Source organism: Coprococcus hominis (ex Arizal et al. 2022) (assembly GCF_040094675.1).
Taxonomy (GTDB): domain Bacteria; phylum Bacillota; class Clostridia; order Lachnospirales; family Lachnospiraceae; genus Coprococcus_C; species Coprococcus_C hominis.
Genome location: NZ_JBBNHG010000028.1, coordinates 1 through 42394, shown reverse-complemented (window position 1 = coordinate 42394; position 42394 = coordinate 1). Strand labels below are relative to the sequence as shown.

The following is a 42394-nucleotide window of genomic DNA, read 5'->3' as shown; positions in this document are numbered from 1 at the left end:
ATTTCTCCGTTCTTCGAACTCGTGATTATCATTATACATTACATATAATAATCACGATTTCTCCGTTCTTCGAACTCCCGAAATCGTAACAGCCATGCGCATTCCGGACTATCGTCCTTCATGCTTATGTCTGTTTATCCGTCATATAAATAAGCAGCTCCGTCTGCAAGCAGCCTCGCTGCTTATTTGCATGACGGAATTATTATATCATGTATTGATCTGATTGCTCGTTGTGCCAATCGACCAGATCCTGCAAGGTAATATTGTCTACGACTTCCGATATCGCATCGTACAGTTTCTCCCAGATACGAACCGTTACGCAGCTGCTTCTTCTGTCACAGTCAATTGGATTTTGTCCAACACAGGCAACCGGGGCAAGCTCGCCTTCCGTCAATCGTAAGATCATACCGACTGTATAATCCTTCGGTGCACGCGAAAGCAGATATCCCCCCTGCGCACCTCGGATTCCGCGTACAAATCCCGCCTTGTTCAATACAGAAATAATCTGCTCCATATATTTTTCAGATATATTCTGCCTCTTTGCAACGTCTTTTAAACTGATCGGTTCTCCCGTGTTATAGACTGCAAGATCCAGCATCAGGCGAAGTGCATACCTTCCCTTTGTTGATATTTTCATGCAAGTTCCTCCATAAAGTAACCGATTATATAATTTCGGTCTCGTCGCTTTCCGCAGATACCAAAAATTATATAATCGGCACTAACATAAGTCAAGATAACAAACTATATTTTATCCGTTCATTTTCTTCTTTTTACTGCTCTGCAAACAATGCAGTTGAAAGATATCTGTCACCAGAATCTGGAAGCAATGCAACGATTGTCTTGCCCTTGTTCTCTGGTCTTTTTGCAAGGATATCTGCAGCTTTCAATGCTGCACCGGAAGAGATGCCAACCAGAACACCTTCCGCTCTTGCAAACGCTCTTCCCTCTTCAAATGCATCATCGTTCTCGATTGTAATGATCTCATCATAGATCTTTGTATTCAGTACCTTTGGTACGAATCCGGCTCCAATACCCTGAATCTTGTGGGATCCGGCCTGACCGGTTGAGAGAACTGCACTTGTTGCAGGCTCTACTGCTACAATCTTCACATCTGGATTCTTAGACTTCAGATATTCACCAACACCTGTCAGTGTTCCGCCTGTACCAACACCGGCTACGAAGATATCCACCTTACCCTCTGTCTGCTCCCAGATCTCTGGTCCGGTTGTCTTCTTGTGCATCTCAGAGTTGGCTGGGTTATCAAACTGTCCAAGGATGATTGCACCCGGGATAGACTCCTTCAATTCTTCTGCCTTTGCGATGGCACCTTTCATACCCTTAGAACCGTCTGTCAACACAAGCTCTGCACCATATGCCTTCAGAAGATTTCTGCGTTCTACACTCATGGTCTCCGGCAGTGTCAGGATTGCACGATAGCCCTTTGCGGTTGCAACGGCCGCAATTCCGATACCTGTATTTCCGGATGTCGGCTCGATGATTGTTGCCCCCGGCTTCAGCTCTCCCTTTTCCTCAGCATCCTCGATCATTGCAAGTGCAATACGATCCTTTACAGAACCGGATGGGTTCAGGTACTCCAGCTTTACATACAGATTTGCATCTGTCACGCCTGCCTTCTTCGCATAACGGTCTGCCTGAAGCAATGGTGTATTACCGATCAATTCCAACGCACTTTTAATTACTTTACTCATAATGTCTACCTCCAGATTTTCTTATATTTTTCTATCGTTTTTCTATTTCCCTATATTCCTACCCGTTAAGTGGGATTTGAGTGTATTATAACACGATATAACCATTTGTCAATCACTTTTTTGATTTTTTTATAAAAAAAAAGAAACCGCACTTAAACGGTTTCTCTTTTTGACAATTCCCAGAACGCGACTGCACTCGCAGCCGCCACATTCAGCGAATCCACACCATGTGTCATCGGTATCTTCACCGTATAATCGCTGTGCGTGATCGTCTCCTGCCGCAACCCTTCTCCTTCCGTTCCAAGGATCACAGCGAGCTTATCAAGCTTCGCAAACCGCGGATCACAGATCTCGCACGAATCATCCCGCAGAGCCATCGCTACACACGGAAATCCCAGCGTATGAAGCGCCTGCGCGGTATCTTCTTCTGACTTCGGCAGATACGTCCACGGAATCTGGAATACCGTACCCATACTGACCCGAATTGCTCTCCGGTATAGCGGATTGGCGCATCCATGTGTCAGAAGCACTGCATCCATGCCAAGTGCCGCAGCAGACCGAAAGATTGCTCCGACATTCGTCGGGTTCATCACGTCTTCTAACACTGCAATCCGGTACATATCACGGCATAAGATGTCCGCCTGTGGAAGCTCATTTCGTTCCATCGCACATAACATTCCACGCGTCAGCTTAAACCCGGTAATCTGCGTCAGTACATCAAACCTTGCAGTATAGACCGGAATCTCTCCACACACCTTAAGCAATCCCTGCTGTTTTGGTACCCCCGCTTCATCCATCAGGACAGAAATTGGACGATATCCGGCAGCAAGTGCCCGCTCCACGACGATCGGGCTTTCCGCGATAAAGATACCCGGCTTCGGCTCCCGGTAACGAAGGAGCTGTACCTCTGAAAGTCTGGCATAGATATCCAAACCTGCATCCTGTAAATTCTGTATAGAAATAAAATGTGGCATGAACACACATCCCCTTTCCGTGACATGTGTCCATGCCGCAATCGTAACCTTTATTTATGAGAAATAAGCAACACCGGACTCAAAGATCTTCTGATCCTGATCTCCGTAGATATTGACTGCCACTGCTGTTCCCTTACGCTCTGAGTGAGCCATCTTACCAAGTACACGGCCATCCGGACTTGTGATACCCTCGATTGCGTAGTAAGAACCATTGACATTGTAATACTCATCCATTGTTGGATTTCCATCCATATCAACATACTGGGTTGCAACCTGTCCATTTGCGAAGAGCTTCTCTGTCCACTCCTTGCTTGCAACAAAACGTCCCTCACCATGTGAGATTGGCACGGTATACACACCGCCAAGCTTTGCCTTCTGCAACCATGGGCTCTTGTTTGTAACAACCTTTGTGTAAACCATCTTGGACTGATGACGACCGATGCTGTTGATTGTCAGTGTCGGTGAATCATTCTCCTGTGGACGGATCTCGCCATAAGGAACAAGTCCGAGCTTGATGAGTGCCTGGAATCCGTTACAGATACCAAGTGCCAGTCCGTCACGCTCATGCAGAAGCTTCATAACCTCATCTGCGATCTTTGCATTCCGGAATGCAGTTGCGATGAACTTACCAGAACCATCCGGCTCGTCACCAGCGGAGAAACCACCTGGGAACATGATGATCTGACTTTCACTGATTGCCTTTGTAAATGCATCTACCGAATCACGGATACCCTGTGCATCCAGATTACGGAATACGATTGTCTGAACCTCAGCACCCGCATTCTCAAATGCCTTGGCTGAATCGTATTCGCAGTTTGTACCAGGGAATACTGGAATAAATACCTTTGGTTTTGCTACTTTATTCTTTGCCACATAGATAGAACCGGCATCATACAGTCCTGTACTTACCTTTCCATCTACAATCTTCAATGTATCGTTGATCTTATCATTCTGTTCTACGCCGGACTCTGTCGGGAATACTTTCTCAAGCTTCTTTGTCCATGCATCTAATGCCTCATCCATTGTGATCACAGTATCGCCATATACGAACTCTGGTGCATCCTGTACTTCACCGATGACTGTACATGGAATACCAAGCTCTGTCACATTGTCCTTCTCCACTTCAAGAATGATAGAACCATATTTCTTCGCTGTAAGATCATCTGCATCAACGGTCTTCGCAAGTTTTACACCAAGCTTATTACCAAATGCCATCTTTGAGATTGCCTCGATCATACCACCAAAGCCGATTGCATAAGCAGATACAACCTTACCCTCTGTAATTGCCTGATGCAGCTTCTCGTATTTATCCATTGCATCCTGATAATCCGGCTTGTCGTAAGCATCGTGCTTGATATCGAAGCATACAAGCTGATTACCTGCCTTCTTCAATTCTGGTGTCACTACATCCTGATAGCTTGCAACATCGACTGCGAAGCTGACCAGAGTTGGTGGAACATCAATATCATTGAAGGAACCAGACATAGAATCCTTACCTCCGATAGAAGGAAGTCCAAGTCCCATCTGTACATCATACGCACCAAGCAATGCGGAAAGTGGTAGCCCCCAACGATATGGATCGGTACCAAGTCTCTCAAAATACTCCTGGAATGTCAGTCTTACCTTGCTTACATCACCACCGGCTGCAGCAATCTTTGCAACGGAAGTCAGTACCGCATAGATGGCTCCATGATATGGGCTCCAGCTTGACAGATATGGATCAAATCCGTAGCTCATCATTGTAACCGTATCGGTCTTTCCCTTCAGTACTGGGAGCTTTGCGATCATCGTCTGTGTCTCGGAGAGCTGGTACTTACCACCATATGGCATTGTAACCGTACCTGCGCCGATGGATGAATCGAACATCTCCACAAGTCCCTTCTGGGAAGCGACATTCAGATCAGAAAGTGTATCTAACCAGAGCTTCTTCACATCAGAAGCATCCTTCTTCTTGTCAAAATATTTTGCAGATGCATCTGGCATAGCAACCTTGACATCTGTCTCCTGATGAGCACCGTTTGTATCAAGGAATGCACGGGACAGATTCACGATCTCCTTGCCTCTCCATGAAAGCACGAGACGCTTCTCTTCTGTTACAACAGCAACTGCAACTGCCTCTAAGTTCTCCTCAGCGACGTACTGCATCATCTTGTCAACATCCTTTGGATCAACAACGACTGCCATACGCTCCTGAGACTCGGAAATCGCAAGCTCTGTACCATCAAGACCTGCATATTTCTTTGGAACCTTATCCAGATCGATCTGTAAACCATCGGCAAGCTCACCGATTGCAACAGATACACCACCTGCACCGAAATCGTTACATTTCTTGATTAAGCTTGCAACCTCTTCCCGACGGAACAGACGCTGAATCTTACGCTCCGTTGGTGCATTACCCTTCTGTACCTCAGCACCACATGTCTCGATGGAGCTTTCTGTATGTGCCTTGGAAGAACCGGTTGCTCCACCACAGCCATCACGTCCGGTACGTCCACCGAGCAGGATGATGATATCGCCCGGATCAGAATTCAGACGCTTCACACATCTTCTTGGAGCAGCACCCATAACAGCGCCGATCTCCATACGCTTTGCCACGTAATTTGGATGATATACTTCCTTTACAAGTCCGGTTGCAAGTCCAATCTGGTTACCATAGGAGCTGTAACCTTCGGCAGCAACCTTCACAATCTTTCTCTGTGGGAGCTTACCATGCATCGTATCCTTCAAAGATACAGTCGGATCTGCAGCTCCTGTCACACGCATTGCCTGATATACGTAAGAACGTCCTGACAGCGGATCACGGATTGCACCACCCAGACAAGTTGCAGCACCACCAAACGGCTCAATCTCTGTTGGATGGTTATGTGTCTCGTTCTTAAAGCTTACCAGCCACTCTTCTTCGACTCCATCGACCTTAACTGGAACAACGATCGAACATGCATTGATCTCGTCTGACTCTTCCTGATCGTCAAGCTTGCCAGCCTTCTTCAGTTCCTTCATTGCCATAAGGGCGATATCCATCAGGCAGACAAACTTATCGTCTCTGCCCTTGTACATTTCCTTTGTTGCTCCAACATAACGATCATATGTCTCGGCAATCACATCCTTGTAATAACCATCGTCGAATGCAACATTTGTAAGCTCTGTTGAAAATGTTGTATGACGGCAATGGTCAGACCAGTATGTATCAAGCACACGGATCTCTGTCATAGATGGATCTCTGTGTTCTTCGTTCTTGAAATAGTTCTGTATATGCTCAAAATCCTTGATTGTCATAGCAAGTCCGAGGGAATCATACAGTGCCTTTAATTCTGCCTCTGGCATATCCTTGAAACCATCGAAGATCTTCACATCTGCAGGTTCCTCAAAGTTTGTAACCAGCGTCTCCGGCTTTGTCTCATCTGTGATACGGGAATCCACCGGGTTTACAACATACTCCCGGATTGTCTGCATCTGCTCTTCTGTCACGTCACCCTCTACCACATAAGTAGTAGCTGTCTTGATGACCGGTGTCTCCTCCTCGTTCAGAAGCTTGACACACTGCTCTGCAGAATCCGCACGCTGATCAAACTGTCCCGGAAGATATTCCTGCGAGAAGCATTTTTCCTTCTCATTCATAGGGAATGATTCTTCATATACGACATCGATCGGTGGCTCTGAGAAGATTGTAACCTTCGCTTTGTTGTAGGTATCCTCCGATACACCTTCCATGTCATACCGTGTCAGGACGCGGACATTGTCAGCTTTGATTCCAAGGTAATCCTTGAACTGCTTCTTTAAGTCCTTTGCCTTAACCGCATAAGCATCTTTCTTTTCTACATAGATTCGTCTAACCTTGCTCATGACTTTCCTCCTGAATTTTGTAATTTACTTTCTGCATCTTACTGGTGCATACGTCTTACAATTTTGTATATTACCACATTTTGGAACACGAGTGGAGAATTTTGTACAAAAAATACAATTCCATCCGTCGGTGCCAAAACTTCAGCCTTAATATTACCATCCATCGGGTTAATGATTTCCGCAAGCACCTGCCCGCGTTTTACCTCCTGATTTACCCCGACGATGCAGCGGAAAAATCCCGCCTCATCGGCACGTACCGACACGAGATCTTTCTCTTTTAATGTCGTTGAGATATATCCTCCATGGCTCTCATAGCGGATGATTCCCATTCGCGTCAGGAACCGGAGCACTGCACTGACTGCCATCTTCGCACTCTCGCCATCCAACGTATCGGTGGTCGCAGAATAAACCGAAAAGGCCTGCGTTCCCGTCTTTTGCCAGTTATAATTGAGCGTTGCCGTATCAAACGAACGCGTATCCCCGGTAAGTACATATGGCATACCAAACAGATTGGCAAGGCTTGTACTCTCTGTTCCTGTCTCCATCATCCGCACATGTGGGATTGAGATTCCCTGCAGATAAAAGCTTGCAAACTGGATACCGTATGTATAGTCCTTGACACGGTCCATCAGCGTCGCCGCAATCCGGCTTGTCGCAGTACCCTCGATATTTCCCGGAAATGAACGGTTGATATCCGAATCATCCGAGATCCATTTTTTCTTTTCTGCGTTCATTGAACTGTAATTGAGTGTCGGGATCAGCAGGATTTCCTTTCCGGCTACCACATCCCCCTGTGCTTCAATCTCTGCCAGTCTCTGTGCCAGAAGTGAGCACATATATAACTGCTGGTATTCATTTCCACGCATAGATCCAACAATACACGCTGCCTTATCTCCGCGTCCATATGAATATCCATGAATGTTAAACTCTCCACGAAACGCTGTGTTCATGGAAAAGATAATTTCTTTATTCATAGGCGTTTCCTCCCACGATTCTTGCAAGCAGGGAACCTTCCTCAATGACCGGATAATCACGTAATGAACAGATCATGCCATCTCCTGTGGCATACACGACCTCTTCCACGGCTCCAGTGATCACGTTGACAACCGTTCCAAGCTCGTCCCCCTTTTTTACCTGTGCAAATAACTGTACTCCCGGAATAAAGATACCACTGCTCTCTGCATTGATATACCGGATATCCTTATCGTTTGTGATCGGAACCTTCTTTGGAGTCACCGTGTTTCCCTTCCAGATTCCCATCTCCTTCATCAGTGCAAACAAACCGTCCACGATTGCATTGCAATACTGCTGATTGATCCGATAGGCTACGCCGGACTCGATCACAACCGAGCGCACGCCAACTTCATTTAAGGAATACGCAAGACTGCCATTTAATACAGAATTACTTGGATGAATCCAGATCATGTCAACATTCAGACATTTAGCGATTGGCATCAGTTCATCCACCCGGTCATCATTCATACGCACCTGCGGTACCTCATGTACATACAGGTTACTTGCATGCAGATCAATACACACATCCGCACCCTTGATATCATCGAAAATGCAGGACGCCGTATATTCCCCCAATGCGCCTAGCTTTGATCCTGGAAATATGGAATTCATGTCAATACCGGAACCCGGAATCTCTCTTGTTTTCGAATCCAGTCCCATCGGATTTAATGCCGGATACACATCCACAATTCCGATCAGATTTTCATACTCCAGCTTGATCCGGCGAATTACCTCATAGCAGATATACTGTCCCTGCAGCTCATCCCCGTACAATCCGGATACGATACAGATTCTCTTTTCTTCTCCCGTAGGAAAATCCGGTGCCAGATGATTTTTCTTCACCTTCAGTTCTTCTTCCACCATCAGATCTACGGATACAACTGTCTCTATCATTTATAACGACTCCATTAACTTGATTCAAACAATACAAATGGTCATATATACGTAGCGGGTATATACGACCATTTCATACTTGTTTTTATTTATATTTAACCTTCGAGTACGGTCTTTAACACGTTCTTGATCGTCTCTACATCAAATGGCTTTGCAATAAACTCTGCGGCACCACTCTGTACTGCCTCTAACATATTGTGCTGCTGACCGGCTGCAGATACCATAACAACCTTTGCGTCTGGGAAATCAGCCTTGATTTTCTTCAGGCTGTCGACACCAGACATCACTGGCATTGTAATATCCATCGTGACAAGATCTGGTTTGTACTGTGCGTACATATCATACCCTTCCTGTCCATTTTTCGCCTCACCAACAACTACATATCCGTTTGCTTCCAAAAGTCCTCTTAAGATTTTACGGGATGTTCTGGAATCATCTACAATCAATATATTTGCCATGATCAATCATTCTCCTTATTTATCTTATTCTTTCCTGTATTAGCTGATATTCCACTTTGTCTCCATACAGATTACAATATCTGCACGCTCGCCATGCACATAACATGGAAGCAGGAACATCATACCCTCTGAACTGATGGTTGTGATATCGGTATACATCTCTGGAGGAAGCATATCAATATGCACACCTTCAAGAGATTCCTTCGAAGCAAACAATCCGTTACATACATTGATAAACTCGCAAACTGCATCGAGACTGTCCTCATCGATCACTTCGAACTCTTCCTTCGCAAACTCGGTTGCAATTGGCTTTATTCCAACATTACAGATACCAATAAACAAATTGTAATCGCCGGTAAAGCACTGGCTGGCAATGTATTTACTTGTATATGTATGGATTCGTTCAATCCGCTCAAAACGAATCTTGTTATCAACAAAACGAACCATATTTCTGGCGAGCAATGCAAGATAATCCTTCACGGCTGCCGGAACCTGGTTATCCTTTAAAAAGATCTGAATGATCTTGTCAATATCCGAACTCTTCAACGCATCGATTTCAAGTGCTGTATATCGCTCTGACTTTTTATAATGATTCAGATACTTCTGAATATCCTCCAAAGTAAGCAGCTTGCGCTCTACAAGTGCCTGTACGAATAAAAGATAGGAATCACCCTGTTTTTTCAGAAGCTTCCCAACCTGCTCGTCTGTCAGATAACCCTTCTCCACAGCAATATCTCCGAATCTGGCATCCTTCATCGCCTGCAGCTGATTGACTTCATCCGCCTGTTCCTTCGTCATAAGTCCTTCGCTGACTGCAAGCAATCCCATCTTCACACGTGCTGTACGACTCGCCTCTACGATTTCCATATATTGCTCATGTGTCAACACACCAACATCTTCGAGATATTTTCCAAAATAAACTCCAAACATAACGCCCCTCCTTCATGTAACTCTTCTCTTCAGTCAAGAAGTCATAATTTATTGATTATTATACACAATCTCCAGCCAAAAAGCAACTGTCGGGCAAATGCAAAAAATGAGCTTTCATGATTGAATATTCTATTCTTTTCCTATATAATATATTTATTACATTTATGATACATACTTTACTTTGAGGTGAACGGGTTATGTCTATACAAAAGTCTTTGCGATTGTCGCTTGTTTTAATGGCGTGTCTGCCACTTATATTTCTGACAATCTTTACATACAATTTATCTTATAAAAAATACATGGATCTTGCAACACAGTCCACAGTGGAACTTGCGAAGAACTACGGCATGGGCTTCCAGTCCCAGCTTAACTCACAGATCGCCGAAGTAGAGGGACTTGCAAATGGTACAAACATCCAGAATCTTGTACTGGAGAATTACAATGGTGTTACGCTTGGAAATGATTCTCCTTATTATACGAATGTCACAGATCTGTTTGCAACTGCTTCTGATTATGCCGGCAACAACGTGAATTACTATCTCTATGATGTAAACGGATACTACATTACTAGTTCTGACAACACCAATACGGATGACTGGCAGGAACATATGGCAATTCCGGTCGAGGATATCACAGAAACAAAAATCTTACAGTGTTCACCACTCGATGAAATCGAGAGCATTGATGTTGTATCCCCGATCATTATTAAAAGCCAGATCGTTGGTCTGATCCGTGCCAATATCACCTCCCGGTATTTCGGCTCCTTTATCCCGGAAGATGGCTCTGCATTCATCATGACAAATGATGGCGGCTACCTCTTTACTTCGACCGGGCTAACCGGACAACGGGAACTGGAAACACAGGCGTTTAATTGTCTGAACGGCGCGGACAACGCGAAGGACTATGGACATCTGAAAGCTTCCTCCTTCAAAAATATCTATGGATTTTGCAAGCTTTCCGACTCCAACTGGCTGTATCTGATCAAACAGCAGGGAACTCAATACCAGCAGATATTGGCAACCCTCCCGATTACCATGAGTATCACACTCATCATCATTTTAATGATTGCTATCTGGGTGAGCCGGATCTTATCCGCGAAATACACAGAACCAATCTTTACCCTGCGCGACAACATGACGGACGCCTCCTCTGGTAATCTGGATGTCAAATGTGATGTTGCCTCTGATGATGAATTCGGAGATCTCTCCCGCATGTTCAACAGCATGATGGATATCATCTCCAACAACTACAAGGAATTATCTGCTTCCAAAGCTGCATTAGAGGTCAGCGAACAGGAACTGAAAAAGAACTATGCCCATATCGAGCAGCTTGCCTATCACGATGGCTTAACCGGACTTTATAACCGTGTTGCTTTCATGAAATACGCTTACAAGATCTTCCATGACGCAAGCGTCGGTGCCAGCAAGCATGCCATTTTCTTTATCGACTTAGATAACTTTAAAAATATCAACGATACACTCGGACACGACTATGGTGACCTTCTGTTAAAGGATGTCTCCGACCGGATGCTTTCCTGTATCGCTTCCGATGATATTCTGGCACGTAACGGCGGTGACGAGTTCCTGATCTTAAAAAATCGCTTCGATACCGTGGATGATCTGGAAAACTTTGCAAGCCAGCTTGTCAATGTCGTACATCATCCATTCATCTTAAACGATGAAACCGCTGTGGTTTCCATGAGTGTCGGTATCGCAGTCTTCCCAAACAACGGTCTGACGGTAAGCGAGTTGATCAAGAACGCAGACATCGCGATGTACAATGCGAAAAACTCTGGCAAAAACAGCTACCGCTTCTTCGACAGCTACATGGAGGACGATGTCAACCGGAAAAATGATCTTGCAGATATTCTATCTCATGTTATTGATAAGAACGAAATTTACTTACAGTACCAGCCACAGGTCAATGTGGAAAGCGGTCAGGTTACCGGCTATGAAGCGCTGATGCGTATTGAGTCTGAGCTGGTTGGTTTTATCTCTCCTGCAGAATTTATTCCGATCGCAGAAGAAACCGGTATTATCAACATCCTTGGGGAATGGGCATTGATTGAAGCCTGCAACTTCAATCAGGTACTGATCAAGAGCGGATTCGGTCCACTCCGTGTATCTGTCAATGTATCAACCACCCAGTTAAAGGATGATCATCTGATCGATATCATTAAAAGCATTCCGGAAAAAACAGGTATGGATCTGAAACATCTCGAAATCGAGATCACAGAAAGTGTCCTGATGAATTCGTTTGAACACAACTTAAAGCTGATCAATCAGATGAAAGAGCTTGGTTGTTCCATCGCCTTAGACGATTTCGGAACTGGCTACTCTTCCTTCAACTACCTGACACAGATTCCAATCGATACGTTAAAGATTGACAAATCCTTTATCGATGGTATCTGCAGTAACGAAAAGGACCGCTGCATCGCAGACTCCATCATTGATCTGGCACACAAGATGGATATCTCTGTTGTGGCAGAAGGTGTGGAGGATAATGAACAGCTGCAGATTCTGCAGAACCAGTTCTGTGACACCCTGCAGGGCTATCTCTTCTCCAAGCCTTTAAATTCTACCGATTTTATTGAGCTTTTAAGCAAACATAAAACTTTACATGACTAAAAAGGCGTCCCCATCAAACAGATGGGGACATTTTTTATTTCTGTTTATGACTCCTCTTTCTTCCTATCAAACCCATTCCGATTCCAACTGCACTTGTACACAGAACAAGAATCGTCAGAAACAGATTTGCTTCATCTCCGGTCTTTACCGCCTGCTCCTTAGTCGGTATCACCTGTGTGCTTGTCCCGGCAACAGTCGTTTCCGATGTTTCCGATGTTTCGGTGGTTTCTGTCGTTTCTGTCGTTTCGGTTGTCTCCGTTGTTTCGGTGGTTTCTGTCGTTTCGGTCGTTGTGGTCGACGGCTCTTCGGGAAAACAGATTGTCTGTGCGAGATCCGAAAGATCTGTATGTGAAGCAACGATCTCGCCCGGATATGCCGTATCTTTTACCGTCTCATAGAACACCACTTCCTGTCCACACAGTGCATCCAGAAACAGAATCTCATACTTCACTTCGATATCCATATTTACCTTTTCCGCGACAAATGTCACAGGCTCATTCTTTGCCATATATGGTTTTTCCAAAACCGTACCATCCTTTTTCCATCGTGCTTCCCCTGAAATCGTATAGGTGTGTCCAATCTCCAGATTCTCAAATGAAACAATATCCTTACATGGCACAAGTGTCCCCTTTGCACGTATATCAACAATTGGATTTTCAAAGCCTGCCTTCGTTTTAATCTGCGGAAATAGCTCATTTATAATCGTTCCTAACTCAACATGCGCGCCATCCTCCTGTATAGATACTTCGATTTTCTCAGCATTTCGATACTTATTTTTATTTGCCTCACAGCGAACCTCTTCGATGTAATACGTTCCATACGGCAATGCGCCCTTCGTATCATCCACGTCTGCCTGTCCAAACCAGATACCCGCACCTGCCTCTTCCTGATTCGTATGATACGAATGTGGAATATAGGAAGCTGCCGTCGAGTAATACCCATTTTCATCTGTCCAGACGATGTGGGATTCTCCCTTTGTATCAGAAATAGAAAACGCAATATTTGCAAGCGGGGTTCCATTTTCATCCACTTTTGTAAAACTGAGATCCCCACGGAAATGAAGAATATTCACTGCATCTTTTACAACAACCTCCATTGGGGTTGTCTGATCTTTTTTGATCTGTACCCAGACTGGCGTATCATCTAACAACATATAGTCGTTTGCTTTTTCTTCCTGAATCATATACCAGCCGATCCGAAGCTGCATTTCTGTATCACCCACACAGTCTGTATCGTGCGCACATTCCTGCACAAAACCCGTACCTTTTTTATCCATCCGAAACAATCCCACACGCTTAGTGGTGTCCTTACTTCCGTTTGCGGAAACAGCATAGACCGCGTATTCAATCCCATCAAAGCTATACTCCGGGTGTTCTAAAAGAAAGGCTTCATAATTTTCCTCCACCTTCTTTGTCAGTCTGAGTTTTCCAAGATACTCCTCTTCCGGTCCAACCACACGCGTATCAAAATAATCTCCCTCTGATTTCAGCTCCAGAGGCTTCGCCACCGCATCTCTTGGCAAGCCAAGGGTTGTCCGTCTTCCTGCATAGATTTTCGTACTATAAATATTCGGATCTAACTTCCAGCCTCCATTTGTTGGCACATTCCATTCCCGGATATAATATGTACCCTCGGCAAACTGTACAATCGTACCCTGTTCATCCGGCTTTGTGCGTGCAGAACAAGAGACGTTATCCTCTGCCAGTGCACCATTTTCCCCCGGCTCAATATAACAATATCCCTTCACATTCCGGCTTCGTTTCGCATCCTCATAGCTAGCATACACTGCATAATTGGCTCCCGCCACATCATACAACTTCGGATTCGTCTTGTAGACGTCCTCATTATAGCTTTTACAAATCCGCAAGGTTCCAGTCTTCAGACGTTCTTTCGGACGATATACAATCATTCCGGAGCATTGTTTCCGCACGTCCACCGCGTTATCCAGATAATAGCATGCGCGAAGGGAATCCCAGCCAGAGCTATACAAATGTCCGATCAAAGCGGTTCCTCCACCGGAAATTGCGCAATGGACATAGCCGTCCAGTTTTCCATTTACAAAACAGATGACATCGCCTGCATTTGTCAGCTGGTCGTAAATTGCATCATATTCCGCCTCCGTCTTATCCTTTGGAAAACAGTTTGCATCAGCATAGACGCGCTCCCAATTCTCACTTACTTCCAATGTATCCGAGATCTGCGAGACGAGCGTACTTCCCTGTACCGATGCCTTGTCTCCATAAAAACCAGATAACGCCTGTGCTACATAAATCGCACACATATTATCGCTGTTTTTTCCGCTTCCCTTCGGAATCGTCATCGCGTATGCGACAAATGCATTGGATGTATCCGGTGCCTGATAATACGCACTCGGAGATACACTCTGTACAGTCTCTTCCGATTCTGTGAATGCAGATTCCTCTGCGTCCGCCTGTATATCCTGCGGAAGCGCATTTGTCCATGTCGCATCGCCAATCGTCGCGACAGATTCCCACGCTTCTGTATTTTCCGATGCAAACGGAAGCACATAACACTGCATGATCAAAAACGCAAGTATCCCATATGCGAGCACCTGTCTCCATGCTTTCTTTGCCTTTAATTGCTGCTTGATTTTTTTACATAACGAAATAAACATATTAATTCCTCCATACCTTACCATATGCAGAAATCTGATGGATTCCATCTTCTATGTCTACCGTCAATGAAAAAAGATGTAATTTTGTTGTTAAAAAAAGAGTATGGTAACTGTACCATACTCTTAAAAGTCCTGTCAATTCAATTTCCGAAGTTCACTTATTTTTCACAATCCCACTAGAACGTGATATCCTTCTTGCCTGTGATCAGGCGGGCGCCATTCACGATCATCGTCACACCTGCACCAACTCCGACAAGAATTGTCACAATTCCAATAACCAGATTGCTGATTCCGATTGCATTGATCTTATGATATAACTTCTCCATGCTTTAGACCTCCCATACTTGCAATAAAACTATTTTACTCCATACTGCTCATAATATGCATCAATCGCTGCCTTCAGGGTATCATCGATTACAACCTTTCCCTTATAAGGCTTGTTGTACAGATGCTCTACAACCTCTGCCATCGTTACGATCGCAGTTGTCTTTAATCCATAGTTTTCTTCGATCTCCATCAGTGCACTCTTCTCGCCCTGACCACGCTCCATACGGTCAACCGATACAACAAGACCAAGCACATCGACATCGCCCTGCGCCTTCACGATCGGAAGTGTCTCCTGAATCGAAGTACCTGCAGTTGTTACATCCTCGATGATCACAACCTTGTCACCATCGTTGATCGGACTTCCAAGCAGGATTCCCTTATCCCCGTGGTCCTTAATCTCCTTACGGTTTGAGCAGTAACGGATGTCTGCATCATACTTGTTGGCAATCGCCATTGTTGTAGCTACGGAAAGCGGGATTCCCTTATATGCCGGTCCAAACAGCACATCAAAATCAAAGCCGAACTTGTCCTTGATTGCCTCCGCATAATACTCACCCAGACGTGCTAACTGGGAACCTGTTCTGTAAAAACCTGTATTTACAAAAAATGGTGTCTTTCTTCCGCTCTTTGTCACGAAATCACCAAACTTCAATACGTTACAATCGATCATAAATTCAATAAATTGCTCTTTATACTGTTCCATGTTGTATAAATCCTCCTGTTTTTCGGGCTGTCGGCAGCAACAAACGACATTCACGCATGTAGATTCATTGTCTGCCATAGTTTTCTCTATACGCCACATAATCGTATATATTTTAGCATAGTTACCTGTTTGTTTCAATCAGTTTTGCGCAATCATAAACGGGGAATTTTCACTTCTATCGCAGATGTACTAACGATTCCGTTCATTCTTCTCGCGCGACTGCAGTACAAGCTCATACACCTTTGGATGGCGTTCTTTCAGATGTGCATCAAGCACATGTCTGCGCTCCCTGAAACGTTCTGCAAGCTCCGGATGATTCTTTGCGATCCGGTCATGCACCTGTTTTCTATGTTCCTCAATCTGCATCGCAAGGGTATGTTCATCCTTACCGGATATATTGACAATCTCCTTCAGGTGTTCCTCCAAGTGTTCCAGCCACTCATCTTCGTCAAGCTCCTCCATATGCGCCCATCGTCCATGCAGCAGATTCTCGATATCCCCACTTCCTTTTAGCTGTGCAATCTGCTTTTCAATCTGACGCTCGATCTGTTTTTCCGCATCGGAGCCGAACGCCCACACAAACTCCTGCACACGGTTATCTGCACGTTTCCGGGACGCACTGCGATCCTCATTATCCACACCGTCTTCCAGTGGATACGGGCGGTTGATTCCCATATCCTTCAATGCGATATGGATGGTTCTGCGCACGCACCCCTCCTCAATCAGATATCCGAGTCCAAGCTTCCTTAACTGTTCGTTCACATCCGAAATATGTTCCGTCATATAGAACCGGATGCCCTTTTCTTTCAATGACTGATGCAGACGCTTCAGGCAGTCTGCCGCAGTAATATCCAGACTTCCGATTCCGCCCGCATCAAGGATCACAGCTTTCGTATCCGGTTTTATATGATCCTCAATATCATTTTTCAGCACCTGCACATTTGCAAAGAACAGATTGCTGCTAAACCGGTAAACAAGCACACCGGACAGTGCGTGGATCTGGCTGCTCTCCTTTAGATCACGAAAATGCTTATGCCCCGGCTGAATCCCAAGAAAGCAGGTGGATGGCTTCGCTGTCCGGATGATCACCTCCGCAAAGGAAAGCAAAATACCAATCAAAACACCATTAATCGTGCCAAGCAGGAGCACACCTAAAAATGCGCCGACAAAGATCATACATTCGGTCCGGCTGACCTTCCAGAGCCGTGCCATCAGATCAAACTCTGTTGCCCCAAGCAATGCCGATATCACAATCGCAGTAAGCACCGGAACCGGCAGATACTGAATAAATCCCGTTCCACACAGCAAAAGTACGATCATGGAAAGTCCTGCCACAAGCGAGGTAAGCTGTGTCTTTCCCTGATACTGCTCACCCATCGCTGTACGGGATACGGAGCCATTGATCGGACAGCACCCGGTAAAGGCTGCAAGAAAATTTCCGACGGAGAATGCAAAGATCTCCTGATTATCATCAATTCGGTAGCCATTTTTCTGTGCAAAATTATTCTCCGCCAGCAACGTCTCCGCCATAATTACAACTGCCACCGACAGGCTGACTGTCACAGCCTCCCGGATTGAGACAGCTGAAAAATCCGGTATCTGCCACTGCGGAAGTCCCGTCTCCACCTTCGAGAGTGTCTGGATTCCAAGCTCCCGCACATTTCCAACCCGCGTATAGCAGGCACCTGCCACCATCAATACAACTGCCATCGGGAATTTCGGAACCAGTTTTTTCGCCACAAGCAGGATTACAAGCGATGCCACGCCTAAGAGGATGGATGGCATATTCACATGCTTTGCTGTCTGTCCGATATGCTTTGCCAGCTCAAAAAACTCTCCGGTTCCTGCCGTACCGCCAAGAATCTTCGGCACCTGCATAAGAATGATTGTCGAGCAGATACCTGTAATAAATCCTCCCATCACCGGGGCTGATATGTAATTGACGAGCTTTCCCGCCTTCATAAAAGAAAATGCAAGCAGCCACATCGCAACAAAGAATGTGAGCACCGGTACAACCGCCATGGCTTCTTCACTTCCTGCCTCAACATGCAGAGTTAAAAGTGCGGAACCAATCAGTGCTGCCGGAGCCGCATCCACGCCGAATATGAATTGCGGTGACGTTGAAAGAAGCGCGAACACAAGAATCGGAAACACCGACCCATACAGACCATACACAGCGGGAAGTCCCGCAATCAGGGCATATCCCATCGAAATCGGAATAGAAACAGCCATGATGATGAGTCCCGCCAAGATATCTTTTCCTATATTCTTTTTATCATAGTGCCGTAATGTATGCGCCAATGATAGCTTCATATGATTCATCTCCTGTCATGATTAACAATCTTCCTTTTCATGTCACCGGTCTTACTCCATACAGTTTTCAATCTGGCGCACCGGCAGGCAATGACACAACTGCCACAAGCTACATTCTAACATAAAAGAAAAAAAGTGGATATATTTTCCACTTTTTCATATGATTTCTTATACTTATTTCGTAAATTGTCTATGATTTAGTCTTGGCATATCTTAAAAATGAATCCCCGGATTCTCCATCTTTCCGAATTCCAGCAGAGATAATTTTGAAAGATGAAATATCTTCGCAAGGATCGATTTCGGAAACATCTGCAATTCGATATTGTACTTCGTTGCCGCATCGTTATAAAACTGTCTTGCCTTACTCACGCGGTCTTCGGTCTCGGAAAGTTCTGTCTGCAGCTGTAGAAAGTTTGTGTTCGCCTTTAATTCCGGGTATTGTTCTGCCACTGCAAACACTTTCCGCGATGCCCGGTTTAACGCTTCGTTTGCCTCAAAGCGCTCATTTCTTGTATCCGCAAGTGTCATCCGGTTCCGGAGTTCGACCACCGTCATAAGTGTTTCTTTCTCATGCTTTGCATACCCTTTCACAATCTCTACAAGATTCGGAATCAGATCTGCCCGTCTGGCAAGCTGGATATCAATCTGCGACGCCTGATTCTCCGCCCGCGTTTTCAGTACCATGAATTTATTACACGTACAGATTGTTACAATCACAAGAACCAATATCAAAGCCATAATTACAACTTTTACAATCACTGCTCCATCCATTTTATTTTCTTCCTTTCTTTCCTCTATTTTTACTGTTTCATCCGCGCCATGATCTCTTTTTGTATCTGCGTATTTTCCTCCAGCAAAACCGCATAGATCAGATAATCATCCCACAGTGCAAGCGCATCCTTCTCCGCCTCATTCAGATACGAATAATCGTGAATAAAATTCTTCATGCCCCAGATATATTCCGCATATTCATTTCCACGCGCTGTCCGCACATAATCTGCACGCTCTAACATCTGGCTGCTCCGCATTTTCAGATATAAAAACGGTACCAGTAACAGCAAAAAGAAAAGCGCAAACACCATAAAACATAATGCCATCGTTGAAAGCAGCTGTGGTGTACGAAGGATCAGCTCGACCTCATTTGCCTTTCCACTTATCGTATTCATGCAGGCAAGCATCCAGTTCAATTTCCTGCCAAACCAGAATACCTGGTCCGACAACGGGAATGCGATATTCCCATATGCTTCCTGCATCGCCGGCTCCATTGTGCCGGATGCAATCAGGAATATACAGGCAATCAAAAGTATCACCCACAAAAAAGCAATCTTCTTCGCATGGCGGTCAATCGCAGATGGAAGGATTCCGCTTCGTTTCTTCAGAAAACCATCTGCTACTGCTTCTGCCATCATCTGTTCTTTCCATTCCTGCAGATGCTTCTTCGACGTTCCTTCCAGAAGCTTGTCAATCAGAAAGTAGTCACTCTCCCGCAATTTCTCATTCTCCCCCGGCTTTGGATTTCCCTGTATGTACCCATCTTCCGTTTCCCGGATCAATCCGAGATGCTCATACCAGAGGATATATGCACTGAGATCCTTTTCTTCCTCAATCTGCAAATCTTCCAGTAAACTGATTTCTCCCGGTGTCAGTCCGGTAAGTTTATCCCGGTAATAATCAAGATCCTGCATCGTCACAAAGGTACAATTCGAAAGCAATTCTTTCTTTGCACCAAGCAGTTTTGCCCTACGAATATAAAAAGGAATACAGCCAAACACCAGTGCAATCAGAAATATGATTACTAAAAATCCCAGTGCATTCGAAAGCATCATCTGTGTCTTGGACACAGCGAAAATTTCCCATCCATAACGAAACAGGAGCACCCCCATGATGATTGGAAAAATCAACCATGTACGATGCTCCTGCTTTACTATATCATTCAGATGTCCTGTTCGAAACCGCTTCTGACTCATCGAATTCTCCAATTCCGGTTATCAATAAAACCATACATCGTTCTACATAAACTATGTGATCTTATCTATAAAGTATCAGCTATTCCGTTTCGAATCTATCTGTACTGTGTAATTCTCATGTTAAGTTTTCGTTAAACACTACCGGTTATGCCGCACACAGGCGACAATACACCATATAATAATTCCAAATAAAACTGCCAGGAATATAAACGTTGCTGCAAGCATGCCATCCATCTTCTGCATGTAGGAGGTTATCGTGCTATAGAGCGTAAATACACCAAAACAAAATTCCATCCCCACCATCATCCAGACAACGTCTCTATACACACGCACCGCATGTTCCGGTTTTACTTTCACTGGCATGCTCCACAGATCGGGTGGCATAAAATGTAAAACCAGACTGCTGATGCCACAGCTAATCAGCATAATAATTGGTAAAAACAGAAAGGAATACGGAGATCCATATCCATCTGCATTTCCAGCCGCGTCAAAGTGTGTTGCCACTTCCTTCGGCAGCTTTGCAGACCATATAATTCCAATCACAATCGATGCCCACATCAAAACATAGGCGAGTATCTCAACAATCTTCTGCTTGAGTGTAATGTGGTTTTTCATCTCAATTCCTCCTTACCTTGGGGACGTTGTTTGGGGCATATTGGGGACGTTGTTTTTGTTCCGAAGAGTGTCCCCTGTCTCATATCATTTGATATCCAGTTCCGGTGGAACATCAATCTCCTCGGAGACATATTTTCCATCTTTCTTCCGTTGTCTCACGCACTCGGATAGGAGATATTCGATCTGTCCGTTGACGGATCGAAAGTCATCTTCTGCCCATGCGGCAATATCGGCATACAGTTTTTCCGATAAGCGGAGCGGAATCTGTTTTTTCGCTGCCATCTAGTATAAGCTTCCTGAGTTCACGATTGGCTGCGCATCATGGTTGCCGCACAAAACTACCAAAAGATTTGAAACCATAGCTGCCTTTCGCTCCTCGTCCAAGTCAACGACCTGTTTTTTGTTTAATTCTTCTAACGCCATTTCTACCATTCCAACCGCTCCGTCTACGATCATCTTTCTGGCATCTATAATAGCAGATGCCTGCTGCCGCTGCAACATTACAGATGCAATTTCCGGTGCATATGCAAGATATGTAATTCTTGCTTCCACGATCTCAAGGCCTGCCTCATTGACCTTGCTCTGGATCTCATCACGGATTCTTCCGGCTACAACCTCTGCGGAACCACGCAGACTGCCTTCATCGGCTACACCGTCACCGGTTGTATCAACATTCGGTGCCACATCATACGGATAGACACGCACGATATTACGAAGTGCACTGTCACACTGCAGGGATAAATATTCCTTATAGTTATCGACATTGAAAACTGCCTTTGCTGTATCCATTACACGCCAGATAACTGCAATTCCGATCTCAACCGGGTTACCGAGACAGTCGTTGATCTTCTGTCTGCCATTGCTCAGTGTCATCGCCTTTAATGAAATCTTCTTTCCTGATGTAGAACCATCGACCGATACAGATGTACCATCCGCAGAGATGGAAAATGCACTCTTCGCTGCTGTCTGCTGGATATCCCCACTCTGTGCCAGCTTTGTAGCAGCTGCCGGATTGATGGCTGTACAAAATGGATTCACGAAGTAAAAACCAGCTTCCCGGATTGTACCAACATACTTCCCGAACAACGTCAAAACCAATGCTTCCTGTGGCTTCAACACCCGAAGTCCAATCAGTGGAAACCATCCAAGTGATAACACAACGATGGAAACAACCATGAGTACCAGATAGCCTGTTTCTGCGGAATCCTCATACTTTACAGCTCCAAATACAGTACCTGTAATTGCAATCAGATAAACGAATAAAACAGTCAGCAATACTGCCATACCTTTTCGCTTCGTAGTATAAATTTTCTCTTCCATAACCAATTCCTCCCTTTGAATCGATGCATATCTTATTTTGATATCAAAATCATATCACTTTGATTTTTCCTTGTCAAGAAAAAACCGGCACATCTCTGCACCGGTCTTGGGGACGTTGTTTTTGTCCTGAAAAGTGTCCCCTGTCTCATATAGATTTTCTTTCTTACATCGGGCATCGGCTCCGCTGTGGCATATCCTCGCCCTTCACATAGCGGGCATTGAATTCCATATTAATCTCGCGCAGCTCCTTCTTCCCGTCGATGTAGTCCTGATACATCTCCGCTAAGCCGCTCATACAGCCATCACAGGTTGCCTCAATATTTCCGAGCGATTCTGCTACAATCTGCTCACGTTCTTCTCTTGTTGTATCCTTGATCAAATAGCCTGACATCTCGTATCCTTCCTTTCGTATTCCTCAATATTATACTCCATATTCCACTTCAAGAAGCATAAGTCCATGTGGCGGCGCTGTCGGACCTGCCATCTGCCTGTCCCGTGACGCAAGTACCGTCTCCATATCTTCCGCGTGCATCCGTCCATAGCCAACCTCAAGCAGTGTTCCGGTCAGTATCCGGACCATATTCTGTAAGAAGCCATTTCCATGAAATGTCATCCGCAGATATCCTTCTTCCTCTGCGATTGTAATATCATAGATTGTCCGCACTGTGGATTTCTTCATCTTATTATTCCCACAGAAGCTCTTGAAATCATGCGTGCCAATCAGGTATTCTGCTGCCTTTTGCATCGCTTCTATATCCGGCATCCGGTCAGGTGTCCCATTCGTAACCCATTCCGGCAACACCCATGTATACAGCCGTTCAAATACCGGCTTTTCGTCCCCGATATAACAGGTATACTGATACACCTTTCCTTTGGCATTAAGTCTTGCATGGAACCGCTCGGATACACCCGAAACCTCCCGGATACAGATATCATCCGGCAGATAATGATTCGCATAGGCTTTGATTTCTTCCGGCGTAAGCGTGGTATCTAAGAAGCCGTTTGCAACCATGCCCATCGCATGCACACCTGCATCGGTTCTTCCTGCACCATGAATCTTCACGTCCTGTTCCGTCATCCTCGCGAAGACCGCTTCCAACTTTCCCTCAATCGTATCCACTTCTTTTTTACTTTCCCAGCCATGATAGCGCGTGCCATCGTAGCTGATCGTCAATCTATAATTCATTCTTATATTTTAATATTCCTTCCACTACGTCTTTTCCCGTAACAAATGTAATCTCATCATCGGAGATTTTCAATATATTTTGCATCCACAATATATTTCCCGCTGACTAATTCAAATTCGCCATCAAACATGGTGATTGTCTGTACAAAATGCTTCACATCCTCAATGGAGCTTAGCATAATTTCGATTTCACGCATACTTATCCCTCTTGTAACATATCTCTGATTTCCTGATTCTGTGGCATGACCTTTAAAGCACCCTTACGTGTTGTGATAATCGAAGCAGCTGCATTTGCAAACCGGAGCATCTCATACATATCACTTTCAGACAATCCATTGATTCCCTTGTCAAGTACTGTATTTAAGATACATGCCATAAATGTATCGCCAGCACCGGTTGTTTCAATCGTATTTTTCTGTAAAAACGGTTCCGCATATACACTTTTTCCTTTGTAATATGCCTTGCTTCCATCTTTTCCCATCGTTGCACAAATCAGTGCCGGACAATATTGCTCCATGATTTTCCCAATTCCCTGATCGATATCTGCAGTACCTGTTAAGAAAGATATCTCATCATCCGAAATCTTCAGAATGTCACATTGACTGATTCCATACCACATTTTATCAGCTGCGTCTCCAAGTTTTTTCCATAATGGCGGTCTTAAATTCGGATCAAAGGAAATGACAGCTCCCTGCTCTTTTGCTTTTTTCACTGCATGTTTCGTTACCTGCTCCATCCGTAAATCCGTCATTGACAACGTTCCAAAATGAAAAATCTTTGTATCAGCAAAAATCTCCTGCTGGATTTCTTCCTCCCTAAGCATCATATCTGCTCCAGGATTACGGTAAAAAGAAAAGTCGCGATCACCATCCACACCAGTATGTACAAATGCAAGCGTCGTATGCACAGTATCATCTGTCACCAGATTATCTATATTGATTCCCTGGTCTTTCACCGCCTGCGTCAACATTGTACCAAACATGTCTGCTCCTACTTTCCCAATAAATGCAGTCTTTTTTCCAAGATTCTGCAACATGGAAAGTACATTGCACGGAGCACCGCCCGGATTTGCTTCAAGCAGAGGATTTCCCTGCGCACTCATTCCATTTTCTGTAAAATCTACCAACAATTCTCCAAGTGCTGTTACATCAAACTTTTTCATATCGGTTCCTCCTTGCATACTCTACGCCACAACAATATCATATTTTTCAAGATTTACAATGGCTTTTCCATCGCACACAAAACTGATCTGGTCCGCTTCGAGCGATGTATAAAATGTTGTACTGAATACCTGTTGTCCATCATTCAGAAAAACTTCCATTGAATACTTATCTAAGATTATACGAAGCTTCCATTTTTTACAAGGTGATTTTACTTTTACTCTCCGGATTGCATTCACATCACGTACCATACCGGAATATGTCCGGTCAATTTCTATCCTGTTTTTATGCTGTAGTATAGAAAAGTCTGTGTGGAACTGTTCATTTTGTGCGACTGAGATTGTAAACTCCCTGAAATCGCCACCGGCAATCTCCACGGTCATATCAAGTACACGTCCTTTAATACCATCGAATCTGCATGTTCCCTGTACTTCCTGCTTCTCATACCTGACACCATTTCTATGATAGTTTTCGATTTCACGCACCGGGCTTTGCAGAATCTTTCCATCTTTTACCTTGAGTTCCCTCGGTAATATCATCATGCCGGACCATTTCTGACCTTCGGGACGGATATTCGAATCCCATGACTGCATCCATGCAATCATAATTCTTCTTCCATCGTCCGCAAGCATCGTCTGCGGTGCGTAAAAATCCAATCCGTCATCAAGCGAGTAAACTGCGTCATAATGGAATATATGCTGGTTTTTATCATAGCTTCCCATATAATAAACCGAATTGTTTCCATTATGAAATTCTTCATCCGCACTTAGATTCTGCGGAGATGTAATTAATACATATGCACCATCCAGGCAGAAGAAATCCGGACACTCCCACATCGTTCCAAGCATACCGGTATCGTCTTTTGCAAGCACTGACACATACTCCCAGCTAATTGCGTCCTCTGAATGGAACAAAACAACATGCGGTTTTCCATCATCCGTCTTATTTCCAACAACCATATAATAGCCATCTTCCTCTTTCCAGATCTTCGGATCCCGGAAATGTTCCCGGCTGAAATGTTCCGGCATCATATCTCCTGTTACAACCGGATTTTGCGCAAGCTTAGTATATGTTTTTCCGTTTCCAATCGCAAGGCATTGGTTCTGATATACGTTTTTTACTCCATTTTCTTCCTGCTCTGTCACACCGGTATATACAAGCAGATGTCCTTTTTCTGTCTCAATGGCAGATCCTGAGAAACACCCTGCATCATCGTAACTTTGGTCTGGTGCAAGTGCGATGGGAAGTTCAGTCCATTTTACAAAATCTGTTGTCTCCGAATGTCCCCAATGCATCGGTCCCCACGCCTCATTATATGGATGAAACTGATAGAACAAATGAATTTTTCCATGATAAGAAGAAAAACCATTTGGGTCATTCATCCACCCACACGGCGGTGTTACATGAAACGCTGGGAATTGTTCTTTTTTGACTCTATGAACATTTACAAACTCTTCCGCTTTCATTAATTTATTCATTCAAAGTCCTCCTATAATTCAACCGATTGTAACATCATAGAAATTCATTTGCGGTGATCCAATGAATCCAGCAACAAACTTATTGACCGGATGATCATATAATTCCATCGGTTTTCCAACCTGCTGTACCACACCGGCTTTCATAATAACAATCCGGTCTGCCATAGTCAAGGCTTCCACCTGGTCATGTGTGACATAAATCGTTGTACTTCCTAGTTTTCTGTGAAGCTTACTGATCTCATTTCTCATGCTGACTCTTAATTTCGCGTCCAGGTTTGATTATTCCGGCTTAAGAAAGGGAATATTTATGGCAAATGACACACATGCCAATATACTCTTAAACCTTATTATGCGAAAATACAGATTTCTTCCTGATGAATACCGCATTGTCGGTTTTGACGATTCGCCAATTGCATCTGAGGCAATTATCCCTATCTCAACCATCAGGCAGCAGATTGATAAGAGAAACATCACATTAAAAAACCATGGTAGAAAGCACCGCTTTACCATGGTTTTTTGCAAATTTATTTGTTATTTCTAATTTTCGTTTCTTCCAGACAAACATACAAGTACACCTGCCATCACTCCGGTTGCAAGTAGAACTATCATCCACACAACTGGAGATGCTGCATCGCCAGTCTTTGGGCTTTTCAGAGTTGTCTGGTCAACAGGCTTGCTTTGGTCTGGTGTTTTGACAGCTGTTTCCGGTGGTGTCACATCCGCCTGCTTCGCTGCTGCTTTTACTGCAAATTTTGTACTGCATTCACCATCCACATAGATAAATGTCAGTGTATGGGATCCCTCGGACAACGTCTGCAGATACTCCGGTTTCAGTGTAACGATCGTTGACCCGGAAACGGCTGTATAATTCTTCGCATCAACCGGTGTGCCATCGACTTTAACGCCTGTAAACTTTGAAAAATCTCCATTTGCACGCACCGTCAGCGTTCCATCTGTATTCTGTGTCCAGGAACCATTTGCGCCTTCAATGACTTCATATTGTGCAGAAGTTTCCACTGGCGTCATCGTCAACCCTATAATCATCCATAACGTATGCATCTCGTCCGGATTTTCCAGCTCCGGGTCCCCTTCACGTAAATGATAGGTGTATTCTGTGCCATTTATCTTTAATTTCGTATCTGACGTGAAGCAATATCCTTCCGCCGCCTTGAAATATGCACCATATTCATACTTCTTTCCGGCTTCAAATTCTGTGATATGCTCAGTAAAGCTTTTATCCCAGAATTCCGCGGAATTCACGCCTGCATCTCCACAAAGCCACCATTCACACTGATAAATATATGGTGCTCCATCCGGTACTTTCCCTGTAAATACCGGCTTATCTCCGGCTTTAAAACTAACCGTTGCACCATTAAGCTCAATCAGATCAATCTTCTTTAGCTGTACCGGTTTTGATGGCTCAATGAAATTAATAGCAACAACAAACATCGTTGATCCACTGACCGTTACATTTTTTGCATTGACAGAACTGCCATTTACCATCATAGTACAATCCGATGCAAATTTATAACCATCCTTTGCTTTCAGAGATATACTATACATGTAGGATTTGCCTTCCTCAAAGCTTGTAATCTTTTTATCTGCTGCAAGTGCATCGTTTTTTGACTCATCGGAATACCAGAATGCTGTCGGTTCTAACCCTTGTTCTGTCTGTTCCATGCATTCCCAATACTCATATTCGATGTCATACATATCACGAAACGGATCCTCCTTGGTGGCAGATGCTTTTGGAACATCTCCCGGCTGATAGTGGAACCAGACATTCTCGATATCAACATTCGGAATCTCTGTTTCTTCATCATAAAGTGTCAAGTTATACTCCAGTTCATACACCTGATATTCATGCACATCTAAATTATTTGTAATCTGACCATATTTTTCTTCCAAATTTACAATATCTCCAGCCAAAATCTTCTTGAGATCCTCTATATCCGTTATAGTATCACCACGCGCATCGGTTACAATATTTGCACTTTCAAAATGATCATGTATCAATTTTGTTGAGGTGACTGTTTCTTTCGAACTATATGCCTGATTATATTGATTTCTGATCTCATTTTTTAAGCTTGTGATCATCGCCTGTACCGTTTCCGAGCTCACACTTCCTTCTATAAATCCGCTTTCTTTTTGCACCTGCGTTTCACTTGTTAAACTATTGCTGCCATCATGCATAATTTCAGTCACATTCGCTGTGATTTTTACATTTGTATGATACGTATTTGTGTAGGTATTATTTACCTTAGGAGCAGACGGATCTGTACCTCCGGAACTGCCATCTTCCTCCGCATATACTCTGCATGGCAGGATTGCCACAAACATTGCCATCACCACTAGTGCAGTCAACCATCTGATTTTTGTTTTTTTCCTTTTCATTGAAAACCCTCCTCGCTATTTAATGTGATACGATTATAACAACTTTCCAGATATTTATGCTTAATATTTCCACACAGTCAATGTCTATCCGGAAACATCTGTATTGTAATTACCGGCCTTTGTTGTATAGTATATATAATCATTTATTATAGAGGAGGAGAAAATTATGACCTTTCAAGAGAAACTCGCGGAATATATTGAACAATTGGACTGCACAGCAAAAATGCTCTCCGAACGCTCTGGTCTTTCGGCAGCTACCATCAGCAGATATCGTTCCGGTGACCGCGTTCCTGAAGCAGATTCTGATAACCTTGCAAATCTGGTAACTGGTATTGTTCGTATTGCCGGGGAAAAAGGCTTATCTGAATTCACAATCCAGACTGTCACAGACTCCTTTCTCCCCTATGTCAAAAGCAAAAACCCGGATATCGATAATCTTCAGAAAAACCTGAACACACTGCTGTCAATCCTGCCTGTGAATATTTCCGAGCTTGCCAAATATATAAACTACGACGCATCTTATATCTCGCGCATCCGGAATGGCCAGCGGCAGCCTGCAAACCCACAGCAATTTATCTCCGGAGTCTCCCATTTCGTCGCACGCCGATACCAGGATACATCCAAAAAAGCATTGATTGCCGACTTGATCGGATGCAGTCTGGAAGAGTTACAGGATCTGAATCATTACCAGACTCAGCTTTCGGATTGGCTGGCAAACGGCTCCAACCATTCCAAAGACCAGATGACGAGTTTTCTTCATAAGCTGGATGATTTCAATCTCGATGAATACATCTGCGCCATCCATTTCGATGAATTGAAAGTACCATCCGTTCCATTTCAGCTTCCTACCTCCAAAAGCTATTTTGGTCTGCAGGAAATGATGGACAGTGAGCTTGCATTCTTAAAGGCGACTGTGCTCTCCAAGTCCACAGAACCCGTCACGATGTATAGCGATATGCCAATGAGTGAGATGGCAAAAGATCCAGATTTCCCTAAAAAATGGATGTTCGGTATGGCGATGATGCTCAAAAAAGGACTTCATTTAAACCAGATCCATAACATTGACCGTTCCTTTGATGACATGATGCTTGGATTAGAAAGCTGGATTCCAATGTATATGTCCGGTCAGATATCCCCCTACTACCTGAAAAGCGTACAGGGAACTATTTTTTCCAGCCTTTTAAAGGTATCCGGCAGCGTGGCACTGACCGGAGAAGCGATCAATGGCTATCACTCCGAGGGGAAATATTATCTGACCAAAAACAAAAGTGAGGTTGCTTACTACAAGAAACGTGCCGAACGACTCTTATCCAAGGCAACACCACTCATGGAAATCTATCGCTCCGAGCACGCACAGGCATACAACTTCTTTCTGGATGAAGACACAAAAAAAGAAGGCGCAAGATATTATATTTTATCTGCCCTTTCGTTACATACGTTAAGCGAAGATCTACTTGACCGTATTTTATGTCACAATCAGATTCCGCAGGTGGAACAGGAACAAATCCGGCAATATGTTTCAAGGCAGAAGGAGCTTGCAGCTACGATTTTATCGCATAGTACCATCACAGAAGAAATCCCTGTGCTGACCAAACAGGAATTTGATCAGTCACCAATGGTGCTCCCACTCTCCGGTTTATTTTATGAGAAGGATGTGCTTTACCGTTGGGAAGATTACACAGAACACTGGAAACTGGCACTTGCTTACCAACAGCAAAATTTCAACTATCATATTGTTGAAAATACAGCTTTTGCCTTTCGCAACGTCCAGATCTACATTCATGAAGGAAAATGGGTACTTGTATCTAAAAATAAAACACCCGCGATTCATTTTCTCATCCGGCATCCGAAGATGCGGCATGCCTTTGAAAATATGGTAATTCCAATCAGGGACGATTCTTCTGTCCCGAAGAATGTCCCACTGTCACATTAATAAAGGGAGCGATACCGAAAGATATCGCTCCTTAACTTTCTACTTTCTTCCTGTTACCTTCCGCCGCATACTGCAGCGTGCTTCCTGATTCGCATAGGCAGCATTCTGTGCCTCCTGCAGCAAAACATTCCCCTGTCCTGCCCGCGTATAAACACAATCGTATGCACCGATATATGGACGCATGCACTCTGTAAACTGCTCTGCCTGTTCCTTCTTCGCTGAAAAACAATCCGGCACTGCAAAAAAACGGTCGTTTCCTCTTTGTCTTCCATGCTTGACTAAGATATATTTCTGATTCTCAACCGGTGCAAAAAACTCATTCACACACCGGGAAAAAAGCGCTCCATCTCTTCCGCTTCCGCCCTGCAGATATACGACATGTTTATACGCTTCCGGCGTCTCCGTCACAACCGTACTGTCCGGCATATCCAAAAGCTTCTGCTTCTCCAGTGCTTTCCGGATTCCCTTGCCAAATGTCTTCAACCGTTCGTACGGACTTCCAAGCATAAACATCTTTGGGAAGCAGTAAGAAAGCATCCCCAGTCCTGCCAGCGTAAATATTCCGGCTAGCGTTCCAAGCCACGCACTCCCGGTTTTCGCACCTGTCTGCGCCGCCATATACCATGCAGCACACAACAGGAATATCGAGAATATCATCTTTGCTACCGCATCATGAAACGCAGCCCTTGGCACCGCTTTATCCCGCACTTTTACCTCTGTCACGACCTCCATCTTCGGATAGATCGTAAGCGAACGATTCCAACGCTCCCGCAAGCGGCTCCGCTCCTTAGATAAGGCGAGCATCGTCGCATTCATATTCGCTACATTCGCCTTTGTAAATGGTTTCTGTATGATCGACAGACGTGCCAAACCATTTTCAATCACATTCTCCGTGTAGTGCAGACCTAGGAAATGTTCCATTCGTCTGGTAAGCATCCGGTAATCCTCGCTCGTCTCCGGTTTCGTCCCGAACGAACTCTCATACCATGGTTTTAAGCATACCAGATGCCAGATATTGCTTGTCTTATCCGGTTCTCTGTCCCATGTGCGGATGGCTCTGCCACGCATCTGGTTACTGAGCATAAACGAACCAACGGTACTTGCAAGAATCAGGGAATTAATGCACGGGGAATCCCAGCCTTCGCCAAGCAGTGATTTTGTACCGATCAACACCTGTATATATCCATCTGCAAACAACTGTGTCACCGCCGGTATCAGGAAATGTGAGTCTCCAACCGCAGATACCTTCACATACTCAGTCTCCGGCAGACTTCCAAGCTTCGAGAATGTCACCGTGCCTGAATCACCCACAGTTTTTAATAGTGCATCCTTCGCCTCTGCTGGTATCACAATAATGCTTCCACATAACACGCCAAGCCGCATGTCCGACCACATATCCTGCGCATCCCGCCGAAGATTCTCAAAGAGTGGCAGCACCCCGAGCAGATTCACATCTGCTTCCCGGTTACCGATTGATTTTTCATGTTCCTTCCGTATATAATCCGTAAGGATCAGCATATGCAGCCTTCCATGAAGTGATGCATATTCATGCTGTGTAATCTGGCGGATGCTTTCGATCTTCCCAAGGGAATTCGTCAGATGCTTCTCTATCTCCGGATCTAACTCCTCACAGTCCGGATGTGCCTGCATATACCGCATCACTTCCGCTTCTTCCTGTTTCGTCGGATAATTGAAATACACATAATCCTGATGCGGGCAGAGGCTTCCCTCCTTCACCAGCTCCGGCGTCGTGATCTCCTCATCAATCTCGCCACACATCGCGATATAACGGTTCCACATGGCAGGTGTCGAATCATATGGCGGTGTCGCTGTAAGTGCGATTGTTGTCACATCGATCAGCTTCTCCTTCAAGCTTTCCAGCGATTTCCACCACTCGCTTCGCAGATGATGGCATTCATCAAGACAAAGCGTATCTACCTTTGCATCCTGCAAGACCTGAAGCAGGGAAAATCCCTGATAATCCTCTTCTCCATCCTGTATCTGCGTCATGGCACTATGCAATGCCTGATATGTAGTCACTGTAATTGCACGTGGATTTTTCAGGCTTTGTGACAGATACGCTTCCGCATTCACACCGTCACACAAAAATGCCTCTTTGATCCGTGCGATCCACTGCTCCCGGATCGTAATGGTCGGCACAAGCACCAGTGCCGTTCCCTGCAGCCTGCGTATCAGTTCAATTCCAAGCGTAGTCTTTCCCGAACCCGGAGCCGCCACGATATGGATCTTGCCATCCCGCACATAATGCTCCGCCCGATCCAGCACCCGTGCCTGATACACACGCCACGTTCCCTTAAATTGTAAAATGTTTTCGTAGTTCATAGTTTTCTAATAACTTCATAATCCATAACCCATTTCCAATTGCTTCTGTTAATCATCCACGACTGAACCCCTTCTATTCTTCCATACCTATGATCATTATTTTTAATCATCCGATTTATCTCTTCTTTATTTCTTCTATAAATATCCGCGTCTTCTTTCGGAATAGACGCATATAACGCTTCTACCCTTTCTCTCACAGCTTCCAAACCCAGATTATCTGCAGCAAAATCCAAAAAGACGTTATATTCATCAAACAAATTCTCATATAAATATTTGATAGCCGAAATATAATCTGCTTCGAATCGTGTACACAAATCAAGCGGTGTTTTGAATTCTTCCAATAATGTATTATACGTTGACTCCAGACTTTCCTGTGTTGATATATCGTACCAGTATCCACTTTCTGCCCCAGGGCGAAACATTTTGCTTGCTACAACACTGTTAATTCCTTCTTTTCCATATTTTTTATTATATATATAAAAGCCCGCTTCGATCTCAACCTGCTTACCTGATTGATTCCATTTGCTTGAGTAAAAGTCAAAATGGAAAGCCAGATTTCCTATTACCTTTTTTAAGCATCTCTGACTTTTCAAATATTTAAAACCTATTTTGTCCGCCAGAGCACTATATAATTTGACTTGTGCTTCTTGCACTGAATACACCATATCATTTTCTCCTACGCTTCTTACAATCTCTCCAAATCATTCACACCAGCATTAACAACAATCCCAACTATAAAGTACATCACTAAAATCCAGTTCCTCAAGTTTTTTGCTGTTAATAAAAAACGCACCAGCACCGGCATCGCCCCACAGAATTCGCCACTGATTCTTCCAGTAATCCGAATCAAGTTGGAACAGCAGGGTATCATAATAATTTCTCTTCATACTTCGTGGATCAGACTGTCTAAAATATGGATATCCAAACATCCGGTGTCCATATGTAGATTCGTGAATATCTGCATATTTTTTATCATACTCATCAAACATTTGATAAAATTTTAATCTGCTATCCAACGCAATACCGAACTCGTCTGCAATCTTATGCAGTAATCCATCACACCTTATATCACAGTCATTCATATATGCTTTTTCCATCTTGAAGGAAACTGCATATTCTCCCTTTACAGGGAAGCAAGCTCCGTTATATTGATTTCCATGTATATCTTTTTTTTCCATATCCCTGGTTGTCTTTATTCCCATAGAAAGCACATCCGCCTCGGTAATACTTTCATCTATTTTCTCATGGTACACAACCTGATAGGTATGATTTGGATAGCCACTTTCTTGCATGGACAGACCATAGTTTCTGTCATACCATATAAAAAATTGCAGCATTCCTGTCTTTGGCAGCATTTGATTGTCAGGAACCTCATTCAGATTTATCTGTGCCAGCAACATCAAGCTACTTCCACCGGAAGTTGTCGGATACTTTCTTTTCCTGTCCCAATAGGGAACGCCTCCCAGCTTACTTTCAATAAGTGTCGGCTTTCTATTTTCCTCTATCTGAATTTTAATGGAATCCTGACTGGTCCGCTTCTGCAACTCCTGTAATAATATTTTCACAGTTTTCTTGTCCGGCATTTGAACAGGCGTATGATAATCGTCAACTGACTCTTTTGGTTTCACATTCTTTTTATGACCAAAATATATCATAACAATTCCAGCAGCTAAAATTACGCCGAAGGAAAAGAACAGGGAAAGATACACATGAATCGGTTGGAATTTATCTGTAATCGCACCATATGTACAGCAAACAAACATTCCGCCTCCGAACACGGACAAAATTATTCCTAAAATGTACAATATAATTTTCTTCATATGCTTTCACTTTCTTAACCAATATTGGTATTCTCAAACAACTTTTTACTATTCAGGCGAGTGAAAATTCGAATATTCGGATTGATAAGCTCAATATAATGCATTATTATATTCTATAAAGGAAATGGGGTTTCACCGGGTAGGGATTATTCCTGACAGGACTTGCTCGTTTCTTTTTTTATTTCCAAAATGTCATACAAATACTTTTTCCCTGAAGAAGCATGTCTGATCAATAGTCTTGCAGTAAAAACATTATATCTCTCAATATCACCATTTTCTGCATAAACCGGTAAATCAAATCGTGTATCATATCTGTACCAATCCTTGGTCAGTGTCTTTCGCTTTGCTATAGTACCATATCCTTTCCGAATTCATAACTATAACAAAATCAATCCTATTGCTTCTTCGCACTTTCTTCCAATTCCAGCATGTACTTATCAAAGTCAGACATGAACAACCTGTCCTGAATGACACGATACTTTTCAAATTCTGTCTCAGCTTTTGCCTTGGCAATCTCTGCCGTGATCTTGCCTGCGTCCTGAAGGACCTCTCTGTCATCCGCCATCAGGAATAGATCCAGACGCTTTGCCCAGTCCTCCATCGTCATTGGAATGTGACGTTCTGCGCGATCCTCTGCTAAGTCCAGATAAGCAGATACAATACGCTCCAGTGAACGCATTTCTTTCTCTGAAAGATAATTCTTCGCAATGCTCACATCGCTTTTTACAATCTTACCTTCCGGTGCTGCTGCCCAAGTGGTTAATCCCATGTGTGGCTTATCTGCATCGGCTCGCTCATAAATCAACTCCGCTGCCGTATGTCCATGAATTGCATAATGCATCTTGTTTTGGACCTTTGCAAAGAACTGCTTTGTCGTTTTTGCCGTACGGTCATAATCGAGAGCAGTAGCATAGATGTCTGTTATCTTCTGATAGAATCTACGCTCTGACAAACGGATCTCACGAATCTGCTCAAGCAAGCGATCAAAATATTCTGTTGTAAGCACAGAGCCACCATTTTTCAAGCGTTCATCATCCATGACCCAGCCTTTGATGGTATAGTCCTTGACAATGCCATTGGCCCACTTGCGAAACCGCACCGCTCGTTCATTGTTCACCTTAAAACCAACAGCAATAATCATTTGAAGATTATAATGTTTCGTATCACGAGTAACCTGACGCGAGCCTTCGGTTTGAACTATCCGGAAATTCCGGATAGTTGCATCTTCCTCAAGTTCCGAATCAGAATAAATTTTCTTAATATGCTCATTAATTGTACGAACATCTACGCCATACAACGTGGCCATCATCTTCTGTGTTAGCCAGATATTCTCATCTTCATAGCGCATCTCAATACTGTCCTGCTGATCACCAACTGAGGCAACATAAGTCAGGTATTCTGCAGCGCTGGAACGGATGGTTATTTCATCTTTTTTCTTTTTCAAATAAGAGGCCTCCTTTAACGTCCCAAAATCATTATTCTGCCTGTGCATCAAAAGATTGTTTCACGATTTCCATGATTTGATCTAATTCATCCTGATGCTCCATAAACAATTCTACATCGCCATTTCCCCAACGTCCTAAGCCAGTAATATCTTTGCAAATACCATTAGGGTCATTAATCTCTGAAAACTTCATATTAATCGAGATACGCAATCTTTGTTTCTGAAAAACAATATCAACAAAATTAGTATCCAGTTTATAGGCAACATACAACTTTTTATATTCCTTCTTAACCGCAGGGGATAAGTTCATAATGCGCTTATCTAAAGACTCGAATAGTATTCTTGTAAAAGCATTCACATCATATGTTTCCAAGGAATATTTCTGCACTGTTTTATCTTCTACTTGATATAGCGCAAGTTCTGCAACTGTTAAAGTTGGATATGGCCAAATAGATTCTGCTTTCTTTGCTAATTCGTTTGCCCTCTCTTGGATATGTTTTTCATTCCACTTATTTTGCAAAACCACATATTTATTAAGCCTAAGTGCACTTTCTTTGAATCCACCCGGCATATCCATCTTTTCCAAGAAAGGCCTGTCACTCATTTCAGAATTATATGCAGTCAAAGTAAGATTGCCAATTGTATGTAAATACTTTTTCTGAACCTCTTGCCACTCAGTACCAAGATCAGCTTGCCACTCTAAAGAAAGATTTTTGTTCTGCGGCATAATATGCTCAATGGTGTAATTCTCTATTATAATTGGAGCTTTGTTTTCAAAGTTTTCCAAACGACTGAGAATATAATTTCTAGCACGCATATTATAAATATCACGGCTTACAAATGCACCTTCAAACTTATCGTCATCTGGGAATTCTTTATATGTATCCTGCATCACGAAAAATGCCTTAATAGAATTCAGATAATCATCTGGTCTAATATAATTCTTCAATGTTGCAAAGGTTTTGTTCATTGAGTTGGTCGGGATCTCACAAATTGCACGTCTCAGAACATAGCTAATGCAAAGCTTCAAAATATTCTTCAGTTCATCTGATGTAATTAGTCCTTCTACGCAGTCATGATGAATTTTCAGCAAGAACGGGTAAGATACTTCCATTCTTAAATCGATAATGTCCTCATATAACTTCTTTAAATCCGTGTCAGTATTTCGCTTGAATACAATATTTGTATAATATTTTGCATATTCAAACAAATCTTGACATAATTCTCTGATAGTTCCAAATTCACAATTCAAATGATACAATTTAAATTCTTCATATACACGTCCTTGCTTTGGAATACGAGAAAGTTTCATGGTCAAGTAATGGCGGAAGAAAGCATCCATTACCGTTCCTTGCGTTTCATAGATAAACAGCTGTTCCATAGGCCGCCAAAGATGTTCATATACATAAGTTTGTTCAGATGGCTCTAATCCCATCAAAACATAGTTACGAATCAAATCAGATTCAGAAAGTTCCTTACCAGTAGAATTCAAACTTTCAAAAATTGCCTGTGCATCGTCAACAGCACGATCTAATGTGATATTAACAATTTGTAATTTTCCAATTGACTCATATACCTCTGCAGGCTGAATTACTTTATCAGCGAGTTTTCCAGCAAAAAAATTGTAATTTTCAATCAGTCTTGATCTAGTGCCTTCTGCAATTGGCTTTTCCTCAACAAGGCTTATAAGAACATCTCTATCTGTTTCAGTCAGCAGTAACTTATATCGTTCATCACCACTTTCATACTCGTTTTTTAGAAGCATATTATCTATACGACGAGCATTGATTGTTGTGTCATTCGGATTCTTTATTGCATAATCGCGCAAAGCCAGAAGAAGCAGTGTTAAGGTAGTCATTCGCTGTTGGCCGTCAATAATCATATATTTCTGAACACCTGTTGGCATTGCCTGTTCAGCAATATTAACAATAGAACCTACAAAATGGCCCACTTTACCTTTTCTCTGCATCTCTACAATATCGTTCCAAAGTCGTTTACACTGATCTATATCCCAGCTGTAGAATCTCTGATAAACCGGAATCAAGAATTGCTTATTTCCGTTCAATATCTCATAAATATTGCCTTTACGTGCATCCATATCGCACCTCCATTACTTCTTTTCTCCATAAGAAACCGTATCCTCTGCCACCTTGCTTAGTTCTATTTCAGATACATATTTATAGAGTTTTTCTTCTTTTCGTGGTTCCACATTATCCGTCCAAAGCTCACACTGACTAATTACTGTGCTTATTGCAAAATCATAGTCTTCCGGCGGATACTTATATTTCTTAAGGAGTCGCTTAACCATCTTACGCATCTGCGCTCTAGCAGTTTCTTTCTTCTGCCAATCGATAGTGCGATTCTTACGAAGCATTTCTGTAAGTTCTCTTGTCAAAGCAATTAATTCATCATTCTTATAAAAATCCTTGATATGCTCCGGTTTTGTAAGGACATCATAAAATGCCAGCTCTTCTTGTGAAAGTCCAAGTTCCTGACCATTCTTATAGAGATTTGCAATCTCTTCTGCAGTTTTCAGAAGTTCTTTAATAACCTCTTCATTGGTGATTAGTCCGTTATAATAAGAGTTCATCAGTTGTGCTATCTTCTCCGAGAATTTTTGTGACTGTACCACATTTGTTCTCTTGTAAAGAGCCACTTGCTCAGCCATAAGTTTTTTCAAAATCTCGACAGCTATATTTTTTTCCTTCATTCTAGAGATTTCGTCCAGGACTGCTGGATCAAACAGGCTGAAATTTTCACCGCCACTCTTGCTGCTGTCAAATAAGCTGATGACACCTTCACTCTGTACTGCCGCTTTCAAAAGTTCATTGATTTGATCGTTAATCTCGGTAAGGGCCAGGCTCTTTCCACCAGTACCACCGTAAGTGATCTTAATAACTGTAAATCGCAAAGCTTCCATATAAGCTGCTTCATGCCTTTCCTGTTCTGTTATTAATCATCATTTTTGGTAATATGAGTTATAACCTTGTATATCCCATATCCAACTAGCGCCAGAGCGCCAATAATTAATTTGCCTGTTGTACTATCTTTTAATTCATTAGATATATCCTCCGCAGGCTGTTCTTTTCGGCTATTGACTTTCTTCCAATATGCCTCCGATTCAGCAGCTTTCTCTGCCCTGCGTCGGCGACGCTCTTCAGATGTTTTCTCTCGTATATAACGCTTGTTCTCCACTGAAGTGTCAAGTTCTTCAAGAATTCTTTCATCCCATTCGAACCAATTCCAACCTCGAAATGCATAACCACCGTACCCGTTGTCATCGCCTTTTTCAACTACGAATAGTTTTCCTTTCTCTGTTGGATAATAATTTCCGGGCTCACCAGAAAGGAATCCTTCTTCTTTTAATAAGATGTTCATTTCCTCTGCTGTCAAGCCACACCTTTCTCCTAATCGTTTTGCTGATAATGTCATGTATCGTCCTCCTGCGTTATTTATCTTGGATGTTCTTCTGCCAGTTTTCGTTCTTCTTCATCCCATCGTTTCTGAACTTCTTCAAAATATTTTTCACTTTGTTCAGAAAATGTGCCACGCATATAGCTGATTTCATCCATCAGGCCTTGTCCCCATGTTACATCGATTAGCTGTTCATGATGATATGTTGCTTCACTAGTACATCTGGACAACACTGTATTTCCTGAAGCATCCAAAATGGAGTACGGATATTGATACTTCAAGATTATGTTGTTCTTATTGAGCACATCTTCCTTAATATCTCTGTCCCAACAAAGTATAAGAAGCTGTAGACTATTGAACCTAAATACATACGATAATGCATAATTCTCAAACTCTTGTATTTTCCTCTCCTCTCGCAAGGTGATATGCCCGGTATTATAATCAATGTTTGTGACAATACTATTCGCCAGTAATAGTGGCGAATCTCCCCAGCGGAGTTTCATATTTCCAAACATATAATCCAGTGCAGGCGAAGTGTTTACTGCAAGTCCAGCCAAGATTGTAATATTCCCTAGCGGACTACTTTTTTCTTCATTCAACAGGAATTCTTTTACTTCATCATCAAAAAAAGATACATCCTTCTTCCTAGCCCTCAAGTCATTGAACGCAAACTTCAAACACATTTTTTGAATCATTGTATAGTCATATTCTACAGAAAGAGTGTCATCTTTTTTGTACTTCACTAAAAAATACTTCTCAATAAATTCTTTTGCATAAGAATCGATGTACGAAATCCTATTGTTATTACAGTCTGCACAAACATCCTTCACCATAGGTTCCCCTTGATGCACGATACTTCTCTCTCCGTCTATTGTTGCGAAGCATTCCGGAAATAATCCAAGTATTCCACTTGATATTATATGCTCTTTAGTCCCTTTAGCTTCTTTTCCACAATAAGCACAAATCATACATAGCCACCTCCTGTTATCTATTCCACTGCCAAGTCTGTCTCTTAATATCGAGTGGCTTAAACTGCGGTCGGCTCTGATAGCAATTCCAGTGCCACAACCTATGACATCTAATCCACAGCCTAAACCCTATCGCTATTTTCCGACCATCCACTTTTTCTCCAGTCAGACTAAAAAGTAGATATGTTTCCATACAAGAAAACCGAGCTTTCCGCAAGGCTTCTCTGATGATAGTAACCTCGAAAGAAGCCCGGAAATACGTCACTTTTCATCCCTTATTTATCTTTTCTTGACAGCAGACAGACCGTCTCCACGTGTCCCCCTTGGCAAAATTGATCCACGACCGCAACCTTCTCGACCTGATACCCAAGCTCGCCCATGCGCTTCACATCTCTGGCAAGCGTTGCCGGATCGCAACTCACGTAGACCATCCGCTTTGGCTGCATATCTGCGATTGTCTGTAATAATGTCTCATCGCACCCCTTGCGTGGCGGATCAACGACGATCACATCCGCATATACGCCGTGTTCCTTGTATTCGGCTGGAAGCACTTCTTCTGCCTTGCCAACGAAGAACTGCACATTTTCGATGCCATTGATCTGCGCATTTACCTTCGCATCGGCGATTGCCTGTGGGACGATTTCCACGCCATACACCTTCGCCGCCTTTTTGCTCAAGAACAGCGAGATTGTTCCGATACCACAGTACAGATCCCAGACTGTCTCCCCGCCCTGCAGATTGGCATATTCCAAGGCTTTGTCATACAGTTTCTTTGTCTGAACCGGGTTTACCTGATAGAACGACAATGGTGATATCTGATATTTCACATCACCGATATAATCCGTGATATAATCCTGTCCCCATAAGGTCTTGCATGTATCTCCCAGAATCCGGTTTGTCTTATCCTGATTGATATTGATGCTGATGCTCGTCATTCCATCGATCTGGCGCAACCGCTCTACCAGCACATCCGCATGTGGGAGCTTCGTACCATTAATGATCAGGCACACCATGATCTCACCGGTTGTAAATCCTACCCTCGTCAGGATATGACGCATCAGACCAGTATGCGTCTCCTCATCATAAGTTGAAATATTATATTCCTGCAGGAAATCCCGCACACATTTAATAATTGTATCATTGCCTTCCGCCTGGATATCGCAATGCGACGTATCAATGATCGTATGCGTTCTGCCTGCATAAAATCCGGTTACGACCTTTCCTTCCTTGTCCCGTCCCACCGGGAACTGCGCTTTGTTCCGGTAATTCCACGGATTTTCCATGCCGATAATCGGCTCCATCAGATCTTCCGGATGCTCGATTCCACCGATACGCGAAAGACAGTTCTTGACTTTGTTCCATTTGTAATCAAGCTGTTTTTCGTAGCTCACATGCTGCAATGTACAGCCACCACACGGTCTTGCCACCGGGCATTTCGGTTCTACACGATATGGTGACGGTTTAATTACCTCCACCAACCGCGCATACACATACTGCTTTTTGACCTTCGTGATTGCGGCACGGATCGTATCGCCCATCACGGCATCCTTCACGAATACTGCGATGCTTCTGCCGTCCTCAGTCGCTACATGTCCGATTCCTTCGCCGTCCGTTCCCATATCCTCTATCACTAATTCTATGCTATCGTTTTTCTTCACTTTCGTTCCTCTTTTTACCTAAACTATATTTATAAATTCAACTAATCATAGTATACTATATTTATAATTTGAAGAAAAGAAACAAATAATCAAACATCAAGATGTTCTGTAATTTGTAGATATATGGTTGTATTTCATTGCAGTAATATGGATATGTTTGGAACTTAGAAGTTCTTGATGTTCTGAGTATAATCAGCAATGTTTGAACACGATGTTCAAACAAGCCGCCACTGAGCCACGGATGGCGAATTGGCGGCGATTGCGTAC

34 protein-coding genes and 2 pseudogenes are annotated in these 42394 nt (G+C 43.4%); 3 read left to right on the top strand and 33 right to left on the bottom strand.

Translation table 11 applies throughout. The features are described from left to right. Positions 1-202: 202 nt before the first annotated feature. The 8 genes from AAAT93_RS05330 to AAAT93_RS05295 all read right to left on the bottom strand — a co-directional run bounded on the left by AAAT93_RS05330 (position 203) and on the right by AAAT93_RS05295 (position 9822). Positions 203-637, bottom strand: a complete 435-nt coding sequence (locus AAAT93_RS05330) for an RrF2 family transcriptional regulator (RefSeq protein ID WP_021985087.1) — start codon at positions 635-637, stop codon at positions 203-205. 133 nt (positions 638-770) lie between these two features. Then, entirely contained in the window at positions 771-1709 is a 939-nt protein-coding gene (gene cysK / locus AAAT93_RS05325; RefSeq protein WP_021985088.1) for a cysteine synthase A, read from the bottom strand. Between the two features lie 152 nt (positions 1710-1861). Then, positions 1862-2683 (bottom strand): TrmH family RNA methyltransferase, encoded by an 822-nt coding sequence (locus AAAT93_RS05320; protein ID WP_227573504.1) that lies wholly within the window; start codon positions 2681-2683, stop codon positions 1862-1864. Positions 2684-2737: 54 nt separating this feature from the next. Continuing rightward, positions 2738-6526 (bottom strand): phosphoribosylformylglycinamidine synthase, encoded by a 3789-nt coding sequence (locus tag AAAT93_RS05315; RefSeq protein WP_118373391.1) that lies wholly within the window; start codon positions 6524-6526, stop codon positions 2738-2740. A gap of 38 nt (positions 6527-6564) precedes the next feature. Continuing rightward, positions 6565-7500 carry a M14 family metallopeptidase gene (locus AAAT93_RS05310; RefSeq protein WP_118544898.1) on the bottom strand — a complete coding sequence of 312 codons (936 nt, stop codon included), beginning with the start codon at positions 7498-7500 and terminating at the stop codon, positions 6565-6567. Next, positions 7493-8434, bottom strand: a complete 942-nt coding sequence (locus AAAT93_RS05305) for a M14 family metallopeptidase (protein ID WP_021985092.1) — start codon at positions 8432-8434, stop codon at positions 7493-7495. The genes AAAT93_RS05310 and AAAT93_RS05305 overlap by 8 nt, the downstream gene beginning before the upstream one ends. A gap of 95 nt (positions 8435-8529) precedes the next feature. Continuing rightward, entirely contained in the window at positions 8530-8892 is a 363-nt protein-coding gene (locus AAAT93_RS05300; RefSeq protein WP_021985093.1) for a response regulator, read from the bottom strand. 39 nt (positions 8893-8931) lie between these two features. Then, positions 8932-9822: a chemotaxis protein CheX gene (locus AAAT93_RS05295; RefSeq protein WP_021985094.1), complete on the bottom strand. Its 891-nt coding sequence runs from the start codon at positions 9820-9822 to the stop codon at positions 8932-8934. 197 nt (positions 9823-10019) lie between these two features. Between AAAT93_RS05295 and AAAT93_RS05290 the strand changes: the two genes are divergently transcribed. Next, entirely contained in the window at positions 10020-12449 is a 2430-nt protein-coding gene (locus AAAT93_RS05290; RefSeq protein WP_021985095.1) for a bifunctional diguanylate cyclase/phosphodiesterase, read from the top strand. A 34-nt stretch (positions 12450-12483) separates the two neighbouring features. On the opposite strand, the gene AAAT93_RS05285 is transcribed toward AAAT93_RS05290, so the two are convergent. The 15 genes and pseudogenes from AAAT93_RS05285 to AAAT93_RS05215 form a co-directional block, all read right to left on the bottom strand. Then, positions 12484-15108 carry a SpaA isopeptide-forming pilin-related protein gene (locus AAAT93_RS05285; RefSeq protein ID WP_349095525.1) on the bottom strand — a complete coding sequence of 875 codons (2625 nt, stop codon included), beginning with the start codon at positions 15106-15108 and terminating at the stop codon, positions 12484-12486. A 152-nt stretch (positions 15109-15260) separates the two neighbouring features. Then, positions 15261-15410, bottom strand: a complete 150-nt coding sequence (locus AAAT93_RS05280) for a hypothetical protein (protein ID WP_021985097.1) — start codon at positions 15408-15410, stop codon at positions 15261-15263. Positions 15411-15439: 29 nt separating this feature from the next. After that, positions 15440-16114 (bottom strand): orotate phosphoribosyltransferase, encoded by a 675-nt coding sequence (gene pyrE, locus AAAT93_RS05275; protein WP_021985098.1) that lies wholly within the window; start codon positions 16112-16114, stop codon positions 15440-15442. Between the two features lie 189 nt (positions 16115-16303). Further along, the gene (locus AAAT93_RS05270; RefSeq protein ID WP_227573503.1) at positions 16304-18427 is read right to left on the bottom strand and encodes a SulP family inorganic anion transporter; all 2124 of its coding nucleotides are present in this window, start codon (positions 18425-18427) and stop codon (positions 16304-16306) included. 213 nt (positions 18428-18640) lie between these two features. Continuing rightward, positions 18641-19198, bottom strand: coding sequence for a LemA family protein (locus AAAT93_RS05265; protein ID WP_021985100.1), 558 nt, complete (start codon positions 19196-19198; stop codon positions 18641-18643). 29 nt (positions 19199-19227) lie between these two features. Then, positions 19228-20394: a DUF2207 family protein gene (locus AAAT93_RS05260; RefSeq protein WP_021985101.1), complete on the bottom strand. Its 1167-nt coding sequence runs from the start codon at positions 20392-20394 to the stop codon at positions 19228-19230. Between the two features lie 138 nt (positions 20395-20532). Continuing rightward, positions 20533-21009 carry a DUF1648 domain-containing protein gene (locus tag AAAT93_RS05255; RefSeq protein ID WP_021985102.1) on the bottom strand — a complete coding sequence of 159 codons (477 nt, stop codon included), beginning with the start codon at positions 21007-21009 and terminating at the stop codon, positions 20533-20535. Positions 21010-21093: 84 nt separating this feature from the next. Beyond that, a complete protein-coding gene (locus tag AAAT93_RS05250) occupies positions 21094-21291 on the bottom strand; it encodes a hypothetical protein (protein WP_021985103.1) in 198 nt (65 codons plus the stop codon). After that, on the bottom strand, positions 21292-22329 hold the full coding sequence (locus tag AAAT93_RS05245; protein ID WP_227573502.1) for an SPFH domain-containing protein: 1038 nt from the start codon (positions 22327-22329) through the stop codon (positions 21292-21294). A gap of 163 nt (positions 22330-22492) precedes the next feature. Next, a complete protein-coding gene (locus AAAT93_RS05240) occupies positions 22493-22720 on the bottom strand; it encodes a hypothetical protein (protein WP_021985105.1) in 228 nt (75 codons plus the stop codon). A 30-nt stretch (positions 22721-22750) separates the two neighbouring features. Further along, the gene (truA, locus tag AAAT93_RS05235; RefSeq protein ID WP_117781020.1) at positions 22751-23521 is read right to left on the bottom strand and encodes a tRNA pseudouridine(38-40) synthase TruA; all 771 of its coding nucleotides are present in this window, start codon (positions 23519-23521) and stop codon (positions 22751-22753) included. A 50-nt stretch (positions 23522-23571) separates the two neighbouring features. Next, the gene (locus AAAT93_RS05230; protein ID WP_177986360.1) at positions 23572-23712 is read right to left on the bottom strand and encodes a hypothetical protein; all 141 of its coding nucleotides are present in this window, start codon (positions 23710-23712) and stop codon (positions 23572-23574) included. 2 nt (positions 23713-23714) lie between these two features. Further along, the gene (locus AAAT93_RS05225; protein ID WP_227573501.1) at positions 23715-24677 is read right to left on the bottom strand and encodes a carbohydrate kinase family protein; all 963 of its coding nucleotides are present in this window, start codon (positions 24675-24677) and stop codon (positions 23715-23717) included. 21 nt (positions 24678-24698) lie between these two features. Beyond that, complete coding sequence (locus tag AAAT93_RS05220; protein WP_227573500.1) at positions 24699-26153, bottom strand: glycoside hydrolase family 32 protein; 1455 nt, start codon at positions 26151-26153, stop codon at positions 24699-24701. Between the two features lie 24 nt (positions 26154-26177). After that, a pseudogene (locus AAAT93_RS05215) lies at positions 26178-26432 on the bottom strand (ABC transporter ATP-binding protein); the annotation flags it as partial. Position 26433: 1 nt separating this feature from the next. Here AAAT93_RS05215 and AAAT93_RS05210 point away from each other — a divergent pair. Further along, positions 26434-26616 (top strand): annotated as a pseudogene (locus tag AAAT93_RS05210) (LacI family transcriptional regulator); the annotation flags it as partial. 74 nt (positions 26617-26690) lie between these two features. On the opposite strand, the gene AAAT93_RS05205 reads toward AAAT93_RS05210, so the two are convergent. Beyond that, positions 26691-28547, bottom strand: coding sequence for a X2-like carbohydrate binding domain-containing protein (locus AAAT93_RS05205; RefSeq protein WP_227573499.1), 1857 nt, complete (start codon positions 28545-28547; stop codon positions 26691-26693). A gap of 166 nt (positions 28548-28713) precedes the next feature. On the opposite strand from AAAT93_RS05205, the gene AAAT93_RS05200 reads away from it, so the two are divergent. Beyond that, a complete protein-coding gene (locus AAAT93_RS05200) occupies positions 28714-30480 on the top strand; it encodes a helix-turn-helix transcriptional regulator (RefSeq protein ID WP_227573498.1) in 1767 nt (588 codons plus the stop codon). A 39-nt stretch (positions 30481-30519) separates the two neighbouring features. On the opposite strand, the gene AAAT93_RS05195 is transcribed toward AAAT93_RS05200, so the two are convergent. The 9 genes from AAAT93_RS05195 to rlmD all read right to left on the bottom strand — a co-directional run bounded on the left by AAAT93_RS05195 (position 30520) and on the right by rlmD (position 42127). Next, on the bottom strand, positions 30520-32823 hold the full coding sequence (locus AAAT93_RS05195; RefSeq protein ID WP_227573497.1) for a DEAD/DEAH box helicase: 2304 nt from the start codon (positions 32821-32823) through the stop codon (positions 30520-30522). Beyond that, positions 32820-33488 (bottom strand): hypothetical protein, encoded by a 669-nt coding sequence (locus AAAT93_RS05190; protein ID WP_227573496.1) that lies wholly within the window; start codon positions 33486-33488, stop codon positions 32820-32822. The genes AAAT93_RS05195 and AAAT93_RS05190 overlap by 4 nt, the downstream gene beginning before the upstream one ends. Before the next feature lie 51 nt (positions 33489-33539). Further along, positions 33540-34586 (bottom strand): YwqG family protein, encoded by a 1047-nt coding sequence (locus AAAT93_RS05185; protein ID WP_227573495.1) that lies wholly within the window; start codon positions 34584-34586, stop codon positions 33540-33542. A gap of 451 nt (positions 34587-35037) precedes the next feature. Continuing rightward, positions 35038-36087: a virulence RhuM family protein gene (locus tag AAAT93_RS05180; RefSeq protein WP_227573494.1), complete on the bottom strand. Its 1050-nt coding sequence runs from the start codon at positions 36085-36087 to the stop codon at positions 35038-35040. Between the two features lie 31 nt (positions 36088-36118). Beyond that, positions 36119-38185, bottom strand: a complete 2067-nt coding sequence (locus AAAT93_RS05175) for a GmrSD restriction endonuclease domain-containing protein (RefSeq protein ID WP_227573493.1) — start codon at positions 38183-38185, stop codon at positions 36119-36121. A 12-nt stretch (positions 38186-38197) separates the two neighbouring features. Further along, positions 38198-39040, bottom strand: a complete 843-nt coding sequence (locus AAAT93_RS05170) for a DUF3387 domain-containing protein (protein ID WP_227573524.1) — start codon at positions 39038-39040, stop codon at positions 38198-38200. Beyond that, positions 39040-39519 (bottom strand): hypothetical protein, encoded by a 480-nt coding sequence (locus AAAT93_RS05165; protein WP_227573492.1) that lies wholly within the window; start codon positions 39517-39519, stop codon positions 39040-39042. Before AAAT93_RS05165 ends, AAAT93_RS05170 begins: the two co-directional genes overlap by 1 nt. A 20-nt stretch (positions 39520-39539) precedes the next feature. Then, the gene (locus tag AAAT93_RS05160; RefSeq protein ID WP_227573491.1) at positions 39540-40469 is read right to left on the bottom strand and encodes a hypothetical protein; all 930 of its coding nucleotides are present in this window, start codon (positions 40467-40469) and stop codon (positions 39540-39542) included. A gap of 275 nt (positions 40470-40744) precedes the next feature. Next, positions 40745-42127 carry a 23S rRNA (uracil(1939)-C(5))-methyltransferase RlmD gene (rlmD, locus tag AAAT93_RS05155; RefSeq protein ID WP_227573490.1) on the bottom strand — a complete coding sequence of 461 codons (1383 nt, stop codon included), beginning with the start codon at positions 42125-42127 and terminating at the stop codon, positions 40745-40747. Positions 42128-42394 lie beyond the last annotated feature (267 nt).

What these genes read in the sequence shown, in the direction of transcription:
- AAAT93_RS05330 (WP_021985087.1), bottom strand. Translation starts at nt 637, where the DNA reads ATGAAAATATCAACAAAGGGAAGGTATGCACTTCGCCTGATGCTGGAT.
- cysK (WP_021985088.1), bottom strand. Translation starts at nt 1,709, where the DNA reads ATGAGTAAAGTAATTAAAAGTGCGTTGGAATTGATCGGTAATACACCA.
- AAAT93_RS05320 (WP_227573504.1), bottom strand. Translation starts at nt 2,683, where the DNA reads ATGCCACATTTTATTTCTATACAGAATTTACAGGATGCAGGTTTGGAT.
- AAAT93_RS05315 (WP_118373391.1), bottom strand. Translation starts at nt 6,526, where the DNA reads ATGAGCAAGGTTAGACGAATCTATGTAGAAAAGAAAGATGCTTATGCG.
- AAAT93_RS05310 (WP_118544898.1), bottom strand. Translation starts at nt 7,500, where the DNA reads ATGAATAAAGAAATTATCTTTTCCATGAACACAGCGTTTCGTGGAGAG.
- AAAT93_RS05305 (WP_021985092.1), bottom strand. Translation starts at nt 8,434, where the DNA reads ATGATAGAGACAGTTGTATCCGTAGATCTGATGGTGGAAGAAGAACTG.
- AAAT93_RS05300 (WP_021985093.1), bottom strand. Translation starts at nt 8,892, where the DNA reads ATGGCAAATATATTGATTGTAGATGATTCCAGAACATCCCGTAAAATC.
- AAAT93_RS05295 (WP_021985094.1), bottom strand. Translation starts at nt 9,822, where the DNA reads ATGTTTGGAGTTTATTTTGGAAAATATCTCGAAGATGTTGGTGTGTTG.
- AAAT93_RS05290 (WP_021985095.1), top strand. Translation starts at nt 10,020, where the DNA reads ATGTCTATACAAAAGTCTTTGCGATTGTCGCTTGTTTTAATGGCGTGT.
- AAAT93_RS05285 (WP_349095525.1), bottom strand. Translation starts at nt 15,108, where the DNA reads ATGGTAAGGTATGGAGGAATTAATATGTTTATTTCGTTATGTAAAAAA.
- AAAT93_RS05280 (WP_021985097.1), bottom strand. Translation starts at nt 15,410, where the DNA reads ATGGAGAAGTTATATCATAAGATCAATGCAATCGGAATCAGCAATCTG.
- pyrE (WP_021985098.1), bottom strand. Translation starts at nt 16,114, where the DNA reads ATGGAACAGTATAAAGAGCAATTTATTGAATTTATGATCGATTGTAAC.
- AAAT93_RS05270 (WP_227573503.1), bottom strand. Translation starts at nt 18,427, where the DNA reads ATGAAGCTATCATTGGCGCATACATTACGGCACTATGATAAAAAGAAT.
- AAAT93_RS05265 (WP_021985100.1), bottom strand. Translation starts at nt 19,198, where the DNA reads ATGGATGGAGCAGTGATTGTAAAAGTTGTAATTATGGCTTTGATATTG.
- AAAT93_RS05260 (WP_021985101.1), bottom strand. Translation starts at nt 20,394, where the DNA reads ATGAGTCAGAAGCGGTTTCGAACAGGACATCTGAATGATATAGTAAAG.
- AAAT93_RS05255 (WP_021985102.1), bottom strand. Translation starts at nt 21,009, where the DNA reads ATGAAAAACCACATTACACTCAAGCAGAAGATTGTTGAGATACTCGCC.
- AAAT93_RS05250 (WP_021985103.1), bottom strand. Translation starts at nt 21,291, where the DNA reads ATGGCAGCGAAAAAACAGATTCCGCTCCGCTTATCGGAAAAACTGTAT.
- AAAT93_RS05245 (WP_227573502.1), bottom strand. Translation starts at nt 22,329, where the DNA reads ATGGAAGAGAAAATTTATACTACGAAGCGAAAAGGTATGGCAGTATTG.
- AAAT93_RS05240 (WP_021985105.1), bottom strand. Translation starts at nt 22,720, where the DNA reads ATGTCAGGCTATTTGATCAAGGATACAACAAGAGAAGAACGTGAGCAG.
- AAAT93_RS05230 (WP_177986360.1), bottom strand. Translation starts at nt 23,712, where the DNA reads ATGCGTGAAATCGAAATTATGCTAAGCTCCATTGAGGATGTGAAGCAT.
- AAAT93_RS05225 (WP_227573501.1), bottom strand. Translation starts at nt 24,677, where the DNA reads ATGAAAAAGTTTGATGTAACAGCACTTGGAGAATTGTTGGTAGATTTT.
- AAAT93_RS05220 (WP_227573500.1), bottom strand. Translation starts at nt 26,153, where the DNA reads ATGAATAAATTAATGAAAGCGGAAGAGTTTGTAAATGTTCATAGAGTC.
- AAAT93_RS05205 (WP_227573499.1), bottom strand. Translation starts at nt 28,547, where the DNA reads ATGAAAAGGAAAAAAACAAAAATCAGATGGTTGACTGCACTAGTGGTG.
- AAAT93_RS05200 (WP_227573498.1), top strand. Translation starts at nt 28,714, where the DNA reads ATGACCTTTCAAGAGAAACTCGCGGAATATATTGAACAATTGGACTGC.
- AAAT93_RS05195 (WP_227573497.1), bottom strand. Translation starts at nt 32,823, where the DNA reads ATGAACTACGAAAACATTTTACAATTTAAGGGAACGTGGCGTGTGTAT.
- AAAT93_RS05190 (WP_227573496.1), bottom strand. Translation starts at nt 33,488, where the DNA reads ATGGTGTATTCAGTGCAAGAAGCACAAGTCAAATTATATAGTGCTCTG.
- AAAT93_RS05185 (WP_227573495.1), bottom strand. Translation starts at nt 34,586, where the DNA reads ATGTTTGTTTGCTGTACATATGGTGCGATTACAGATAAATTCCAACCG.
- AAAT93_RS05175 (WP_227573493.1), bottom strand. Translation starts at nt 38,185, where the DNA reads ATGGATGCACGTAAAGGCAATATTTATGAGATATTGAACGGAAATAAG.
- AAAT93_RS05165 (WP_227573492.1), bottom strand. Translation starts at nt 39,519, where the DNA reads ATGACATTATCAGCAAAACGATTAGGAGAAAGGTGTGGCTTGACAGCA.
- AAAT93_RS05160 (WP_227573491.1), bottom strand. Translation starts at nt 40,469, where the DNA reads ATGATTTGTGCTTATTGTGGAAAAGAAGCTAAAGGGACTAAAGAGCAT.